At 68.8% G+C, this 55,514-nt stretch carries 54 protein-coding genes and 1 tRNA gene (1 of these 55 running past the window's edge); 23 read left to right on the plus strand and 32 right to left on the minus strand.

Annotated elements, in window-relative coordinates; genetic code table 11:
• Positions 1-215, plus strand: a 215-nt coding sequence (locus H537_RS55215; RefSeq protein ID WP_211235139.1) for a hypothetical protein, incomplete at its 5' end; no start/stop codon positions are given.
• Between the two features lie 241 nt (positions 216-456).
• Here H537_RS55215 and cutA read toward each other — a convergent pair.
• From cutA to H537_RS0134335, 3 genes are all read right to left on the minus strand, one after another.
• The gene (cutA, locus tag H537_RS0134325) at positions 457-771 is read right to left on the minus strand and encodes a divalent-cation tolerance protein CutA (protein WP_029001493.1); all 315 of its coding nucleotides are present in this window, start codon (positions 769-771) and stop codon (positions 457-459) included.
• A gap of 84 nt (positions 772-855) precedes the next feature.
• On the minus strand, positions 856-2,412 hold the full coding sequence (locus H537_RS47210; RefSeq protein WP_051244234.1) for a M16 family metallopeptidase: 1,557 nt from the start codon (positions 2,410-2,412) through the stop codon (positions 856-858).
• Complete coding sequence (locus H537_RS0134335; RefSeq protein WP_029001494.1) at positions 2,412-3,758, minus strand: M16 family metallopeptidase; 1,347 nt, start codon at positions 3,756-3,758, stop codon at positions 2,412-2,414. Before H537_RS0134335 ends, H537_RS47210 begins: the two co-directional genes overlap by 1 nt.
• 144 nt (positions 3,759-3,902) lie before the next feature.
• On the opposite strand from H537_RS0134335, the gene H537_RS0134340 reads away from it, so the two are divergent.
• Positions 3,903-4,547, plus strand: a complete 645-nt coding sequence (locus tag H537_RS0134340) for a glutathione S-transferase family protein (RefSeq protein ID WP_029001495.1) — start codon at positions 3,903-3,905, stop codon at positions 4,545-4,547.
• A 99-nt stretch (positions 4,548-4,646) separates the two neighbouring features.
• Here H537_RS0134340 and H537_RS0134345 read toward each other — a convergent pair whose 3' ends face one another.
• The gene (locus tag H537_RS0134345) at positions 4,647-4,889 is read right to left on the minus strand and encodes a hypothetical protein (protein ID WP_029001496.1); all 243 of its coding nucleotides are present in this window, start codon (positions 4,887-4,889) and stop codon (positions 4,647-4,649) included.
• Between the two features lie 122 nt (positions 4,890-5,011).
• Here H537_RS0134345 and H537_RS0134350 point away from each other — a divergent pair, with 122 nt between their 5' ends.
• Positions 5,012-5,938, plus strand: a complete 927-nt coding sequence (locus tag H537_RS0134350) for a LysR family transcriptional regulator (RefSeq protein WP_029001497.1) — start codon at positions 5,012-5,014, stop codon at positions 5,936-5,938.
• 3 nt (positions 5,939-5,941) lie between these two features.
• On the opposite strand, the gene H537_RS0134355 is transcribed toward H537_RS0134350, so the two are convergent.
• The 4 genes from H537_RS0134355 to lplT all read right to left on the minus strand — a co-directional run bounded on the left by H537_RS0134355 (position 5,942) and on the right by lplT (position 10,051).
• The gene (locus H537_RS0134355; protein ID WP_029001498.1) at positions 5,942-7,135 is read right to left on the minus strand and encodes an amino acid aminotransferase; all 1,194 of its coding nucleotides are present in this window, start codon (positions 7,133-7,135) and stop codon (positions 5,942-5,944) included.
• Positions 7,136-7,197: 62 nt separating this feature from the next.
• Complete coding sequence (locus tag H537_RS0134360) at positions 7,198-7,695, minus strand: glutathione peroxidase (protein ID WP_029001499.1); 498 nt, start codon at positions 7,693-7,695, stop codon at positions 7,198-7,200.
• Positions 7,696-7,758: 63 nt separating this feature from the next.
• Entirely contained in the window at positions 7,759-8,661 is a 903-nt protein-coding gene (locus tag H537_RS0134365; protein WP_043461398.1) for a DMT family transporter, read from the minus strand.
• A 112-nt stretch (positions 8,662-8,773) separates the two neighbouring features.
• Positions 8,774-10,051: a lysophospholipid transporter LplT gene (lplT, locus tag H537_RS0134370; RefSeq protein WP_029001501.1), complete on the minus strand. Its 1,278-nt coding sequence runs from the start codon at positions 10,049-10,051 to the stop codon at positions 8,774-8,776.
• Positions 10,052-10,233: 182 nt separating this feature from the next.
• Between lplT and alr the strand changes: the two genes are divergently transcribed.
• Complete coding sequence (alr, locus tag H537_RS0134375) at positions 10,234-11,331, plus strand: alanine racemase (protein ID WP_029001502.1); 1,098 nt, start codon at positions 10,234-10,236, stop codon at positions 11,329-11,331.
• Positions 11,332-11,335: 4 nt separating this feature from the next.
• Positions 11,336-11,740: an alternative ribosome rescue aminoacyl-tRNA hydrolase ArfB gene (gene arfB, locus H537_RS0134380; protein WP_029001503.1), complete on the plus strand. Its 405-nt coding sequence runs from the start codon at positions 11,336-11,338 to the stop codon at positions 11,738-11,740.
• Positions 11,741-11,748: 8 nt separating this feature from the next.
• On the opposite strand, the gene H537_RS0134385 is transcribed toward arfB, so the two are convergent.
• Positions 11,749-12,942 (minus strand): SGNH/GDSL hydrolase family protein, encoded by a 1,194-nt coding sequence (locus tag H537_RS0134385; protein ID WP_156902133.1) that lies wholly within the window; start codon positions 12,940-12,942, stop codon positions 11,749-11,751.
• 159 nt (positions 12,943-13,101) lie between these two features.
• On the opposite strand from H537_RS0134385, the gene radA reads away from it, so the two are divergent.
• From radA to H537_RS47215, 8 genes are all read left to right on the plus strand, one after another.
• Positions 13,102-14,472: a DNA repair protein RadA gene (gene radA, locus H537_RS0134390; protein ID WP_029001505.1), complete on the plus strand. Its 1,371-nt coding sequence runs from the start codon at positions 13,102-13,104 to the stop codon at positions 14,470-14,472.
• Between the two features lie 26 nt (positions 14,473-14,498).
• Positions 14,499-14,897, plus strand: coding sequence for a hypothetical protein (locus H537_RS0134395; protein WP_029001506.1), 399 nt, complete (start codon positions 14,499-14,501; stop codon positions 14,895-14,897).
• Between the two features lie 105 nt (positions 14,898-15,002).
• The gene (locus H537_RS0134400) at positions 15,003-15,926 is read left to right on the plus strand and encodes a branched-chain amino acid transaminase (protein WP_029001507.1); all 924 of its coding nucleotides are present in this window, start codon (positions 15,003-15,005) and stop codon (positions 15,924-15,926) included.
• Positions 15,927-15,942: 16 nt separating this feature from the next.
• Positions 15,943-16,152: a zinc-finger domain-containing protein gene (locus tag H537_RS0134405; protein ID WP_029001508.1), complete on the plus strand. Its 210-nt coding sequence runs from the start codon at positions 15,943-15,945 to the stop codon at positions 16,150-16,152.
• 160 nt (positions 16,153-16,312) lie between these two features.
• Positions 16,313-17,197, plus strand: a complete 885-nt coding sequence (gene purU, locus H537_RS0134410; RefSeq protein ID WP_029001509.1) for a formyltetrahydrofolate deformylase — start codon at positions 16,313-16,315, stop codon at positions 17,195-17,197.
• A gap of 22 nt (positions 17,198-17,219) precedes the next feature.
• Complete coding sequence (locus H537_RS0134415; RefSeq protein WP_029001510.1) at positions 17,220-17,672, plus strand: YybH family protein; 453 nt, start codon at positions 17,220-17,222, stop codon at positions 17,670-17,672.
• A gap of 1 nt (position 17,673) precedes the next feature.
• On the plus strand, positions 17,674-18,636 hold the full coding sequence (locus H537_RS0134420; RefSeq protein ID WP_029001511.1) for a YheT family hydrolase: 963 nt from the start codon (positions 17,674-17,676) through the stop codon (positions 18,634-18,636).
• A 17-nt stretch (positions 18,637-18,653) separates the two neighbouring features.
• Complete coding sequence (locus H537_RS47215) at positions 18,654-19,226, plus strand: DUF2946 family protein (protein WP_051244237.1); 573 nt, start codon at positions 18,654-18,656, stop codon at positions 19,224-19,226.
• Between the two features lie 68 nt (positions 19,227-19,294).
• Here the strand turns inward: H537_RS47215 and H537_RS0134430 are convergent, their stop codons facing one another.
• A complete protein-coding gene (locus H537_RS0134430) occupies positions 19,295-20,182 on the minus strand; it encodes a c-type cytochrome (RefSeq protein ID WP_029001512.1) in 888 nt (295 codons plus the stop codon).
• Positions 20,183-20,427: 245 nt separating this feature from the next.
• Here H537_RS0134430 and H537_RS0134435 point away from each other — a divergent pair.
• A tRNA-Arg gene (locus H537_RS0134435) sits at positions 20,428-20,503 on the plus strand.
• Between the two features lie 397 nt (positions 20,504-20,900).
• Here the strand turns inward: H537_RS0134435 and H537_RS51795 are convergent.
• The 11 genes from H537_RS51795 to H537_RS0134485 all read right to left on the minus strand — a co-directional run bounded on the left by H537_RS51795 (position 20,901) and on the right by H537_RS0134485 (position 35,810).
• Positions 20,901-22,496 (minus strand): ATP-dependent nuclease, encoded by a 1,596-nt coding sequence (locus H537_RS51795; RefSeq protein ID WP_084151181.1) that lies wholly within the window; start codon positions 22,494-22,496, stop codon positions 20,901-20,903.
• A 22-nt stretch (positions 22,497-22,518) separates the two neighbouring features.
• Positions 22,519-25,701, minus strand: coding sequence for a type I restriction endonuclease subunit R (locus H537_RS0134440; protein WP_029001513.1), 3,183 nt, complete (start codon positions 25,699-25,701; stop codon positions 22,519-22,521).
• Positions 25,702-25,804: 103 nt separating this feature from the next.
• Positions 25,805-26,881, minus strand: a complete 1,077-nt coding sequence (locus H537_RS0134445) for a Fic family protein (protein ID WP_029001514.1) — start codon at positions 26,879-26,881, stop codon at positions 25,805-25,807.
• Positions 26,871-28,196 (minus strand): restriction endonuclease subunit S, encoded by a 1,326-nt coding sequence (locus H537_RS51800; protein ID WP_084151182.1) that lies wholly within the window; start codon positions 28,194-28,196, stop codon positions 26,871-26,873. Before H537_RS51800 ends, H537_RS0134445 begins: the two co-directional genes overlap by 11 nt.
• Positions 28,186-29,748 (minus strand): class I SAM-dependent DNA methyltransferase, encoded by a 1,563-nt coding sequence (locus H537_RS0134450; protein WP_029001515.1) that lies wholly within the window; start codon positions 29,746-29,748, stop codon positions 28,186-28,188. The genes H537_RS51800 and H537_RS0134450 overlap by 11 nt, the downstream gene beginning before the upstream one ends.
• A gap of 213 nt (positions 29,749-29,961) precedes the next feature.
• Positions 29,962-30,582, minus strand: coding sequence for a hypothetical protein (locus H537_RS53845; RefSeq protein WP_156902134.1), 621 nt, complete (start codon positions 30,580-30,582; stop codon positions 29,962-29,964).
• 404 nt (positions 30,583-30,986) lie between these two features.
• The gene (locus H537_RS0134465) at positions 30,987-32,735 is read right to left on the minus strand and encodes a DUF927 domain-containing protein (protein ID WP_238446917.1); all 1,749 of its coding nucleotides are present in this window, start codon (positions 32,733-32,735) and stop codon (positions 30,987-30,989) included.
• A gap of 53 nt (positions 32,736-32,788) precedes the next feature.
• On the minus strand, positions 32,789-33,766 hold the full coding sequence (locus H537_RS50000) for a DUF7146 domain-containing protein (RefSeq protein WP_169517151.1): 978 nt from the start codon (positions 33,764-33,766) through the stop codon (positions 32,789-32,791).
• Between the two features lie 19 nt (positions 33,767-33,785).
• Positions 33,786-34,052 carry a hypothetical protein gene (locus H537_RS0134475; RefSeq protein WP_029001518.1) on the minus strand — a complete coding sequence of 89 codons (267 nt, stop codon included), beginning with the start codon at positions 34,050-34,052 and terminating at the stop codon, positions 33,786-33,788.
• Between the two features lie 12 nt (positions 34,053-34,064).
• Positions 34,065-34,289, minus strand: a complete 225-nt coding sequence (locus H537_RS0134480) for a helix-turn-helix transcriptional regulator (protein ID WP_043461405.1) — start codon at positions 34,287-34,289, stop codon at positions 34,065-34,067.
• Between the two features lie 357 nt (positions 34,290-34,646).
• Entirely contained in the window at positions 34,647-35,810 is a 1,164-nt protein-coding gene (locus tag H537_RS0134485) for a tyrosine-type recombinase/integrase (RefSeq protein WP_029001520.1), read from the minus strand.
• Positions 35,811-36,148: 338 nt separating this feature from the next.
• Between H537_RS0134485 and H537_RS47225 the strand changes: the two genes are divergently transcribed.
• The 3 genes from H537_RS47225 to H537_RS47235 all read left to right on the plus strand — a co-directional run bounded on the left by H537_RS47225 (position 36,149) and on the right by H537_RS47235 (position 38,148).
• Positions 36,149-36,742, plus strand: coding sequence for a septal ring lytic transglycosylase RlpA family protein (locus H537_RS47225; RefSeq protein ID WP_064736099.1), 594 nt, complete (start codon positions 36,149-36,151; stop codon positions 36,740-36,742).
• 134 nt (positions 36,743-36,876) lie between these two features.
• Entirely contained in the window at positions 36,877-37,284 is a 408-nt protein-coding gene (locus H537_RS50005; protein WP_156902135.1) for a hypothetical protein, read from the plus strand.
• Between the two features lie 192 nt (positions 37,285-37,476).
• On the plus strand, positions 37,477-38,148 hold the full coding sequence (locus H537_RS47235; protein ID WP_043461408.1) for a YecA/YgfB family protein: 672 nt from the start codon (positions 37,477-37,479) through the stop codon (positions 38,146-38,148).
• A 40-nt stretch (positions 38,149-38,188) separates the two neighbouring features.
• On the opposite strand, the gene H537_RS0134510 is transcribed toward H537_RS47235, so the two are convergent.
• Together H537_RS0134510 and H537_RS0134515 are read right to left on the minus strand one after the other, a co-directional pair.
• Entirely contained in the window at positions 38,189-39,466 is a 1,278-nt protein-coding gene (locus tag H537_RS0134510; RefSeq protein WP_029001521.1) for an Hsp70 family protein, read from the minus strand.
• A 123-nt stretch (positions 39,467-39,589) separates the two neighbouring features.
• Complete coding sequence (locus H537_RS0134515; RefSeq protein ID WP_043461479.1) at positions 39,590-40,198, minus strand: LysE/ArgO family amino acid transporter; 609 nt, start codon at positions 40,196-40,198, stop codon at positions 39,590-39,592.
• 74 nt (positions 40,199-40,272) lie between these two features.
• Between H537_RS0134515 and H537_RS0134525 the strand changes: the two genes are divergently transcribed.
• A complete protein-coding gene (locus H537_RS0134525) occupies positions 40,273-41,181 on the plus strand; it encodes a LysR family transcriptional regulator ArgP (RefSeq protein WP_029001523.1) in 909 nt (302 codons plus the stop codon).
• A gap of 108 nt (positions 41,182-41,289) precedes the next feature.
• Here the strand turns inward: H537_RS0134525 and H537_RS0134530 are convergent, their stop codons facing one another.
• From H537_RS0134530 to H537_RS0134545, 4 genes are all read right to left on the minus strand, one after another.
• Positions 41,290-41,712 carry a universal stress protein gene (locus tag H537_RS0134530; protein WP_029001524.1) on the minus strand — a complete coding sequence of 141 codons (423 nt, stop codon included), beginning with the start codon at positions 41,710-41,712 and terminating at the stop codon, positions 41,290-41,292.
• 90 nt (positions 41,713-41,802) lie between these two features.
• Entirely contained in the window at positions 41,803-42,579 is a 777-nt protein-coding gene (locus H537_RS0134535) for a metallophosphoesterase (protein ID WP_029001525.1), read from the minus strand.
• Positions 42,580-42,588: 9 nt separating this feature from the next.
• Positions 42,589-43,374, minus strand: coding sequence for a UPF0149 family protein (locus tag H537_RS0134540; RefSeq protein WP_043461411.1), 786 nt, complete (start codon positions 43,372-43,374; stop codon positions 42,589-42,591).
• A gap of 108 nt (positions 43,375-43,482) precedes the next feature.
• A complete protein-coding gene (locus H537_RS0134545) occupies positions 43,483-45,351 on the minus strand; it encodes a phosphoenolpyruvate carboxykinase (GTP) (protein ID WP_029001527.1) in 1,869 nt (622 codons plus the stop codon).
• A 316-nt stretch (positions 45,352-45,667) separates the two neighbouring features.
• Between H537_RS0134545 and H537_RS0134550 the strand changes: the two genes are divergently transcribed.
• A complete protein-coding gene (locus tag H537_RS0134550; protein ID WP_043461413.1) occupies positions 45,668-46,201 on the plus strand; it encodes an MOSC domain-containing protein in 534 nt (177 codons plus the stop codon).
• Positions 46,202-46,212: 11 nt separating this feature from the next.
• Here H537_RS0134550 and H537_RS0134555 read toward each other — a convergent pair whose 3' ends face one another.
• A complete protein-coding gene (locus tag H537_RS0134555) occupies positions 46,213-47,298 on the minus strand; it encodes an AbrB family transcriptional regulator (protein ID WP_051244249.1) in 1,086 nt (361 codons plus the stop codon).
• Positions 47,299-47,303: 5 nt separating this feature from the next.
• Positions 47,304-48,392: an alkene reductase gene (locus H537_RS0134560; protein WP_029001530.1), complete on the minus strand. Its 1,089-nt coding sequence runs from the start codon at positions 48,390-48,392 to the stop codon at positions 47,304-47,306.
• A gap of 109 nt (positions 48,393-48,501) precedes the next feature.
• Between H537_RS0134560 and H537_RS0134565 the strand changes: the two genes are divergently transcribed.
• From H537_RS0134565 to H537_RS0134575, 3 genes are all read left to right on the plus strand, one after another.
• Positions 48,502-49,356 carry a 23S rRNA (adenine(2030)-N(6))-methyltransferase RlmJ gene (locus tag H537_RS0134565; RefSeq protein WP_029001531.1) on the plus strand — a complete coding sequence of 285 codons (855 nt, stop codon included), beginning with the start codon at positions 48,502-48,504 and terminating at the stop codon, positions 49,354-49,356.
• 81 nt (positions 49,357-49,437) lie between these two features.
• Positions 49,438-51,348, plus strand: a complete 1,911-nt coding sequence (locus tag H537_RS0134570; protein ID WP_043461417.1) for a PhoX family protein — start codon at positions 49,438-49,440, stop codon at positions 51,346-51,348.
• A gap of 61 nt (positions 51,349-51,409) precedes the next feature.
• Positions 51,410-52,087, plus strand: coding sequence for a CAAX prenyl protease-related protein (locus H537_RS0134575; RefSeq protein WP_238446918.1), 678 nt, complete (start codon positions 51,410-51,412; stop codon positions 52,085-52,087).
• A 43-nt stretch (positions 52,088-52,130) separates the two neighbouring features.
• Here the strand turns inward: H537_RS0134575 and tgt are convergent, their stop codons facing one another.
• The 3 genes from tgt to queA form a co-directional block, all read right to left on the minus strand.
• A complete protein-coding gene (gene tgt / locus H537_RS0134580) occupies positions 52,131-53,258 on the minus strand; it encodes a tRNA guanosine(34) transglycosylase Tgt (protein ID WP_029001534.1) in 1,128 nt (375 codons plus the stop codon).
• Positions 53,259-53,393: 135 nt separating this feature from the next.
• The gene (locus H537_RS0134585) at positions 53,394-53,780 is read right to left on the minus strand and encodes a c-type cytochrome (protein ID WP_029001535.1); all 387 of its coding nucleotides are present in this window, start codon (positions 53,778-53,780) and stop codon (positions 53,394-53,396) included.
• Between the two features lie 69 nt (positions 53,781-53,849).
• Complete coding sequence (queA, locus tag H537_RS47240; RefSeq protein WP_084151185.1) at positions 53,850-55,040, minus strand: tRNA preQ1(34) S-adenosylmethionine ribosyltransferase-isomerase QueA; 1,191 nt, start codon at positions 55,038-55,040, stop codon at positions 53,850-53,852.
• A 56-nt stretch (positions 55,041-55,096) separates the two neighbouring features.
• Here queA and recG point away from each other — a divergent pair, with 56 nt between their 5' ends.
• A protein-coding gene (gene recG / locus H537_RS0134595) for an ATP-dependent DNA helicase RecG (RefSeq protein ID WP_084151186.1) crosses the window boundary here: on the plus strand, positions 55,097-55,514 show its 5' portion. It continues 1,661 nt past the right edge of the window; the window shows 418 of its 2,079 coding nt (coding positions 1-418); it begins with the start codon at positions 55,097-55,099; the stop codon falls past the right edge of the window.

Here is a 55,514-nt window from a genome sequence, read left to right on the forward strand (position 1 = left end):
AAAACTATGATCTATGCTTTCAAGAAGTTCAAGTTGAAATTAATTCATGGGATTTCTATGATTTTCTATCAAACTTTTGCGTAAGTCCTACTTTTATCTTTCTCAATATAGCTGGACCCAAACCAGAATTTGATATATACACCCCACTGCGCCCGGCAGTACCTTCTGCATGGGGAGTAATGCGCACCAAGGGCGCAACAGAAACCCGATTGTGAATCCTAGATAGCTCAACCTGTCGCCAAGAAAACCAAAGAGCCCCTATTGACACAACAATTGCGAACGCCGAGAAAATTGTTTGAAGAGAGGCGTGACTTGCGCTCCTCATACAAGAAACCAACCGCCCCAATAATTGACGAACACTTGCTTTCATAAACACAAGCTCCATCACGAAAAATTAAAATGCCCCCCTGCGCGGACAAGAGGGCATAGCAAGTCATTTCAGAATATTCGCAGCTTTTATCCCCCGCTGTATTCCCCCACCCAGTCCGCATACGGCCCGTGCACCCGCTCCAGCGCCAGCGCGTAGATCGCGGGCAGCGTGTAGGGGTGCAGCTCGCGGATGGCCTCCTCCACCGCCGCGTAGCGCGAGGCGACGGTCTTGAGCATCAGGCGGTACTCGCCCTCCTGCTGCAGCTTGTTTTCCCAGATGTAGACGCTCTCGATCTGCGAGATCTGCGCACAGGCCACGAGGCGGCGCTCCACGAGTGCGCGCGCCAGGCGGCGCGCGTCGTCGCTGGTAGCCACGGTGGTGATGACGACGATCGGCTTCATCGGCAGGCTCCTCTCTCTCCACGTGAAAAACGGACCAGGGAAGACGTAAGACGGAAAGCGGAAGGCGAAAGCGGCTCCGGGCTGTCAGCGCGGCGCCGTGGTGGCGGGCGTCGCGGGCGAGGGCTCGGTCGCCGACGGCACGGGTGAGGACGCCGGCTCCGAGGCGGGCGGCGCCACCGGCGAGGCCGCGGGCACCGCCGCCGTGCCGGCCAGCACCGGCACCGTCAGGCGCTGCGCCGCGCCCACGCCGGCCAGGTCGCCCGCGGCCTTGAGGTCGCCGGCGATCACGCCGCGCAGCGCTTCGGGCGCCCAGTACTTCTGCGCGAAGGCCTGCACCTGCTGCGGCGTCACGGCGGTGATCTCCTGCACGAAGCCGCGCAGCTCGGCCAGCGGCCGATCCTGCGCCACCTGCCCGGAAATGGTCGCCGCCAGCCCGCCCACGGTTTCCAGCCGGCGCGAGAAGGCGCCGGTGAGCGTGGCCTTGCGTGCCTCCAGCTCCTCCGCGCCCGGGGGCGCGCCGCGCAGCCGCTCGATCTCCTCGCGCATGACCTGCAGCACCTGGCCGGCGCTGCTGTTCTGCGTCTGGGCGCTGGCGCTCCACATGCCGCCGCCGGGATGGGCCTCGGCCTCGCTGTGCGCGCCGTAGCTCAGGCCGCGCTTGATGCGCACCTCCTGGTTCAGCCGCGCCGAGTAGCCGCCGCCCAGCAGCACGTTGGCGCTCTGGCCGATGCGGCGCGTGATGCGGTCCTCCTTGTCCAGCGCGACGAAGGGGGCCACCACCATCACGCTGCTCTGGCCGGCGCCGGGCATGTCCACCAGCACGGCGGCGTCCTTCTGCGGGCTGGGCTGGGCGGTGACCGGCGGCGGCAGCGGCGTGTCCGGCGCGCGCCAGTCGCCGAAGTGGCGGCGGGCGAGCTGCATCGCCTGCGCCTCGGTCACGTCGCCGGCCAGCACCAGGGCCGCCTGGTCGGGCCGGAACTGCGTGGCGTGGAAGCGCTTGATGTCGGCCACGGAGATCTTCTGCAGCGAGGCCGGCGTGGTGGAGACGCCGTAGGGCGAGTCACCCCAGTAGGCGCGGCGCGCGGCGATGGCCGCCACGGTGCCGGGGCTGGACAGCGCCACGCGCAGCGAGTCCAGCGATTGCGTGCGCGCGCGCTCCAGCTCGTCGGCCGCCAGCGTCGGGCGGCGCGCCACGTCGGCGATGAGCGACAGCGCCGCGTCGAGCTTGGGCGTGGTGACGGTCATGGAGACGGTGGTGGAGCGCCAGCTGCTGCCGGTGTCCAGCGAGCCGCCCAGCGCCTCGGCCTGCTGCGCCAGCATGGTGGCGTCCACCGCGCGCCCGCCGCGCTTGGCGCCCTTGGACAGCAGCGTGGCGGCCATGGAGGACAGCCCGGCCAGGCCCGGCGGGTCGGTCTCGGGGCCGGCGCGCACCAGCAGCCGCGCGCTCACCAGCGGGATGTCGCTGCGCGGCGCCACGACCACGCGCAGCCCGTTGGGCAGCCGCTGCTCGGGCATGGGCGGCAGCACGGCCGGGCGCGGCGGCTGCGCTTCGGGCGGCGCGTCCACGCCGGGGGTGGCGGCGCGCGCGGCCAGGGCGGCCAACAGCAAGGCGGCCAGGGGGAGGAGCCGGGGTGCCTTCATCAAGACTTCTTCTCCGTGTAGTCGAGCGTCACGCGCGGGCGCTCCAGGACGTAGCTCTTGAGCACGCGCTGCACGTCGGCGGCGCGCACGGCCTGCAGCTCGGCCAGCTCGCGGTCGGCGGCACGCGGGTCGCCGCGCTGGATCACGGCCCAGCCCACGCTCTGGGCGCGGCCGTGCGGGGTCTCGCGGCTGGCGAGCTCGCCGGTGAGCACCTGCGTGCGCACCTTCTCCAGCTCGGCGTCGGGAATGCGGCGCGTGGCCAGGCGCTCGATCTCGCGCAGCAGCGCCTGCTCCAGCTGCGCCGTGGAGTGTCCGCCCGCGGCGATGGCGAAGGCCATCAGCAGCCCGGCATCGGCGTTGAGGTCGGCGTTGAAGCCGGCGGCCTGCGCCGACTGCTCGCGGTACACCAGCGCCTCGTTCATCCGCGAGGACTCGCCGGCCGACAGCAGCGCCGACGCCACACTCAGCGCCGCGGCGTCCGGGCTGTCGGCACGCGGGCCCTGCCAAATCAGTGCCACCGCCGGCAGTGGCACGTTCGGCCCGAAGGCCTGGGCGCGGCTGCTCTCGGTGCGGCGCGGCTCGCGGACCGTCACGCGCGGGATGGGACGGTCGGGCTTGGCGATGGGGCCGAAGTAGCGGTCCACCCAGGCGTCGAGCTGCTTGGGCTCGAAGTCGCCCGAGACGATGAGCGTGGCGTTGTCGGGGCGGTAGTAGGTGTCGTGGAAACTGCGGACGTCTTCCAGCGTCGCAGCGTTGAGGTCCTCGATGCTGCCGATGACGGGGCGCTTGTAGGGATGCTCGATGTAGCCGTACTGGGGCAGCACGTTGAACATCCGCCCGTAGGGGCTGGCGAGCACGCGCTGGCGGTATTCCTCCTGCACCACGGCGCGCTCGCTGTCGAAGTTGGCCTGGTCCACCACCAGGTTGCCCATGCGCTCGGCCTCGGCCCACAGGATGCGCTCCAGGTGGTTCGACGGCACGGTGCTGTGGTAGGCCGTGACGTCCTCGGCGGTGAAGGCGTTGTTGCTGCCGCCCACGTCCTCGGTGAGGCGGTCGAAGGTGGCCGCGCCCATGTGGCGCGAGCCCTTGAACATCATGTGCTCGAAGAGGTGGGCGAAGCCCGAGCGCCCGGGCGGGTCGTCCTTGCCGCCGACGCGGTACCAGACCTGCACGCTGACGGTGGAGGTGTTGCGGGCCGGCAGCGCCAGCACCTGCAGCCCGTTGGCCAGCCGGCGCTCGTGCAGCGGCAGTGGCGGCACGCGGATGGTTTGCGGCGGCGCGGCGGCCCAGGCCGGCAGCGTGGCCAGGGCCGTCAGGGCAAGCAGGCAATCGCGGCGATGGGGCATCGGCGGCTCTCCTTTGAGTTCTCGTGCGACCAGTGGCCGGCCATCCTAGCCCGGCGCCTGGGCACAATGCCCCGATCCGGCCCGAAGCCCGTGCGCGCCGCAACGGCCGCGCAGCGCGTCCCTCCCCCGCAGCACCCCACCGCGATGCAGCTCCACTACCACCCCGGCAACGCCAGCATGGCGCCGCACCTGCTGCTGCAGGAGATCGGCGCGCCCTTCGAACTGAAGTTCGTGGACCGCGACCGCGGCGAGCACCAGTCGCCGGCCTACCTGAAGCTCAACCCCAACGGCCGCATCCCGGTGCTGGTCGACGGCGAGCTGGTCCTCTACGAGGCCGCCGCCATCTGCCTGCACCTGGCGGACCGCTTCCCCGAGGCACGCCTGGCGCCGCCCGTGGGCAGCGCCGAGCGCGCGCGCCTCTACCAGTGGATGCTGTGGCTGAGCAACACGCTGCAGGCCATGCTGATGCACTGGTTCTACCCGGAGCGCCTCGTGGACAGCGGCGACGCCGCCGCCGCGGCGCAGGTGCGCGCGCAGGCCGAGGAGCAGATCGCCAAGATGCTGCAGTTGCTGGACGAGCAGGTGGCGGCTGCCGGCGGCGCGTGGCTGCTGGGCGCCGACTTCACGGTCGCCGACGCCTACGCGCTGATGCTGTGCCGCTGGACGCGCAACTTCGACCGCCCGGCGCGCGAGTACCCGCACCTGGGCCCGTACCTGCAGCGGCTACTGGCGCGACCCGCGGTGCAGAAGATGTTCGAGGCCGAAGGGCTGCAAGCGCCGCTGGTGTGAGACCGCCGCGGCGGCGGTCTGCAGAAAACAAAACGGGCCCTGAACGGGCCCGAGTCGCTTGATGGCAATGGCCGCTTCACGCGGCCGGCTTCGGCTTCTTCAGCCGACGTAGTGGCGCTCGTAGCGGTCGGCGGCGCACATCAGCTCGCTCGACAGTCGCGGGTCTTCATGGCGCAGGGCATGGGCCAGGGCGCGGACGTCGGCCACTTCCTGCTCATGGGTGCGCGGAGCGGGCGCGAACATCACGCGCAGGCCGTTCCAGATGCGGGTGAAGACCTCGGCGGCGACCACGGCACCGCGCGGCGCAGTGCGACGGAAGGCGGAAACGGTGATGGCAGTCATGGTGGTCCCTCTTCAGAAAACATCGAACTCTTCGATGGACCGAATACTAGGGTTTCCCCCTAATTTACACAATTGAAGAGTAAGCAAGCCTGCTATAAACGAACCGCATAACACGATCGACCATGAATTTCCGCACGCTGGACCTGAACCTGCTGCGCGTCTTCGACGCCGTGATGGCCGAGGGCAGCCTCACGCGGGCCGCGACGTCGCTGGCGATGACGCAGCCGGCGCTGAGCCATGCGCTCAAGCGGCTGCACCAGGCGGTGGGCGAGGAGCTGTTCACGCGCGGCGCGCGCGGCATGCAGCCCACGCCGCATGCGCAGGCGCTGTGGCCGCAGGTGCGCGCGGCGCTGGCCTCGCTGCGCCAGGCGCTGGCACCGGAGGAGTTCGATCCACGCTCGGACCCGGTGAACTTCCGCGTCGCGCTGGCCGACGCGACCGCGGCGCTGCTGGCGCCGGGGCTGGTGGAGTGCATCGAGCGCGAGCACGCGCTGGCGAACCTGCGCTTCGTGCCGCTGACCACGCGCGACCCGCGCCCGCTGGTGGAGCGTGCCGAGGTGGACCTGGCCATCGGCCACTTCCCGTGGGTGATCCCGGCGCTGCAGGCGCAGGGGCCGGAGGCCACCCTGCGCCACGCGCGGCTGTACGAGACCGACTACGTGTGCGTGATGCGCCGCGGCCACCCGCTGGCGCAGCAGCCGCTGACGCTGGACGCCTTCTGCGAGGCGCACCACCTGCTGGTGAGCTTCTCGGGCCGTCCGCACGGGCTGGTGGACGAGGCGCTGGCGGCACAGGGGCGGCAGCGGCGCATCGTGCTGACGGTGAACCAGTTCTTCACCGCCGGGCTGGTGGTCACGCGCTCGGACCTGCTGACGGTGCTGCCGCGCCACTTCCTGCCCGCCACCGGCTACCAGGAGGAGCTGGCGGTGCAGCCCCTGCCCCTGACCCTGGCGAGCGTGCAGGTGGAGATGCTGTGGCACGTGCGCCAGGACGCCGACCCGGCGCAGCGCTGGCTGCGCCAGCGGCTGCTGGAGGCGGTGGCGGAGTAGGCGTCAGGCCAGCACCGCGGCCATCGCGTCCGCCACGGCCTGCACGTTGCCGGTGTTGAGGCCGGCCACGCACATGCGGCCCGAGCGCACCAGGTAGACGGCGTGCTCCTCGCGCAGGCGGTCCACCTGCTCCGCGCTCAGCCCGGTGTAGCTGAACATGCCGCGCTGGGTCAGGAAGTAGTCGAAGTTGCGGCCCGGCAGCTTGGCGGCGAGCACGCCGTGCAGGCTGCGGCGCATGCCGGCGATGCGCTCGCGCATCGCCGCCACCTCGGACTCCCACAGCGCGCGCAGCTGCGCGTCGCCCAGCACCCGGGCCACCACCAGGCCGGCGTGGATGGGCGGGCTGGAGTAGTTGCGGCGCACCGTGGCCTTCATCTGGCCGAGCACCAGGTCGGCTTCCGCGGCATCGGCGCACACCACCGACAGCGCGCCGGCGCGTTCGCCGTAGAGGCTCATGCTCTTGGAGAAGGAATTCGCCACGAAGAAGCGCAGGCCCGCGTCGGCCAGCGCGCGGATGGCGAAGGCGTCCTCCTCGATGCCGTCGCCGTAGCCCTGGTAGGCCAGGTCCAGGTAGGGCAGCAGCTTCCCTTCCTTCAGGATCGGGATCAGCTGCAGCCACTGCTCGCGCGTGAGGTCCACGCCGGTGGGGTTGTGGCAGCAGGCGTGCAGCAGCACCACCGAGCCCGCGGGCACCTGGCGCAGCGCGGCGCACATGGCGTCGAACTTCAGCCCGCCGGTGGCGGCGTCGTAGTACGGGTAGGTGTTAACGGTCAGCCCGGCGCCTTCGAACATGGCGCGGTGGTTGTCCCAGGTGGGGTCGCTGACCCAGACGCCGATGCCGGGGAACCAGCGCTTGAGGAAGTCGGCGCCGACCTTCAGGCCGCCGCTGGAGCCCACGGTCTGCAGCGTGGCGATGCGCCCGCTGGTGACGGCCTCGTGGCCGGCGCCGAACAGCAGCTTCTGCACCTCGGCGCGGCAGGCCGCGGAGCCCTCGATGGGCAGGTAGGACTTGGGCGCGCTCTGCTCCAGCAGCTGGGCTTCGGCACGGCGCACGCTCTCCAGCACCGGGATGCGGCCGGCATCGTCGAAGTAGATGCCGATGGAGAGGTTGACCTTGTGGGGCCGGGGGTCGGTCTGGAACTGCTCGTTGAGGCCCAGGATGGGATCGCCCGCGTAGGGCTCGAGGTGCTGGAACATGGGGGTGACTCCGAAGGAGCCGGGATGATAGGCCGCCCCCGCGGCCCCTCCTGCGCGCGGCCTCAGCCGGCGTCCAGCGCCTTTTCGATGTCCGACTCCAGCTTCTCGGGCGCCTCGGTGGGCGCGTAGCGGCGCACGCTGCGGCCGTCGCGGCCGACCAGGAACTTGGTGAAGTTCCACTTGATGGCCTTGCTGCCCAGCAGCCCCGGCGCCTGCGCGCACAGCCACTTGTAGAGCGGGTGCGCGTGCGCGCCGTTGACCTCGACCTTGCGCATGAGCGGGAAGCTCACGCCGTAGCGCGTGCTGCAGAAGTCCAAGATCTGGTCTTCGGTGCCGGGCTCCTGGCCGCCGAACTGGTTGCAGGGGAAGCCCAGCACCACCAGGCCGCGCGCGCGGTAGCGTTCCCACAGCGCTTCCAGCCCGGCGAGCTGCGGCGTGAAGCCGCAGCGGCTGGCGGTGTTGACGATCAGCAGCACCCGGTCGTGGTATGTCATCAGGGGCAGCGGCCGGCCATCGATGGTGTGGGCCTCGAAGTTGTAGACGGTGGTCGCGTCGTTCATGGCGTCGGCTTCTTGGTGGCCTGGGAGCGGGCATCGTAGCGCCCGCTTTCCACGTGAAAGCCTTCAGTGCGCCGGCTTGCCCGGGCGTCGTGCCGCCAGCACCACGGCCGAGACGATGAGCGCGCCGCCGGCCAGCAGCCGGGCGCTGAACTCGCCCGCGCCCAGCGCGAAGGTCGAGACCGAGGCGAACAGCAGCTCGCTGAGCATGACCACCGCCGTCACGTTGGCCGGCAGCCGCGAGGCGCCGTACTGCAGCGCCAGGTTGCTGGCGATGAAGCACAGGCTGAAGGCCACGGCGGCCAGGCCCCAGGCCGGCGTGGGCAGCGCGGGCGGCGCCACGGCGCCGGCAGTGGTGAGCAGCGCCGCCAGGGTGCCGGCCACCACCGCGCCGCCCAGGAACATCGCCAGGCCGCGCGCGGCCGCCGGCTGGTGCGCCTCGCGGCGCAGCATCACGTTGTTGACCGCGAAGCAGAAGCCGCCCACCACGCCCAGCACCTCCGCGAGGTTGCGCGGCAGCGGCAGCCCGCCCTGCTGCGGCCACAGCACGACGGCCGCGCCGGACAGCGCCAGCACCATGCGCAGCCCCGCGGCGGCGTCCAGGCGCTCGCGCAGCAGCACCCGCGCCAGCAGCAGCGCCCACAGCGGCATCAGGTAGAACAGCAGCACCACCCGCACCACGTCGCCGATGGCCACGCCCCAGTTGAAGGCGGCGTTGGTGCTGCCCGAGGCCAGCACCAGCACCCACAGCACCGGCGTGCGCAGCATGTGAATGAGCGCGCGCGGCTGCGCCGCGGCGATGAGCAGCACCGCCAGCGTGTAGATCAGCGCCGTGGTCCACAGCGGATGCAGCCCCTGCGCCTGGAACTGCCGGAAAGGCCACCAGGACACGCCCCAGACAAAGGCGTTGAAGGTCAGGGACAGGGCGGGGAGGACGGGAGAGGGAGAGGAAGGAGGCCGCAAGGTCATTCGCTGTCTCCGTTCGCCCTGAGCCTGTCGAAGGGCCCCGGCCCGGCCGGCCGGCAGGGCTTCGACAAGCTCAGCCCGAACGGGTGTTCTTGTTCAGACGGAGAAGGATCGGTCAATGCCGGTCGCTGCGCGCGATGGCCAGCAGCCGCTCGACCTCGTCGCGGTGGCGCACGCAGTTGCGCTGGTGCCAGCGCCCGATCAGCGCCATGGTGCCGGCCACGACGATGCCGAAGATCGTGATGGCACCGAAGGCCGACAGGCCCAGCTTGGTCATGCCGGTGTAGAAGGCGCCCAGGCCCAGGATGCAGGCCTGCTCGTTGAAGTTCTGCACCGCGATGGAACGGCCCGCGCCCATGAGGTTGTGGCCGCGGTGCTGCAGCAGCGCGTTCATCGGCACCACCAGGTAGCCGCCGATGCCGCCCAGCAGCACCAGGAAGGGCGCGGCGATCCAGACGTCAGTGATGAAATTCATGCCGATCACCAGCAGCCCCATCAGCACGCCCAGCGGGATGACGCCGGTGGCGCGCTCCAGCCGCATCGCCAGCGAGGCCACGATGGCGCCCACCGCCGTGCCGATGGCCACCACGCCCACCAGCGAGGAGGCCTGCGTGGTGCCGTAGCCCAGCGCCGCCGCGGCCCAGGCCAGCACGATGTAGCGCAGGTTGCCCGAGACGCCCCAGAACAGCGTGGTGGTGGCCAGCGAGATCTGGCCCAGCTTGTCGGCCCACAGCCGCGCGTTGCAGTGCGAGAAGTCGCGCACCAGCCCGGCGGGGCCCAGCTCCAGCGGCTGCAGCGGCGCCTCAGTGCGCGGGATGCGCAGGTTGAACAGCGCCGCCAGCACGTACAGCAGGATCATCGAGGCGATGGCGGCCTCGGGCGGCGTGTCCACGCCGGTGTCGATCAGCGGCAGGTCGAAGCCCAGCAGCACCGAGCCGAAGCGGGCGCCGACGAGCTGTCCGCCCAGCAGCACGCCCAGGATGATGGAGCCGATGGTCAGGCCCTCGATCCAGCCGTTGGCCTTGACCAGCTGCGACGGCGGCAGCAGCTCGGTGAGGATGCCGTACTTGGCCGGCGAGTACGCCGCCGCGCCCAGCCCGACGATGGCGTAGGCCGCCAGCGGGTGGGTGCCGAACAGCATCATCAGGCAGCCCACGACCTTGATGCTGTTGGCGACGAACATCACCTTGCCCTTGGGCACCGCGTCGGCGAAGGCGCCCACGAAGGGCGCCAGCACCACGTAGAACAGCGCGAACATCGGCACCAGCGCCGCGCGCTGCCACTCCGCAGCCCCCGAGGTCTTGAGCAGTTCGACCGCCGCGACGAACAGCGCGTTGTCAGCCAGCGAGCTGAAGAACTGCGCTGACATGATTGTGTAGAAGCCTTTTTTCATGCGCAGCGGGCGGAGGGCATGCGCCGCTCCCGGGGGAGGCGCCTGCGCCAGGAAATGCAGGTGGGGGGCCTGGAGCCAAAGCGCGGGGTTATAGCACGCGGCTTTTTGGCTTCCCGCAGGGTGAAAGCGGGCCGGAACCCAAAGGCAGAATTGCTGCTCACTTCTGCCTTCGCCGCCGTGCCATGCCGCGCCCGATCCAAGCCCTCATCCACACCGACGCCCTCACCCACAACCTGGCGCGCGCCCGCGACGCCGCGCCCGACGCCCGGGTGTGGGCGGTGGTCAAGGCCAACGCCTACGGGCACGGCATCGAGCGCGTGTTCCAGGCCCTGCGCGGCGCCGACGGCTTCGCGCTGCTGGACCTGGACGAGGCGCGGCGGCTGCGCGAGCTCGACTGGCGCGGGCCGATCCTGCTGCTCGAAGGCTGCTTCGAGCCGCGCGACCTGGAGCTGTGCTCGCGCCTGGACCTGTGGCACGTGATCCACCGCGAGGCGCAGATCGACTGGCTGGCGGCGCACAAGACGCAGCAGCCGCACCGGGTGTTCCTCAAGCTCAACAGCGGCATGAACCGCCTGGGCTTGCGGCCCCAGGCCTTCAGGAGCGCCTGGGCGCGGCTTAACGCGCTGCCGCAGGTGGACGAGATCTCCTTCGTCACCCACTTCGCCGACGCCGACGGCCCGCGCGGCGTGGAGCCGCAGGTGCAGCGCTTCCTGGAGGCCACGGCGGACCTGCCCGGCGAGCGCTCGCTGAGCAACAGCGCCGCGACGCTGCGCCTGGCCGGCACCGACGCGCGCGTGCGCGCCGACTGGGTGCGCCCGGGGATCATGGTCTACGGCAGCGCGCCGGACTTCCCCGAGAACGACATCGCCCACTGGGGCCTGCAGCCCACCATGACGCTGCGCTCGCAGCTCATCGCCGTGCAGCAGCTGCAGCCGGGCGAGACGGTGGGCTACGGCAGCACCTTCACAACCCAGCAGCCCATGCGCATCGGGGTCGTGGCCTGCGGCTACGCCGACGGCTACCCGCGCCATGCCGGCACGGGCACGCCGGTGCTGGTGGAGGGCGTGCGCACGCGCACCCTCGGGCGCGTGTCGATGGACATGCTGGCGGTGGACCTGTCACCCGTGCCCGCGGCGCAGCCCGGCGCGGAGGTGACGCTGTGGGGGCGCGGGCCGCGCGGTGCGGTGCTGCCCATCGACGAGGTGGCGCAAGCCGCCGGCACCCTGGGCTACGAGCTGATGTGCGCGCTGGCCCTGCGGGTGCCGGTGCTCACGGTCTGAAGCCATGAGGCCCAGCGTCCAGGTCCAGCCGCATGAAGTGCACTGCACCGCGGTGCGCGCGCAGGGTGCGGGCGGGCAGAACGTCAACAAGGTCTCCACGGCCGTCCACCTGCGCTACGACATCCGCGCCAGCTCCCTGCCCGAGGACGTCAAGCAGCGGCTGCTGGCGCTGGGCGACGCGCGCATCACGCGCGAGGGCGTGGTGGTGATCAAGGCGCAGGAGCACCGCAGCCAGGAGATGAACCGCGCCGATGCGCTGACGCGGCTGCAGGCGCTGGTGGACAGCGTGGCCGAGGCGCCCAAGGTGCGCCGCCCCACGAAGCCCACCCGGGCCTCGCAGCGCCGCCGCGTGGAGGCCAAGGCGCGCCACGGGGCGGTGAAGGCGCTGCGCGGACGCGTCGATTCCTGAGCCGGCCGCTACTGCGGCAGCGGCGCCAGCGTGCAGCCGTCGGGCTGGCTGTTGCACGGGCGCGAGCCCGAGGGCGCCAGCCAGTTCGCGCGCGTCATGGTGTCGGTCACCACCCGCGCCAGCAGCTGGTAGCCGTAGGGCGTGAGGTGCACGTCGTCGGAGAACCAGTATTTCGAGACGTCAGCGGCCACGGTCGTCGCCGCGCTGCAGAACAGCGCGGTGGACGCCTTCGTGAGGTCGCATGCCGGCGTGGTGGTGTTGAGCAGGCCGTAATTCGCCGGAGCCAGCGCCTGCAGCTCGCTGGCGGTGTACGCGTCCGCCACCAGCACGCGGGGCTCGTTGGCGAAGGCCTGCAGCAACGGCAGGTTCAAAGCCAGGGCCAGCTGCGAGACGGAGGCGCGCTGGGTCGGAGACAGCGCCGCCACTGCGGGCGTGACGCCGACGTCGGGCAGCAGCACCACCACCACGCGCTGCGCGCCCTTGGCCAGCAACTGGCTCTGGATCAGGCCCACCAGCTGCGTGCCGGCCAGCGTCAGCGCATCGCGGATCTGCGCGCCCAGCACGTTGAGATCGTCAGCGCTCGCACCGGCCTTGATCGCGGCCGTCAACCTCGAAAGCTGCACCAGGGCGTCGTTGCCGCCGGCCATCACCGTGACCAGGTCGCCGGCGGCGAAGCTGCCGCCCGCCACCGCGAGGTGGTGCGCGATCTGCGCCGCCACCGGCTCGGTCAGCGCGCCCAGGTAGCCGCGGGTGTCGCCCACGGCCAGGGTCGCGGCATTGCCCGGCCCGAAGGGCTCGGTGACCCGGGAGCCGCCTTGCGCGTAGTTGAAGCAGGTCGGGTGGTCCGCGACGGGCTCGGCCAGCGCCGCCAGGGGACCGCCGGCCGGCGAGTTCAGGCCCGTGCGCGCCGCGCAGGGGGCCGGCAGGGCCAGCTCGTGCGCGAGTTGCTCGGTCCAGTTGGTGCCGGCCTTGGGCCGGGTGGCCGGGTTGAAGTCATTGACCGTGTACTGGCCGCCGCCCAGTGCCGCGACGCCCCGCGTGCGGTACGTGCCCACGTCGCTGAGGCTGTCGCCGAAGCTCACCATCCGCGTGTAGGTCGGTGGCGGTGGCGGTGCGTCGTCGCCGCCCCCGCCGCAACCCGCCACCAGCAACGCCACGGCCGCCGCCAGGGCTGCCTTCACCTTGTTGTGCTTCATCCCCATGGACCCTCTCCTGCGGTGTCTGGACGCCAAGGGCGCCAGTGTGACCACGGGGGAGCCTCTTGCCAGTCGGGCATTTCAGCAGGTGGCGCGCGGGCGCAACAGCGCCCCGCCTTGGCCGCTCGCGGGCGCGGGGTTGGAGCGGGCCGGGACAATGGCGCCATGGCACGTGAAAAAAGCATCTACACCTGCACCGAGTGCGGGGGCACCAGCGCCAAGTGGTTGGGGCGCTGCCCGGCCTGCGGGGCCTGGAACACGCTGGTGGAAGGGCCGGCGGAAAGCGGCGGAACGGGAGCGTCGAAGAACCGCTTCCAGGCGCTGGCCAAGAGCCAGCCGGTGGCCACGCTCAGCGAGATCGAGGCCGGCGACGTGGCGCGCACGCCCACGGGCATCGAGGAGCTGGACCGGGTGCTGGGCGGGGGCATCGTCGCCGGGGGCGTGGTGCTCATCGGCGGCGACCCGGGCATCGGCAAGTCCACGCTGCTGCTGCAGGCGGTGGACGCACTGTCCCAGCAGATGCCGGTGCTCTACGTCACCGGCGAGGAGTCCGGCGCGCAGGTGGCGCTGCGCGCGCACCGCCTGGGCCTGGAGGGCGCGCGCGTGCGCGTGCTGGCGGAGATCAACCTGGAGAAGATCCTGGCCACCGTCGAGGCCGAGCGCCCGGCCTTCTGCGTCATCGACTCGATCCAGACGCTCTACTCCGAGCAGCTGACCTCGGCGCCGGGCTCGGTGGCGCAGGTGCGCGAGTGCGCCGCGCACCTCACGCGCGCGGCCAAGGGCGGCGGCACCAGCATCGTGCTGGTGGGCCACGTCACCAAGGAAGGCGCCCTGGCCGGCCCGCGCGTGCTGGAGCACATGGTGGACACGGTGCTCTATTTCGAAGGCGACACCCACTCCAGCTTCCGCCTGGTGCGCGCGATCAAGAACCGCTTCGGCGCCGTCAACGAGATCGGCGTGTTCGCGATGACCGAGCGCGGGCTCAAGGGCGTGGCCAATCCCAGCGCCATCTTCCTGTCCACGCACGGCGAGCCGGTGCCGGGCTCGTGCGTGCTGGTGACGCTGGAGGGCACGCGCCCACTGCTGGTGGAGGTGCAGGCGCTGGTGGACGCGGGCGGGCCCAGCCCGCGGCGGCTGTCGGTGGGCCTGGACCGTGACCGCCTGGCGATGCTGCTGGCGGTGCTGCACCGGCACGCGGGCGTGTCGTGCATGGACCAGGACGTGTTCGTCAACGCCGTGGGCGGCGTGCGCATCAGCGAGCCCGCGGCGGACCTGGCGGTGCTGCTGGCCATCCATTCCAGCCTGCGCGGCAAGCCGCTGCCGCGCGGCTTCATCGCCTTCGGCGAGGTGGGCTTGGCCGGGGAAGTCCGGCCCGCGCCGCGCGGCCAGGAGCGGCTCAAGGAGGCGGCCAAGCTGGGCTTCAGCGTGGCGGTGGTGCCGCGCGCCAACCTGCCCAAGAAGCCCATCGAGGGCCTGGCCATCCACCCGGTGGAGCGCATCGAGGACGCGATCCACGTGCTGCGCGAGCTGGACTGAACTGAACAAGACGACGAGGGAACGACATGAACATGTGGATCGGATGGGCGCTGGCGCTGGCCGTGCTGGCGCTGGGCTTCGTGCAGTACGGCTGGCGCGGCGCGCTGCTGGGGCTGACAGTGGTGGTGTTCTGGCTGGTGCTGCAGTTCAACCGCACCGTGAAGGTGATGCGCAACGCCAACCAGTTCCCGGTGGGCTACGTGGAGAGCGCCGTGATGCTCAACGCCAAGCTCAAGCCGGGCATGCGCATGCTCGACATCGTGTCGCTCACGCGCAGCCTGGGCCAGCGCCTGGAGGGCGCGGGCGACGCGCCGGGCGCCGAGCGCTGGCGCTGGCGTGACGCCGGCGGCGCCAGCGTGGAGGTGGAGATGCGGCGCGGGCGCTGCCGGCGCTGGACGCTCGCGCGCGAGGGCGACGTGGCGTAGTACCGGCACGGCGCACGCTGGTTCAGCGCCGCGCGGGCGGGCGGGCGCGGGGCGCCTCGTAGAATCGTGAGTTTTTCGTCACACCAAATTCCTTCGGAGTCCACGATGTCCATGCACGACCGCGACGGCAAGATCTGGATGGACGGCGAGCTCGTCGACTGGCGCGATGCCAAGATCCATGTCCTGACCCACACGCTGCACTACGGCTGCGGCGCCTTCGAGGGCGTGCGCGCCTACAACACGGTCAATGGCACGGCCATCTTCCGCCTGCGCGAGCACACCGAGCGGCTGTTCAACAGCGCCAAGATCCTGCGCATGAAGATGCCCTTCTCGATCGAGCAGATCGAGGAGGCGCAGCGCGAGGTGGTGCGCGTCAACAACCTGGAGAGCTGCTACCTGCGCCCGCTGGTGTGGATCGGCTCGGAGAAGCTGGGCGTGAGCCCCAAGGGCAACACGATCCACGTGATGGTCGCCGCCTGGTCCTGGGGCGCGTACCTGGGCGAGGAAGGCCTCAAGCGCGGCATCCGCGTCAAGACCAGCAGCTACACCCGCCACCACGTCAACATCACGATGACGCAGGCCAAGGCGGTGAGCAACTACAGCAACTCGATCCTGGCCAACATGGAAGCCACGGAGGACGGCTACGACGAGGCGCTGCTGCTGGACGCCGCCGGCTTCGTGAGCGAGGGCGCGGGCGAGAACATCTTCGTGATCAAGAACGGCGTGGTGTACACGCCCGACCTGTCCGCCGGCGCGCTCAACGGCATCACGCGCAACACGATCTTCGCCATCTGCCAGGACCTGGGCCTGAAGCTGGTGGAAAAGCGCATCACGCGCGACGAGGTCTACATCGCCGACGAGGCCTTCTTCACCGGCACCGCCGCCGAAGTGACGCCCATCCGCGAGCTCGACCGCGTGGAGATCGGCCGCGGCTACCGCGGTCCCATCACCGAGAAGATCCAGGCCGCGTTCTTCGACATCGTCAACGGCCGCAACGCCAAGTACGCCGAGTGGCTGACCAAGGTTTGAGTTGAAGGAGACCGTGATGAGTACCGAAGCCAAGTCCGTCGTCGAAGTGAGCGCGTCCGAGCTGCAGGGCCCGGGCGTGGTGTTCTGCCCGAATCCGAAGATGCCGCTGTGGAGCACCCACCCGCGCGTGTTCATCGACGTGGCCACCACCGGCGAGGGCTGGTGCCCGTACTGCGGCACGCACTACCGGCTCAAGGCCGGCGAGAAGGTTTCGGCGCACCACTGACGCCGCGCCGCCTGCCGGCACTCTCCCGCGCAAAAGCCGCCCGCCTGCCGGGCGGCTTTTTTTCGTCCCCGCGGCGCCCGCTTGCGCTCGCGGCGTCGGGTCTTGCGCCGGCGAGGCCGGGGTGGCCCCTCCCTACAATCCACGGCAAGGAACATCTGCCATGCCGCGAGACCAGGAATTCATTCTTACTTTGTCCTGCCAGGACCAGCCCGGCATCGTCCATGCCGTCTCCGGGCTGCTGTACCAGGCGGGCTGCAACATCATCGACTCGCAGCAGTTCGGCGACGTGGGCGCGGAAGACGCCACGGGGCTGTTCTTCATGCGGGTGCACTTCGAGGCGCCGCAGCACCTGTCGGACGCCGCGACGCTGGAGCGGCTGCTGGGCAACATGCGCCAGCAGTTCCGCATGGACGCCCGGCTGCATGCGGTGAATGCCCGCCCGCGCGTGCTGCTGATGGTCAGCAAGTTCGGTCATTGCCTCAACGACCTGCTGTTCCGCTGGCGCAGCGGGCAGCTGGCGGTGGACATCCCGGCCATCGTCTCCAACCACCCGGACTTCGCCGAGCTGGCCGCTAGCTACGGCGTCCCCTTCCACCACCTGCCGCTGGCCACCGGCTCGGGCGCCGAGGCCAAGCGCGCGCAGGAGCGCGAGATCGAGGCGCTGATCGAGCGGGAGCGCATCGACCTGGTGGTGCTGGCGCGCTACATGCAGATCCTCAGCAGCGAGTTCTGCCAGGCGCTGCATGGTCGCGCCATCAACATCCATCACAGCTTCCTGCCCAGCTTCAAGGGCGCGCGGCCCTACGCGCAGGCGCATGCGCGCGGCGTCAAGCTCATCGGCGCGACGGCGCACTACGTCACGGCCGACCTGGACGAGGGCCCGATCATCGAGCAGGACGTCGAGCGGGTGGACCATGCCCTCTCCGCCGAGGACCTCACCGCCGTGGGCCGCGATGTCGAGTGCGTGGTGCTGGCGCGCGCGGTGCGCTGGCATGTCGAGCACCGCGTGCTCATGAACGGGCACAAGACGGTGGTGTTCCGCTGACGCCACGCGCGAGGAACCAGCCATGGCGCGCCGCCCCAAGTCCGAAACCGCCGCGCTCATGGCCTCGCCCGAGGAGATCGAGGCCGAGTTCTACGAGGCGCTGCAGCGCGGCGACCTCGAACGGCTGATGGCGGTGTGGGCAGACGACGACGAGGTGGTGTGCGTCCACCCCGGCGGCCCGCGCGTGGTGGGCCCGGCGGCGGTGCGCGCCACCTTCGAGGCCATTTTTGCCAACGGCCCGGTGCACGCGAGGCCCGAGCAGGTGCGCCGCGTGCAGGGTCCGGGCTGCGCGGTGCACAACCTCCTGGAGCGCGTGGAGGTGCTCACCGACGAGGGGCCCTTGACCGCATGGGTGATGGCCACCAACGTCTACCTGAAGGGGCCCCAGGGGTGGCGATTGGTGGCGCATCATGCAAGCGGAGGCTCACGCGAAGAGCCTCCCGAGATCTCCGAGGCTCCAACCGTCCTGCACTGACATGGACTACAGCGCACCCTACTGGCTGCCCGGCGGAAACCTGCAGACGATCTGGCCGGCGCTCTTCTCCCGCCGCTTCGAGGGCCCCGCCCCCGACTACCAGCGCGAGCGCTGGCGCACGCCGGACGGCGACTTCATCGACGTGGACTTCCAGCACGGCCCGCCCGGCGCGCCGCTGCTGGTGCTGTTCCATGGGCTGGAAGGCTCCTCGTGCAGCCACTATGCGCAGGCATTCGCCGCCACCGCTCGCGCGCTGGGTTGGAGCTACGCGGTGCCGCACTTCCGCGGCTGCTCGGGCGAGATCAACCTCGCGCCGCGCGCCTACCACTCGGGCGACCATGCGGAGGTCGGCTGGATCCTGCAGCGCCTGCGCGAGCGTCACGGCCGCAACGTCATGGCCGTGGGCGTGTCGCTGGGCGGCAACGCGCTGCTGCGCTGGGCCGAGGAAAACGGCGACAGCGCCGCACGCGTGGCTCAGGCCGTGGCAGCTGTCAGCTCGCCGCTGGACCTCGTGGCCGGCGGCCACCACATCGGCGCGGGCTTCAACCGGCTGGTGTACACGCGCCTGTTCCTCAGCACCATGAAGCCCAAGGCGCTGGCCAAGCTGGCGCAGCACCCGGGCTTGTTCAAGCGCGAGAAGCTGCTGGCCGCGCGCACGCTCTACGAGTTCGACAACGCCTTCACCGCGCCGGTGCACGGCTTCCGCGACACCGACGACTACTGGACGCGCGCGTCCTCCAAGCCGCACCTGCACCGCATCCGCGTGCCGGCGCTGGTGCTCAACGCGCGCAACGACCCCTTCATCCCCGCCGCCAGCCTGCCCACGCAGGCGGAAGTCGGCGACTACGTGACGCTGTGGCAGCCGCTGGACGGCGGGCATGTGGGCTTCGCGCATGGTGCCTGGCCGGGCCATGTGCTGACGCTGCCCAGTGCCGTGACGCGCTGGCTGCAGTCGCCACGCTGAAACCATCGAGCAACACCATGGACGAGATCGTCAAGGCCGCGCTGCGCAAGTGGCCCGATGTGCCGCATGCCCGCGGCTGGCTGGGACTGGATATCCGGGGCCACTGGTACCTGCGTGACGAGGCCACGCAGGCCGCCGGCCCCTTCCCGCAGTCCCGGGGCAGCCGCATCGAGCACGAGGGACTGTGCGCCTTCATCGGGCGCAACTACCTGTGCGACGGCGCTGGTGCCTGGTTCTTCCAGAACGGGCCGCAGCGGGTGTACGTGGAGCTCGAAGCCGCGCCGTGGGTGTGGCGCCTGGACGAGGCCTTCCAGCTCCAGTCCCACACCGGCGCGCCCGCGCAGTGGCGCGGCGCCTGGCTCGATGAGCAGGGCCGGCTGTTCCTGGACACCGACCTCGGCCTGGGCCTGGTGCACAGCCACGACATGCCCCTGGCGGCGCAGGCCCTGGAGCAGGGGCTGTGGACGCTCAACGGCGAGCTGGGCTTCGAAGAGCTGCCCGGGCGCTTCAACTACCGCCTCAGCCCGGCGGTGGTCACGGACCGCTGGGAGCAGACGTCCCCTCATCCGCCGCAGCCTCCGCGGGGCTGAATCGCGCGCCCAGCGCAGACACGAAAAAGCCGGCCCTCGGGCCGGCTTTTTTGTGGGGCGGGGAAGCCTTACTTGGACGCGTTGGCCATGTAGGTCACCACGGCCTTGATGTCGGCGTCGGAGGCGGTGGAGCCGCCCTTGGGCGGCATGGCGCCCTTGCCCTTGATGGCGCTGGCCGTCAGCGCATCGATGCCTTGCGCCACGCGCGGCGCCCAGGCGGCCTTGTCGCCCACCTTGGGTGCACCGGCGATGCCGGCACCGTGGCAGGTCTGGCAGGTCTGCGTGTACAGGGCCGGGGCGGCAGCGCCGGCCTGGGCTGCGGGAGCGGGAGCGGGAGCGGCGGCGGCGACCGTCGCGGCAGGGGCCGGGGTGGCAGCGGCAGCGGCAGGAGCCGCATCGGCCGGCGCGGCGGCCGTCGCCGGGGCAGCGGCACCGGCGGGCGCCTTGGGCTCGGCGAAATTGGCGCCGCCCTTGTTGGCCATGTAGACCACGGCACGGCCCACTTCCACGTCGCTGAGCGCGCCACCCTGCGGCGGCATGGCGCCCTTGCCCTTGAGCGCCGAGGTCAGCAGGGCCTCGTAGCCATTCTTGATGCGCGGGCCCCAGGCGGCTGCGTCGCCGAACTTGGGCGCGCCGGCGGCACCGGTGCCGTGGCAGGCCGAGCACTGGGCCTGGAACACCTGCTCGCCGGTCTTGAGCACGCCACCACCCGCGGCAGCCAGGCGGAGCTCGATCGTGCCCACCGGCTGGATGCGGCGCGCCACGGCCTCCTCGGCCAGGATGTCGGTGCCCGCGCCAGGCTTCTTGCCGGCACCGACGTAGGTCACGAGCAGCACGATGCCGATGATGGGCACGAGGAACGCGAACAGCACGGCCCAGATCAGCTGCTTCGGCGTCTTGATCGGACCTTCGTGCGGCGCTTCGTGGTCAGGAGTGTGGTGGCTGTTGCTGGTCATGGTGGCTGGAGGTCTGCCGGCTGCGGCCGGGAACAAAGCGGGTGCGCCAGCGAGGCGCAAAACTTCGGAATTATATCGATGCACCCCCGCAGGACGGGGATTACCCGGATGGTGTACCCGTCGTCACCCGGTCCGACCGCCCTGAGCGGAAGGCCGCGCGAACTTGGGCGCCGGGTCTGTGCCGGACGCTATTGCCGGCGCGCGCCGCCCAGCACTTCTCAAGCATGGCTACAATGGCGGTTTCGGCGCCTGTAGCTCAATGGATAGAGTACTGCCCTCCGAAGGCAGGGGTTGCTGGTTCGATCCCAGCCAGGCGCGCCATCTACATCAAGCACTTACAGACGTTTCGGGGCCTGCAACGGGCGCCAGGTATGAAAAACGTCTGAAGAAGCACTCCCCAAAACGCCTCTGAACAAGCCTGGACGGAAAGCTGCCGCAGCAAGCTTGCGGCGCTCAACGCGCACCAGTAACCACATCAGGAACAAGACGGCGTTGGAGATGCGCGCTCCCACGTCGGGACGCGCAGGACTTGGCGCATGCATTCGATGCGCAGCTACGTCTGTTTGGCCCCGGCATGACTGCGATGCCGGCGGCGTGCAGGGCATTAATCACCGTCAGGGCGGTCGGGTTGGGATTGGGGCAGCGCCTACGGCGGTAATAGCCTCGACGGCGCCATAGCGCATCTCACGCGTGCACAGCGCAAGCCCTTCCAGGGCGGTCACGCTGGAACCGCCCCTTCAGGTGACGCCGCAGCAGCAAGGGCTTCCCCATCCAAGACCGACTGCACCGTTGCCACAAGTCGATCGCGCACCTCCGCCGCTGCCTTCGCCACGCAAACTGCCAGCCCGTTGGCTACAACTTCTTCCCGAAGTCCGACTAGTTGAGACAGTTCATGTGCGATGGCGTGAGGGTCTCCCAAGCCGCATCGAGCAAGAGCTGCTGTAGCTTCAGCATCCGATTCAAAATTGAAGTACTCAGTTATTTCGGCGAGCCCAATAGTCCTTGCAATATTGAGCGCCCAAAGCTCCGGACATGTATTTCCTGGGAGAAGGGACCACGACAGGCGGTGCTCCGCTCCTTCAAGTGGAAAGCGCGTTCGAGCAGTGCGGATATATCCCTGCGCTTCAGCAACAGTAACGTCGCCATCCCAAAACACTAAGCATCGCGCTCGCTCAACAAGGCGAAGATGACTCTGAGCCTGCAATGCAAGCTCTGTTTTTGCACCACAGCTCTTGACCGAAACACGCCTCCGAAGTGCCTTCGTCAGCATCTGCTGGATGAGCCCGGCGGCAAACTCATCCTCACACAAAATCAATAGTTCAGACTCGCTCGTCTCCGCCATTTCTGATAACGCGAATTGAGTAGTAGGTGAGGCAACTACCCGGTGCGAATCGCTTTCCCTGATGACAAGAGTTCTTGCTTGGCGAGGGAGTTGGTCCAGCACATGATGTGAGTGCGTCGAACCAATAATTTGAAGATCTCGTTCCCAAGCGATTTCAATCAATGCCTTCGTAGCCCGCTGCTGCGCAGCAGGGTGGAGTCCTGTTTCCAACTCCTCTATGACGACTAAAGTACCCTCAGGAACAGCTTCAAGCCGCGCCAGAAGACCAATCAATGCGTCTTCACCCGTACCCATGTTGAAGCTGGTGTAGCCTCCTTCTCGCCCACTGCGCCTGATGGTATAGCGGCTTCCACTGAGGATTTCAGCGCTGGGATACTGGCGTCCAAGTATTCTCCCCAAATGTCCACGCGCGTCCGCCGTCAGCGGAGCAGCATTAGGCGTCGCTGCTAGACCAAAGTGGGTTCGCAACGTCGGAAGTTCAATAGCTGGCACAGCACGCGACAGACCAAGGAATTCAACAGGCCGGACTGGGCGCCGCTCGTATCGCATCCACTTGTCGGACTGCTTGGAAATGGATACCTCAACACCCCTAGAAAATCCCCAGCAAATTTGAACTCCGGACACATCCGAGTCACCTGGGCCGCGATGAAAGAAGTCTTGAAACGTGTAGTAGCCAAACTCGCCGGCGCCGCTTCCAGCACGCCGCCGTGAGTTCGAGGGGATGTGTCCGGCATGACCATGAAATGCGAGCGCAGCCAACGACAACAATGTCGATTTCCCGCATCCGTTTTGACCAGAAAGGAACGTCACTGGAAAGCCAAACTCGACACTTAGACTCCGTATACCACGAAGCCCTCTTCCAGCCGGAGCTGTTATCGATATTGATTTCAAGAGCGGAAAGCGTCCGAAGCGACCACCATCCCACGCACGCAGAAGAGCACGCTCTGTACTGTTCAGTCTTGTTCCAGGCATTTGCCCTCCCTGATCGTGTTCTTCATGCTGTAACCCACTCCGCGGACAGTGCTTCTGCCTGCCGCAACACCGTTTCCGTCGCCGACTCCTGCTGATCAGGCGGATACTTATATTTGCGCAAGATGCGCTTGACCATGAGCCGTAGCTTGGCCCGCACGCTCTCGCGCAATGACCAATCCACACTGATGTTCTGCCGCAGGCTCTCCGTCAGCTCGTGGGCGATCTTCTTCAGCGTCTCGTCGTTCATCTCGCGCACGGCGGCCTCGTTGGTCGCCAGTGCGTCGTAGAAGCGCACTTCGTCCTCGGATAGGCCCAGGATTTCGCCGCGTGAGGCGGCTTCCCTGAACTTTTTGGCCATCTCGACCAGCTCCTCCATCACCTGCGCCGTCTCGATGGAGCGGTTTTGGTAGCGCTTGATGACGTTGCCCAGCAGCTCGGAAAACTTTTTCTCCTGCACGACGTTGTTGGCGAAGCGGCTCTTGATCTCGCCTTCCAGCAGCCGCTCCAGCAGCTCGACGGCCAAGTTGCGCTCGGGCAGGTTCTGCACCTGGGCCAGAAACTCGTCGTCCAGCAGCCCGATGTTGGGTTTGTCCAGCCCCACGGCGTCGAAGATGTCCACCACGCTCTCGGACACCACCGCCGAGTCGATGATCTGACGGATGGCCAGCTCGCGCTCCTCATCGCTGCGCTTCTTGGCCGTGAGGTCCTTCTTGGTCAGGATCACCTTCACGGCCTGCATGAAGGCGACCTCCTCACGCACGGCCTTGGCTTCGTCCAGCGTGCAGCACAGCGTGAAGGCCTTGCTCATGGCGACCGCGGTGTCGGCGAAGCGCTTCTTGCCCTCGCGCCCGGCCTCGGGCTTCAGACCCAGTACGTGGTTGGCGGCGCCGGCCAGCACCTTGTGGCCGCCGGTGAGGAAGCCGCTCCAGTCGAAGCCGTGCAGCATCGCGTGTAGCACCTCCAGCTTTTCAGCCAGCACGGCATAGGCCTCGTGCGCGTCCACCGTGGGCCGGCCGCGGCCCTTGCTGGCGGTGTACTCCTTCATCGCGGCCTTCAGCTCGTTGCCGATGCCGATGTAGTCCACCACCAAGCCGCCTTGCTTGTCCATGAAGACCCGGTTGACGCGGGCGATGGCCTGCATGAGGTTGTGGCCCTTCATGGGCTTGTCCACGTACAGCGTGTGCACGCAGGGCGCGTCGAAGCCGGTGAGCCACATGTCCCGGACGATGACCAGGCGCAGTGGGTCAGCCGGGTCTTTGAAGCGCTTCTCCAGCCGCTTCTTGACCTGCGCGCCGTAGATGTGCGGCTGCAGCAGCGCCTTGTCGCTCGACGAGCCCGTCATCACGATCTTGATGGCGCCTTTTTCCGGGTCGGGGTCGTGCCAGTCGGGCCGCAACTTCACGATCTCGTCGTACAGGTGCACGCAGATGCCGCGGCTCATGGCCACCACCATGGCCTTGCCCGGCTGCGCCTTGTCGCGATCCTCGAAGTGCGCCACCAGGTCGGCCGCCACGCTGGTCACGCGCGGCGTGGCGCCCACCACGCGCTCCAGTGCTGCCCAGCGGCTCTTGAGCTTCGCTTGGGTGCTTTCCTCCTCGTCCTCGGCCAGCTCGTCCACCTCGGCGTCGATGTGCGGCAGCTCGGACTGGTTAAGCGCCAGCTTGGCCAGGCGCGACTCGTAGTAGATGGCGACCGTGGCGCCGTCCTCGCGCGCCTGCTGCATGTCGTAGACGTGGATGTAGTCACCAAACACCGCCCGGGTGTCGCGGTCCTCGCTGCTGACCGGCGTGCCCGTGAAGGCCACGAAAGTGGCGTTGGGCAGCGCGTCGCGCAGGTGCTGGGCGTAGCCCACCTGATAGCGCTCGACCTCGTAGGTGCCGGGGTTCAGCGCGGCCGGGATGCCGGCAGCCTGACCGTCGCCCGTGGACACCGGGGCGCTGCGCAGCTTCACCGTTTTGAGCTTGGCCTCGAAGCCGTACTGCGTGCGGTGCGCCTCGTCGGCGATGACAACGATGTTGGAGCGGTCGGAGAGCACCGGGAAGATGTCCTCGTCCTCGCCCGGCATGAACTTCTGGATGGTGGCGAAGACGATGCCGCCCGACGGCCGGTACGCCAGCTTGGCGCGCAAGTCCTGGCGCGTCGTGGCCTGCACCGGCTGCTCGCGCAGCAGGTCCTGCGACAGGCTGAAGACGCCGAAGAGCTGCCCGTCGAGGTCGTTGCGGTCGGTGATGACGACGATGGTGGGGTTGGCCATCGCCGGCTCCTGCATCACGCGTGCGGCGAAGCAGGTCATGGTGATGCTCTTCCCGCTGCCCTGGGTGTGCCAGACCACGCCGCCCTTGTGCGAGCCGCCGGGGCGCGAGGCGGCCACCACCTGCGCGATGGCCGCACGCACGGCGTGGAACTGGTGGTAGCCGGCGATCTTCTTGACCAGCGCGCCGTCGTCCTCGAACAGCACGAAGTAGCGCAGGTAGTCCAGCAGGTACTTCGGCGCCAGCACGCCGCGCACCAGGGTCTGCAGCTCCTGGAATTGACCCAGCGGGTCCAGCGTTTCACCGTCGATGGTGCGCCAGCCCATGAAGCGCTCGCCATTGGCTGACAGCGACCCCATCAGCGCCTCGGAGCCGTCCGAGATCACCAGCACCTCGTTGTACTGGAAGACGTCCGGGATCTTGGCCTTGTAGGTCTGGATCTGGTCGTAGGCCTTCCAGATCGTCGCGTCCTCGTCGGCTGGGTTCTTCAGCTCCAGCAGCACCAGCGGCAGGCCGTTGACGAAGAGGACGATGTCGGGCCGGCAGGTATGGTGGGGCCCCTTGATGCTGAACTGGTTGACCGCCAGCCACTCGTTGGCCGTAGGCTCGGTCCAGTCCACCAGCCGCACGAAGTCACCGCGTGTCTCGCCGTCGCGCTGCACCTCCACTGGCACGCCGCCCACCAGCAGGCGGTGGAAGTGCCGGTTGGCCGACAGCAATGCAGGGATGCCGAGGTCCAGCACCTGCCGCACCGCGTCCTCGCGCGCCGCTGCTGGGATACCGGGGTTCAGACGCGTGACCGCCTGGCGCAGCCGCCCGGCCAGCACCACCTCGCGGAAGTGGGCGCGCTCGGGGATCGGGCCGTCGGGCGCAATGTCGTAGCCGCAGAGGGGCGTGTAGCCCACGTCCTGCAGCCAGCCGCGGGTTTCCTGTTCGAGTTGGTCTTCGGTCACGAGGCTGTGCCTCCCCCCATGTTCACGCCTTCGACATATCGCGAGAACGTGTTTATTTTTCAGCGAAAAATCGACATATCAGCGAGACGTGTCGATGCCATCGTCACTTCACCAGTTCGGCGAACAGCGCGTCGTTGATGTAGTACATCTCGCGGCCGTGCTTGCTAGCGCGCAGGATGCCCAGTCCCGCCAGGGTCTGCAGGTAACTCGACGCCGTCTGGCGCTTGGCGATGTTGGCGTCCACCAGGAACTGGATCTTGGTGTACGGGTGCTGGAAGATGGCCTCGATGAGGTCCTTGCTGTAGATGCCTAGAGCCTGCTGCTGCACCTGCTCGCGCACCTGTTCCATCAGCGCCCGGATGCGCGTGACCTGGTCGAAGGTCTGCTGCGCGGTGCTTTCGACCGCCCGCAGCATGAACAGAATCCAGCTCTCCCACTCCTGCCGCTCGGTGACGCCACGCAGCCCCTCGTAGTAGCTCGCCCTGTTGGCAATGATGTAGCGCGACAGGAACAGCACCGGGATGTCCAGCAGGCCCTGGTCCACCAGGTAGAGCAGGTTCAGGATGCGCCCCGTGCGGCCGTTGCCGTCCTCGAAGGGGTGGATGGCCTCGAACTGGTAGTGCATCACAGCCATCTTGACCAGCGGGTCGAGATCGTCACGCGCGTGGATGAACTGCTCCAGGTTGGCCAGCTTGTCGCGGATGACGGCCTCGCCCACCGGGGGCGTATAGACCACCTCGCCCTGCGCATTCTTCAGCGCCGTGCCGGGAACGCGGCGCACGCCAAAGTCCACCTCCTTGATGATGCGGACGATGTCGATGAACAGGTTGGTGGTGAGCGGGCGCGCTTTCAGTTCGCGAAAGCCGTGGTTCAACGCCTGCCGGTAGCGCAGCACCTCCTTGGTGTGCGGGTCAGCCTTGTCATCGGCGTCGGCGTCGGCGCGGTAGAGCTCGTCGTTGGTGGTGACAATGTTCTCGATTTCCGATGACAGCCGCGCTTCCTGCAGCACGATGCTGTTGATGAGCACGCCCTGGTTGGGAATCTGCGCCGCCAGCCCACGCAGGTTGGCCAGCACCCGGTTGGCAGCAATGGCCTGCTTGAGCACGGCCTTGGTTTCCAACTCGGCGGCTGGGGGCAGCAGGGGCAGGTCGTTGTAAGGCTGCTGGCGGTCAAATGGCACCGGCGGCCTCCAGTTCGACTTGCGCCTGCGGCAAGCGCAACTGGCCCGAAATCAGGCGGGGAAGGAGGGTGTCTCGTAGCGTGGAAAGCACTTCAGTGTGTTCTTGATTGGAAATTATCTTTAGCACTATAGGCTCAACTAATTCATCAAAAAGAGCAGCTATTTTTTCTGTTGGAAGGAGTGTCGGTAAATTTTCAAAGCCCGACTTGCTTAGATTGTGGAAAACAGATCCTCCTGACCCGCCAGTTTTGACTGCTTCACCAATCTGAAGCAATGAGAAGAGAGAAAAAGATTTACCCCATTGTGCAGCAGGAATAACGCTATTTATCTGCTGATTTGTCTGCGATGGCTTCGTTATACGTGCCACCAACCCTGGCGTAGCAATGCAGGAAACGCACACGGCTCCCTCGGGCAAGTATTTCCCGCGTTGAGTGCTGGCGCCTTTCAACGAAAGGTTGCGTCGAGTTGATGTAACCACCAAGTGCCCATGCATATCTGGAATTGTGATAAATGGCACATCACTCCCATAGTTATCGGCCTCCGAAGTCGATGGGGTTTTGCCACAAACGACTTGACCCAACTCACTCACTTTTCCAATGCGCCACCCTTTTGGAAGAAGCTTTCCATTGAGATTTTCAAATCCGTTGGGAAAAAGCATGGCCGTGGTCTCATCCATGCCTTTTAAGACGCGATCGGCCATCTTGTCCCGCACCGGATCGAAATCCACGAACCACGACTTGAACAGCGCCTGGGCTATGGCTTCAAGGGTGGTGTTGGTTTCGCGCAGGAGGGTGATGCGGTCGTCGAGACACGTCAGCACATCAACAATGTTGCCCATCAGCCCAACGTTTTTTGGGAAAGATACCGGCAACCCACGTATTTCAGTAAGAGATATGTATTGTTGAGTTGAGCCTTTCTTACGTTGCTCAATCAACCGCTGCCCTTGTGGGGAGCGGAGGAAGTAGTACAGCCACTTGGCTTTCAGTTCATTTCCACACTTAAGTAATCCGACATTCTTAATAGCAAAATCTGGATTTTTGGATGTTATAAGGCAAACTTCCCCAACCGTTCCAATCATCGTCAGCAGAAGGTCCCACTGATCCACTTTGCTGCGCTTATTAATATTATCGAAGTCTTTCTTCGAAATCAGGTAAGCGGAATCGAGCGACAAGCGACCATCTTTTACATTTTTTGAGGTAACAAGCAGTTTTCCATCGCTCGCTTCCTTGGGGCTGTCGTGTGTGCCATCCGCAACGCGGGCGCAAAACTGCTCACACTCAAGCGTATGGAAGTCAGTGCAAACCTCAAAACTCATACCCAAGCCCCCCCAGCTTTTGCCGTATCACCGCATCCAGCTCTGCGCCCTTGGCCATCTGCTCGCCTAGCCTCTCACTGAGCTTTTGCATCTTGTCGGCGAAGGCTTCGTCGTCGTCTTCCACCTCTTCAGCGCCGACATAACGTCCCGGCGTCAGCACATGGCCGTGCTGGGCAATTTCGGCCAGCGGCACGCTGCGGCAGAAGCCCAGCGCGTCGTCGTAGCTAGTAATAGTGGCGCCAGCTTCAACCTCGCCACGCCACGCAGCCACGGTCTCGGCAATGCGGGCAATTGCGTCATCGTCCAGTTCGGCCTGCACGCGCGAAATCATCCGGCCCAGCTTGCGCGCGTCGATGAACAACACCTCGCCCTTGCGCTTCTTCTGCTTGGCCAGGAACCAGAGGCAAGCCGGAATCTGGGTGTTGAAGAAAAGCTGCCCCGGCAGCGCCACCATCACCTCCACCACGTCGGCCTCCACCATCGCAGCGCGGATCTGGCCCTCATTGTTCTGGCTGGAACTCATTGAGCCGTTGGCCAGTACGATGCCGGCGCGGCCGGTGGGCCGCAGGTGGTGCAGCATGTGTTGCAGCCACGCGTAGTTCGCATTGCCCTGCGGCGGGTCGCCGTACACCCAGCGCGGGTCGCCCTCCAGGCTGCCGTGCCACCAGTCGCTGACGTTGAAGGGTGGGTTGGCGAGGATGTAGTCGGCGCGCAGGTCCGGGTGCTGGTTTTTGACGAAGGTGTCGGCCGGTTCGCGTCCGAGATTGAAGTCGATGCCGCGGATGGCCAGGTTCATCGCCGCCAAGCGCCAAGTCGTCGGATTGGACTCCTGGCCGTAGATCGACACGTCGCCAAGCTTGCCGCCGTGCGCCTCGATGAACTTTTCGCTCTGCACGAACATGCCGCCCGAGCCGCAGCAGGGGTCGTAGACCTTGCCGTCGTGCGGCGCTAGCACGGCGACCAGCGTCTTGACGATGGAGGCCGGCGTGTAGAACTGGCCGCCCTTCTTGCCCTCGGCGCTCGCGAACTGGCCCAGGAAGTATTCGTACACCTGCCCCAGCACGTCGCGCGCGGTGGCGCCGTCGGTGCCGAAGCCGATGGTGGAGATCAGGTCCACCAATTCACCGAGCTTGCCATCGGGCAGTTGGGCGCGCGCGTAGCGCTTGTCCAGGATGCCCTTGAGCTTCGGGTTTTCGCCCTCGATCAGCGCCAGCGCGTCGTCGATGCGCTTGCCGATTTCAGGACTCTTCGCTGCGGCGCGCAGCGCCTCCCAGCGTGCGCCCTCCGGCACCCAGAAGACGTTGACCTCGCGGTAGTAATCGCGATCCTCCAGCTCGGCGGCGATGTCCTCGGGGTCCACGTCGCCATAGAAATACTCGTCGTCGGGGTCCTGCAGTCGCTGCTCCAGCTCGGTGCGGCGCGTGGCGAAGGTGTCGGAGATGTACTTGAGGAAGATGAGGCCGAGCACGAGGTGCTTGTACTCGGCCGCGTCCATGTTGGCCCGCAGCTTGTCGGCGGTGGCCCAGAGGGTCTTCTTGATGTCGTCGAGCATGGTGTATCGGATTGTGCCCGGCGCTCGACGGGCCTCGCCGTGCGGCGAAGAGGGCAGCATGATGCGGTGGAGCATCCGCTGCCCGGATCATGGCCCTGTCCGCGGCCGTGTCACGGGGTGCTGTCGGCAATGAGGCGCCGTGCCTCACGAAGCTCCACGTTCACGGCCTTGCTCAGCTCGCGCAGCTCCATCCACTGACCACCCTTCCAGGCGTTACGGGCGGCCACGGCCTTGCCTGCCACGGTGCGCGGCCCGGTGGCCTGCTTCCAGGGCCGCCAAGTGCGGATCAGCGCCGCCTGCCGCGCCCGTCGTTCCGGCGTCCAGCCGTTGCTCATGGCTTACCTCCAATAGTTCGATTTGCCGGGTTTGGTTTTTTGCCGCGCGCGTGCACGTGCGCGGCTTGACGGCCTTCGCCGTGGTGGCAGCGTCGCCCGCAGCGGCGGTGCCGTTGTTCACCTGCTGCTGGCCGCCGTTGTTGATGTTGGCTTGGCGGGCGATGACGATGGGCGGGTTCTTAACCGTGGCCAGGGTCTCCAGGGTCATGCGGCACTGGTTCTGCGACTTCAAGGCCATGCGCAGCAAGGCCTCCATGTGTTCCGGCCGGTCCTGCCGGGCAGCCCGGCGCGCGAGGTTCATGAACATGGACTGCAGTGCCTGGGCCTGCGCCAGCAACATCGCCTCGGCGACCGACATGTCGCCGTCGTGCATCTTGCGGATACCGTCCGAAATCTCGTCCACCAGCGCACCGGGGTCCTGCTCGCCCAACGGCCCCTTGGCGAACTCCTGCATCACCAGCGCAGCATTGACGCTGGGTCGCAACGCCAGTTGCGCCACGGCCTGGGCTCGCTGAGCGCTGCCCGGGGCGGGCAGTTCGGACTTGGCCGTCGCAGCGGCATCTGCCTTTGCCACCGTGATCTTGTTGGTTTTCATTGTCATGTTGTCTGCGTGTTCTTGGTGATAGAAGACGTGCCGCCCTGTGCCGTGTGCTTGCCACCACCTGCGGTGTTCCGGGTGTTTCAGGTGTTCTATCGAGGAGAGGCAAGGAACACCGGGCGAGCTAGCAGGTGTTCGGCGGTGTTCCTGCCAGCTCTACGTCGGGGCGCTGGTGTTCGCCAGAACACCCCTGAACACCAAGCTCACAACCTCGGTGTTCCAGGTTTGAAGATGAAAGAACACCTAGAACACCTGGAACACCACAATGAGCCGGCATCCCTGCACGGGTCAGCCGCCGTGTACGGTCAGTCCACCTCCTCCATCACCTCGGCCGTGAAGGCGTACACCCGGACTTTTCGCCCGATAGCGGCGGGCGTCAGCGTCGTGCTGTTCTTGCCACCCGCACCCGGTCGCAGGACACCGGCATCGACCAGCACTTGCGCCGCCCATTTGGGATCGAAGCCCGCGCAGACCTCCTTCTTGAACACCTCGGGCAGGACGAAGAACTCCTGCTCGCCGTTGACCATGCGGACGAAGCCAGCCCGGTCGCGCACTTGACCGACGAGAGCCTCCACCTCTTGAAAGCGGCTGGCGCCGTGGGAGCCGAAGAAGGCCCGTACCTGCGTCAGCAGGGCGCGGTCTTCGCGGCGACCGGTGCCTCCGAAGCTCTCCAGCCATGCCTTGAAGCAGCGAGCCACGCCCACGGAAGTGCTGCCCTTCTCCCAGCCGGTGAGGCCGTATTCGGTGGCCAGCTCGCCGGCCACGGCGACCAACCCAAAGCGGCGGGCCACGCGGACGATTTGCCCGGCAGCCCCTTCAGGCACGTGCTCGGCCACGAAAGCGCGCACATCAGCAGCCACGCGCTCGACAAGCGCGGCGCGGTTTGCGACGACCTTGTGCAGCCACTCCAAGCCCACGGCGCCATACCGGCAGCTGCAGGCTTCCTTGAGTGCCAGCGCCAGGGCAGGAGCGCTTGTTTGACCGTTGAGACAGTCGAACAGGCCGTGCCCGGCGCCAGCGTCGGCTTCGATGTCGGCCAGTCGGATTTCCTGCCCCGCGTTGGTCTTCTTGCCTGCCTGGGCCATGAGCGCCGACAGCGACACCTCCCCGGCGCTCAAGAACAACAACTTCCACCGCGCCGCAAGCCGCGCACTGCCGGTGCGGCTCGCCCGGGTCTTGCCTTGCCCGTTGCCGAGCATGTAGGCGGCGTCTCCGGCCTCACGCGGGTCCACCTGGGACAGCTCGTCGAGGATGAGCAGGCCGTGGTTGTGGATCGCTGCCAAGCCCTCCAGCCCGTTGGCCGTGGTGCGCCACATCCGCGGGTAGTCGGCAGGGCTGCCCCAGATTGACGCAGCGACCGCCAGCGCCGTGCTCTTGCCGCACGACGAAGGGCCACGGAGATGGAACCCTCCAGAATCCTCGCCCGCCAGCTCCAGCAGCGGTCCTGCGAAAGCGCACGCCAACGCGAACATCAGTCGGCTGTTGCCAGCGGCAAGCGCCGCAACCTCGTCTCGCCACTGCGCTGCGGTACCCATTACCGAGAGCGCCGGCTCCAAGGTCTGCATGCTCTGGAACACCGTGCGCTCGCTGTTGCTGCCCACGACCTGGTCAGGGCGCACGTACACGCCGCCATTCCAGCCCAACTGATCGACGCAGCGCGCGCGCGCCAGCACCGGCCAGGCCTGCAGGTAGGTGATGAGCATTTCGCGCGCGGCGCGGCCCGGGGCGATGTCCAGGCCCAGTCGCGACAGTTCGCGCCGCACGTCCACGCCATCGCCCTGCAGCAGTTCCATGGGCATGGCCCACACATGGCGCACGCCGTCGGCGTCTTCCCACTCCAGCAGCCGCCCCCACTCGGACGACTTGGCGCCGCGCGTCATGGCTTTGATGCGCAGCGGAGAGCAGAGCCACAGGGCCGGCTTCGGGTTGCCGTCCTTATCGTGGCCGATGTAGTAGACGCCGGCGCGCTCGTCGTCCGTGCCGTCGCGCAGTTCAAAGCGCAGACCGCCGACTTCACACTCGGTCAACGGCCGCGGTTCTTCGGCGTCGCGCACGGCGCTGACCTTGTCCAGGTCAGCCGCCACGATGTCGTCCGTCAGCACCGGGCTCATGTGCCGCCTCCATCGCGGTGAGCCGGCTCGAAGGTGTCGAAGACGGTTTGCGCCACCATGTCGATCTGATTGCCGCCGCGCGCTGCCCACATGTCGCACCAGTCCATGCCGGGCACCGAGGGCGTGACCACGTCGCAGCGGACTCCGACGTTCGCCGCACGGGCCTTGAGCGCCAGTGCGGCGCGCTGGCCGGCTTCATCGGCGTCCGCGAAAACGATGAGACGCTGCACCTCCTGCGGCCATTTGAAGGACGCCATGGCGCTCGCGCAGTACGTCGCAACCGTCGGCACGCCCGAGGCCAGCCACGCAGCCAGCGCCGTCTCAATCCCCTCGGCGACGCCCAGCTCGCCATTGAGCGGCTTGTGCAGACGAATTGCGGCACCGGCCAGCGGGCCTGCCGCCCCGGTGAGTTTCTTGACCACGGGCACATCGGCCTTGCGGCCGTCCAGTGTCAGGTACGTGCGGTGCAGCGCCACTACCGCGTTGTGCGGGCTCACCAGCGGCGCTACGAGCGCGGGGAATCGGCCAAGCTCCAGGCCCGCGTGCCAGTACGGCACCGCCGGGTGGAAGCGCAGGCACGGCGGCATCGGCCACGGCGACGCCTGCAGCCGGTGGTGCAGATAGCGCGTCGCCGGGTCGTCGAGCGCCAAGGGGCGGCAGCCCGCCGCCATCATTGAGATAAGGCGGGCGTTCTGGGCCCACAGTTCGCGCTGCACCGCGGTGCGCTCCGCCTTGGCCGCCTCGATGTGCTTGCGCAGGGCGGCCTGCTCGCTCGGCGTCATACGGCTCTTCGGGATGGCCGACCACAGGCCGCTGATGCCCTGGCGGAAGCAACCGTAGACGCCGCTGCGCAGGTCGTCGAAAAGTTTGCACCAGCCGGCGGTGTCGCCGCGACGGTTGCTGGTTGAGAAGCGCATGAGCTTGCCCGGCGTGATCACGTCGGGCGCATAGCCCAGCGCCGCCAGGATGAACATGCGAAAGGCTTCGTACAGATCAGGCATGGCCCACCCCCAGCCGCTTGATCAGCCGCGTCGCGAAGTCCCGCTCGATGAAGTTGCGGAACGCCAGCTGGAGGATGAGTTGCTTTACGGCGGTCTGCAGGGACAGCTTGGCCTTCGCCAAAGCCGAATCGCTGACCGCCACAGAGGAGATGCAGGACGGTGCCCGCTCCATGTCCTTCACGAACGTGCTGTCGGCGATTGCACGCGAGAAAGATTTGGGCGAGACCGGGCCTGCCTTGACGGCATGCACCTTGTCCATGTTGTCCTCCGATTAGCTGTTGGCGGCGTCGCGCTGGCGCTGCAGCCAGGCGTCGAGGTCGGCACGCATGACGCCGGCCGCGCGGCCGCCGAGGCGGATGCGGGCCAGCTCTTGACGGCGGATCAGCTCGTAGAGGTGGGAGCGGGAGCAACCCAAGTAGGCGTGGGCTTGCGGGATGCGGAGCACCGGGCTGTCCGGTTGCGGCATGGGGTTGGGTTTGGTGACTTTTTCAGCCATGAACTCTTACTTCGGGTCGCTGAAGGGAGCACCACGGCAATAGGCACCCACTGTCCATGCATAGGTCAATGGGAGGAGAATTCCGGCGTCTGGCCTCAGAAATCAGACACCGGACACCTTTTGCGTTGGTGCTCGGTACGGGGTTCCCGAGTCAGTCTTGGACCGGCTGGCTCGGGGCTCCACCTCTACAAGCCTGCTGTATGTGCAGCCCTTCGTCGAGGTGTGCAGCGATCCTAAGAGCACTTTTTGGGCGGTCGCGGCCGTGTGACCAGACTTAGACAGGGCCACGAGATCGGCAACTCAACGAAACGTTGGCGCACCAACAAAACGTTGCGCTGAAAATATTTTGTTGCTCCTCTACAACACCAATTGAGCAAGCGCGTTCCGTGCGTAGTCCTGCTGCAGGTGTGCGTAGTGTTTGGCGATCATCTCGACTGACGTGCCGGCCAGCACAGCCACGGTTGTGAGATCCAGACCATGCCGGCTCACGAGATCGGTGATGACGCTGTGCCGCAGCGTGTATGCCGTCACTGAGTCAGGCAACCCTGCACCCGAAACCGCAGCTTTGATTGGCCACTTCCAACTGTCCTTGTCCCAGCGCCGACCGTTCGCATCGACGAACAGCGGAGCCTGCGGCAGTTTGTCGCGTGCCGCTTCAGCCAGGAACCCAACCGTGGCTGCTGGCAACGGGATGCGGCGGTCAGCCCCCGCTTTGTCGGCCCCGACTCGCAACGTGCCGAGCCTCGCGTTGAAGTCGGCGACGTTGAGCTGCGCCAACGCCCCCGGGCGCAGCGGCAATGCACACAGCGCCTTCAAAAAAGACTGCAGCGCAGGCTGCGCCGCATCAACCAGACGTCGTCGCTGATCAGGGTCGAGATAAGTATCGCGCCGCCCATCGGCGCCAGAGATCGGCCGCAGGGCCTGCTCCCATGCATGTGAACTCGTCACTAAACCGTCGGCCAGTGCCAGATTGAGCGCGGCCCGGAAGCTCGCCATGTCGCGGTTCAACGTGCTGTCGGCACGCTTCCCACCGTCCTTGCTGGCCACCGGTTTGGCAGCCAGCTTGCGTCGCCAATCCTTTAGGTGTGCAGCGGTCAGCTTTTTGATGTCGAAACCAGCCAGCCTTTCGTCGTAGACGTAGCGGCGGAACCGCGCAGAGGCTTCCGCGGCTTTTGCCTCGCCGGACTCATGCCGCAGGTGCTCGACGTAGCGCTCGCAGGCGCCTCGTACGGTACAGTTCTCGTCGCTGCCGCCCTTACCCAGGTGGTCGAACCATTCACGCGCTGCCCGCTGCGCCGCATCGAAGCGTTCGTTGGCAGGCAAGTGATCGAGAGCACCGAGCGTGGTCCACCGGTTTTTTCCTGCCGCGTCGTCGTAGTAGCGCGCCAGCCAAGTTCCGGGAGTCGCCGTGCTCATGCGCCGGTATCCCACGTAGCACCCTTTTTCGATGCGTTGCCAGTACGGATCGCGCCGTACCGGCAAGGCGTCGCGCGCAGCGACGGTGTTCAACTTCACTTTCACGGTCGAACAGGTATGAATTCGGTATGAAAAACTCTAGCGCACTTCCAAGTACCTTCAAGTACGCACGCAGAGGGAAGTGATGTGCGCGGATGTCGCCTGAAGTCCATATTCTCTGCCCTCCGAAGGCAGGGGTTGCTGGTTCGATCCCAGCCAGGCGCGCCAAATCAGCAGTCACAGATGCCTTTCACGGCCTGCAACGGGCCAGGGTTGTTGAGAAAGGCATCTGCAAGAACCCCGCAGTTCTTTCGGCCGTGCGTGCATGCCGCGGTCCGCAGTACGGCGCGATCGGTGGCCGGGGTACCGGCCGCTGCCGGGCCGCTCAGACGTAGGAGCCGCCGATGCCTCGCATCACGAACCATTTCGCCGGCGCATTGCTGGTATTCCTGGCAGGTTGTGCCACGGGCCAGGATTCTTCCGTCGCAGGCTCGGCACTGCCTTCGCCTGCGGCAACCCTGCCGGCGCCGCAGACCGTTCCCGCCGACACCGCCCAGGCCGCCGATACGGTGCAGGTGCCCTCTTCCATGGTGCAACCGGCTGCAGCCAGGAAAAAAGTGCAGCGCGGCCGCGCCTCCTGGTATGCGCACCGTTTCCAAGGCCGCCGCACCGCCAGCGGCGAGCGCTACAACCGCCACGCACTGACGGCAGCGCATCCCACCTTGCCCATCCCGAGCTACGCACGGGTGCGCAATCCGGCCAACGGCCGCGAAGTGGTGGTGCGCATCAACGACCGCGGCCCGTTCCACAAGGGCCACGTGATCGACCTCAGCCACGCCGCCGCCGCGATGCTCGGCATCGTGCACGGCCCGAGCATGGTGGAGATCGAGCAGATCAAGGACGTCGAGCGCCGCGGCAGCCACTGGCCGCAGGAGCGCGCGGCGCTGCCCGCCAAGCCGCTGCTCACGCTTTCGGCCCGCAACGACAAGGCGCTTTGAGCCCCACGTTCGGGACGTGGCGTCCCGGAACTTGTCAGCCCCGTCCCACAAGCCCCGGCGCTGCCGCCTGACAGACGCGCCCTGCCCTGGCCCGTAGCCTGCTCCGCATCCGAACAGCGATGCGGAGGTGATGCATGAAACGGCTCGGCCGGATGGCGGTGTTGTGGCTGGCGCTGTGCAGCGGCGCGGCCTGGACGCAGCAGGAGACGGAAAGCCGCAGCGTCCCGCAGGCGTCCGACGCCGTGAAGTACCTCAGCGGCGGCGCCGGCGACGAGGAGCGTTCGCAGCTGATGGCGCAATGGCCGCAGTTCCCGCTGCTGATCGTCTTCAGTGCCGACGGCGGCGCCTACGCGGTCCCCGACAGCGTGCGCATCGCCAACGCCCAGGGCGCACCGCTGCTGGAGGTGGGCCAGGCCGGCCCGCTGCTGATGGTGAACCTGCCGCCCGGCGATTACCGCGTGCAAGCCCGCATCGGCGGGACGGCGCAGGAACGCAGCCTGCACCTGGGTTCACAGCCCCAGCGCCTGGACTGGCGCATGTAGGCAAAACCGCGGGCGGCGCGCCCGGCCGGCCAAAAAAAACGCCCGCCCCTTGCGGGGAAGGCGCTTGAAGTCCTCGGAAAGGACGTCGTTGGGATCGGCAGACCGGACGCGCCGCATGGCGGCCCGAGCAACATCGGCAATTTAGGCAAGCCCTGGCAGGACCATACCCCTGACACAAGGGACAATGCATCCATGACCCCGCGTTCCGCCCCCGAATTTTCCCCACTGGACGAGCGCGAGCTGGCCGAACTGGAGCAGTTGCTCGATGCGCTGCCCACGCCGCTGGAGCCGCTGGACGTGTCGATGACCGACGGCTACCTGGTCGGCGTGCTGCTGCAGCCGCAGACCGTGCCCGCCGCGCAGTGGCTGCGCCACGTCACCGACGCCGATGGCCGCGAGGCCCCGCCCAGCGCTTCGCTGCAGCGGCTGCATGAGCTGGTGCGTCGCCGTCACGCCGAGCTGGAGCGCGCCATCGCGCAGCGCCAGTGGTTCGATCCCTGGGTGTGGGAGCTGGACGAGGACGCCAGCCCCTCTGAGGCCGTGATGCCCTGGGTGGCCGGCTTCGCCACCGCCATGGAGTTCTTCCCCGCGCTCATGCGCCTCGACGGCCCCGCCCTGCTGGAGCCGCTGGCGCAGCTGTTCATGCACCTCGATCCCGAGGACCTGGAAGACGCTGACGACCTGCTGGCCGAGATCGAGACCCTGGAGCCGCCGTCCGACATGGCCGAGGCCGTGGAAATGCTGGTGCGTGCCAGCCTGCTGCTGGCCGACATCTCGCGCCCGCGCAAGGCCCAGCCGCCCGCACGCAAGACGGCCCGCCGCCCCGGCCCGCCGCCCGGACGCCGCCCGCCCCCGCGGCGCTGAGCTTGATAACCCCACGTCCAGGCTGGACGCGGGACGCCTCTCACTGCACGGCGCCGAAGCAGCGCGCTGCGTGCAAGCCCAAGCCTTGCGCCACGCTGGCGAAGCGCTCGCCGCGCACGCTGCGCGCGGCCGGGAAGGCGGCGGCGATGCGATCGGTCAGCGGCTTCAGCCCCGTGGAGCCGCCGGTGAAATAGAGCGCACCCACCTCGGCCGGCGCCACGCCGGCGCGGCGCACCGTCTCCACGGCCGCGTCGGCGATGCGCTGCAGGTCGGCGTCCAGCGCCTGCAGCGCCTGCGTTTCATCGAGTTCCGAGGCCAGGCCCGGCTCCAGCAGCGACAGGTCGATGCACGCGTGCCCCGAGTGCGCCACTTCGATCTTGGCGCCTTCCGCCAGCGAGCCCAGCGCATGACCCAGGTGATCCTGCACCACCTTCATCAGGCGCCGGTGCTGGAGCGGATCGGCGTAGAAGTCGCGCATGCCGCGCAGTTCCGCCACGCGCGGCGGGGTGTAGACGGTGTTGATCAGGTGCCAGGTGGCGAGGTCGAAATAGACCTTGCTGGGCACCTCGCGCCCACTGGGACCCTGGCCGCGAAAGCCGCAGCACGGCAGCACCGCCAGCAGCTCGATGCGGCGATCGAAGTCGGTGCCCGCCACGTGCACGCCGTGGCTGGCCAGGATGTCGTCCTGCCGCTGCAGCCGCTCGCTGCGGCCGGGCCCCACGCGCACCAGCGAGAAGTCCGAGGTGCCGCCGCCGATGTCGGCCACCAGGACGAGCTCCTCGCGCTGCACGTTGCGCTCGTGGTCCAGCGCCGCGGCGATGGGCTCGTACTGGAACTGCAGCTCCTCGAAGCCCACCGAGCGCGCCGCCGCTTCCAGCGCGGCCTGCGCCGCGGCGTCGCGCCCGGCGTCCTCGTCCACGAAGAACACCGGCCGACCCAGCACCGCGCGGCGGACCGGGGCGCCCAGCTGGGTTTCCGCCTGCGCCTTGAGCCGGCGCAGGAAGGCGGCGATCACGTCCTGGTACTTCACGCGGTGGCCGGCGCCGATGTCGGTGTCCTGCGTCACCAGCGGCGAGCCCAGCACGCTCTTCATCGAGCGCATGAGCCGGCCGTCGAAGCCGTCCACGTAGGCCGCCAATGCGGCGCGGCCGTAGTGCAGCTCGGGCGGATGCGCCGAGTCCAGGTCCACCGCGTAGAACACGGCCGTGGGCATGGTGGGCTGGCTGCCCTCCAGCGCGACGAGCCGCGTGCCGCCGTCGCTGTCGGGCACGGCCACGGCGGAGTTGGAGGTGCCGAAATCGATGGCGCAGTAAGTCATGGCACGCACGGCGCCCGGGGCGTCCGCGAAAAAAGGGCGGCATTGTAGGCGCGCCCCCTTTTCCCCTCCCGGCAGACCCCGTGCGCGCCCGCTGCAGCCCGGGTGCGCCTCAGGCTGATGCGCTTACGCAGCCAGCAGCTGCCACGCCACCGCCACCATCGCCAGCGCGACCAGGGCGTCGATGCAGCGCCAGGTGCGCGGCTGCGCCAAGCGCGGCGCCAGCACCGCGGCACCCGCGCCCAGCGCCGTGAACCACATCAGCGAGGCAGTGGCCGCCCCCGTCGCGAAGGCCCCGCGCTGCGCGTGCTGTGCGCCCAGCGCGCCGATGAGCAGCACCGTGTCCAGCCACACGTGCGGGTTGAGCCAGGTCAGCGCCGCCGTGGTCAGCAGCACGGCGGCCCGTCCCTGCGTCGCGCCACCCGCGGCCAGGGCGCTGGTGCCGTTCCACGCCCGGCGTGCCGCCTGGGCGCCAAACCACAGCAGGTAGGCGGCACCGGCCCAGCGCAGCGGCGCCATCAGCGCCGGCGCGGCCTGCAGCACCTGGCCCAGGCCGAACACGCCCGCGAACACCAGCAGCGCGTCCGACACCGCGCACAGCGCCACCACTGGCGCCACGTGCGCGCGCAGCAGGCCTTGGCGCAGCACGAAGGCGTTCTGCGCACCGATAGCGACGATCAGGCCCGCCATGGAGGCCCAACCCTGGAGGAAAGCGGAGGAAGCGTTGGAAGACATGGGCGCGATTGTGTTCAGCCGCTTCCAGTACATGAACAATCTTTAAAACTTGTGCGACTTCATCAGCAACACTTATGAAAGACCTGGACACGGCCGCGCTCGATTGCCTGGCGGCGCTGGCGGACGAGGGCAGCTTCGAGCGCGCGGCGCAGCGCCTGGCCGTCACGCAGTCGGCGGTGTCACAGCGGCTGCGGGCACTGGAGGCGCAGTTGGGCCGGCCGCTGGTGGTGCGCGCGCGCCCGCTGCGCCTGACGCCGGCCGGGCGCGTGCTGCTGCGGCTGGCGCGCCAGTGGCAGGCCTTGCGCGTGGACGCCTCGGCCGAGCTGGGCCTGCCGCTGCCGCAGCTGAAAGTGCCCATTGCGGTCAATGCCGACAGCCTGGCCACCTGGGTGCTGCCGGCGCTGGACCCGCTGGTGCGGCAGCACCCGTCCCTGGCGCTGGAGCTGGTGGTGGACGACCAGGACTTCACGCACGAGTGGCTGCGCGACGGCTCGGTGCTGGGCTGCGTGAGCGCGCTGAGCGAACCGCTGCGCGGCTGCAGCGTGCGCCCGCTGGGCCTGATGCCCTACAGCGCCGTGGCCAGCCCGGAGTTCGTGCGCCGGCACCTGCCGCAAGGCCTGCACGAAGGCAACTTCGCGCAACTGCCCTTCCTGGTGTTCAACCGCAAGGACGCCATGCCGACGCGCTGGGTGGAGTTGGCGCTGGGCCTGCGTGCGCCGCGGCTGCTGGAGCGTCACGTGCCGGCCAGCGAGCCCTACATGCGCGCGGCGATGATGGGCTGGGGCATCGGCGTGCTGCCGCTGCTGCAGGCGCGCGCGGCGCTGGACAGCGGCGAGCTGCTGGAGCTGCGCCCGGCGCTGCGGGTGCCGCTGGCGCTGTACTGGCACCAGTGGGCGCTGGAGGGCTCGCAGGGCACGCCGCCGCTGCTGGACCGCATCGGCCAGGCACTGGAGGCGCATGCGCGGCAGGTGCTGGAGCGCTAGGCCGCGCAGCGCGGCTGCCGCACAAAAGCAAATGCCGGCGCGGAGCCGGCATTCAGGCGCGGCGCAGGGCCGCTCATGGGAGCGGAGCCCTGCGCGGGCAGCGGGCGCTCAGCGCACCAGCAGCACGGGCGTCTTGCAGTGCGCCATGACCTTGGTGGTCACGGAGCCCATCACCAGGTTGCCCAGGGCGCTGTGGCCGTGCGAGCCCATGATGAGCAGGTCGTACTTGCCCTTGTCGGCCAGGCCGGCGATGTGGTCGGCGGCGTGGCCCACCTTGCTGACGTAGTCGATCTCGACGCCCTTGTTCTTGAAGAACGTGCGGATGGGCTTGAACACCTTCTCGGACTCGCTCTCGTAGTAGGACTTGACCACGTCCTTGTCCAGCGCGGCGGCGGCGCGCGGCGGCACCGCGGGCACCACGTGCAGCAGCGTGTACCGGTGCGCGCCGGAGAGCCATTCCTCGTGCTCCGCCAGGTAAGCCAGCATGTGCTTGGTATAGGGGCTGCCGTCTACGGGAACGAGGATCTTCATGGGGTGAGCCTTCCAGTTTGTTGCTGAGAGGTGTGCAGTTTCGCACGCGCCCTCCGGCCGCCCTTGTCCAACGTCAAGGCGGCCGGCGGCTCAGAGCTCGATCAGGCGCAGGGGCTCGAAGCCCTCGGGCTCGCCCTTGTCCGCGGCGCCGCGCGCCTGGCACACCACGCGCGTGCGGCGGCCGTCCGCGTGCTCGACGACGTAGTCGTGGCGGCGGTGCACGTGGCCGTGCAGCCACAGGTCCACGCCGGGGAAGAGGTCGTCATCGGCGTTGCAGAAGCTGGCGGTGCTGGCCTGGCGGCCGTAGCGCGGGTCGGCGCTGCGCAGGCTGGGAGCAAAGTGCGTCACCACCACCGTGGCGTCCCAGCGGTCCTGCGCCGGCTCGGCCAGCTCCTGTTCCAGCCATTGCCGGCACCGCAGCCCTTCCTCGCGCACCGCCGCGGCGTCGAAGAGCGCGCCGCCGCGGGTGGACTGCTGCACCCGCGCGAAGTAGCCGCCCGCGCGCTGCGCCTTGACGCGCTGCGCGGCGCCGAAGACCTCGAAGTCGCTCCAGCGCACCGTGCCCACGAAGCGCACGCGCCGCCCGTCGGCGGCGGTCCAGACCAGGCGCTCGCGCTCCAGCAGCCGAAAGTTCAGCTCGGCACAGCGCGCGCGCAGCGCGGCCCAGGCCTCGTCCATGTCGCGGCGGTCGAACTCGTGGTTGCCGGCCACGAACAGCACCGGCACCGGCCAGTGGGCGAACAGCTCCAGCCCCTTCCAGCGGCTGTCGATGTCGCCGGCCAGCACCAGCAGCTCCGCGCCCGGCGCGGGCTCGGGCGTGAAGCTCTCGGTTTCGAGATGCAGATCCGACAGCAGCTGCAGGCGCATGCGTTCAGCTCAGTCCTTGCCGTGGCACTGCTTGAACTTCTTGCCGCTGCCGCAGGGGCAGGGGTCGTTGCGGCCGACCTTGGGCGTGTCGCGGCGCACCTGCTGCACGGCGTAGCGCTGGTCGGAGGTCAGGTCCCACAGCTCGGCCACGGCCATGATCAGGTCGTCCACGGCCTCGTCCACGTCGGCCAGCGGCAGCTCCTGGTCCAGCGTGGCCAGCATCTCGCGGTCCTCGTCGGTCTGCACCGGCAGGTGGCGGAAGATGCGCGCCAGCGTCAGGTCCACGGACTCGTCCGAGGAGTCCAGCAGCCCCGGGAAGCTGTGCACCGCGTGCTCGAAGCCGGCCACCCAGGGCATGAGCGGGCGCGAGGCCTCGGGCAGAGATTCCTGCAGCGCCTTGGCGTCGTCGATGGCCTGCTGCTCGTACTCGCTCAGGGGAACCTCGGGCTCGGCCTCGGCGCCCTCCTCGTCCTCGCCGTCCGACTCGGCGTCGAGCAGCACGGGATCGAAGCCGCCATCCTCGGCCAGGGCGCGGTTGAGCGCCTCGTAGCGGCGGCGGATGAGCGCCTGGCAGCGCTCCAGCCACTGGGCATCGGCGTCCTCGGGCAGCGGGCGCTGCTCGACGTCGAAGATCGGCGGCATCCAGCGCGACTCGTCCAGCAACTCAGGCTGCACCAGCACGCCGCAGAGGTAGCCGTCGAGCATCACGATGTCCAGCGGCTGCAGCGGCGCAGGCGCGGCGGCGAGGAGGTCGTCGAGCTCGGCGAGCTCCTGGTCGGTCAGGTCTTGTTTCATGGGCGGAATTGTCGGCCATGGCGCCGACCCGCCCCGAGGCAGGGCCGGCGCCATGAAAAGGAAAAGGCCCGCGCGGGGCGGGCCTTCACGCAGCGGCGCTGACGGGCGTCAGGCCGTCAGGTGCTTCTCCAGGCGGGCCTTGGCTTCGGCCAGCTCGGCAGGCAGGTGGCTCTTGAGCAGGTCGAACAGCTCGTCGTGCAGCTTGATCTCGTGCAGCCAAGCGTCGCGGTCGATGCTGGTGACGCTCTTGAACTGCTCGGCCGAGAAGTCCAGGCCGGTCCAGTTCAGGTCCTCGTAGCGCGGCGTGGTGCCGAACAGGTGCTCCTCGCCCTGGGGCGCGGTGCCTTCGACGCGGCCCAGGATCCACTGCAGCACGCGCATGTTCTCGCCGTAGCCCGGCCAGGTGAACTTGCCGTCGGCGCCCTTGCGGAACCAGTTGACGCAGAAGATGCCCGGCAGCTTCGCGCCCTGCTCCTGCAGCTTGCTGCCCAGGTTCAGCCAGTGCTTGAAGTAGGCGCCCATGTGGTAGCCGGCGAAGGGCAGCATCGCGAACGGATCGCGGCGCACCACGCCTTGCTGGCCGGCGGCGGCGGCGGTGGTCTCGCTGCCCATGGTGGCGGCCATGTACACGCCCTCGACCCAGTCACGCGCCTCGGTCACCAACGGCACCGTGGTGGAGCGGCGGCCGCCGAAGATGAAGGCGTCGATGACCACGCCCTCGGGGTTGTCCCACTCGGGGTCCAGCACCGGGTTGTTGGTGGCGGCCACCGTGAAGCGCGCGTTCGGGTGCGCGGCCTTGCGGCCGGTTTCCTTGGCGATCTGCGGCGTCCAGTCCTGGCCCTGCCAGTCGATCAGATGCGCCGGGGCCTCGTCGGTCATGCCTTCCCACCACACGTCGCCGTCGTCGGTCAGGGCGACGTTCGTGAAGATCACGTCGCGCTGCAGCGAGTCCATGCAGTTGGGGTTGGTCTTGCTGTTGGTGCCCGGGGCCACGCCGAAGTAGCCGGCTTCGGGGTTGATCGCGCGCAGCTTGCCGTCGGCGGTGGGCTTGATCCAGGCGATGTCGTCACCGATGGTGGTGACCTTCCAGCCCTCGAAGCCCGCCGGCGGCACCAGCATCGCGAAGTTGGTCTTGCCGCAGGCGCTGGGGAAGGCAGCGGCCACGTGGTGCTTCTTGCCCGCCGGATCGGTCACGCCCAGCACCAGCATGTGCTCGGCCAGCCAGCCCTCGTCGCGGCCCATGTTGGAGGCGATGCGCAGCGCGAAGCACTTCTTGCCCAGCAGCGCGTTGCCGCCGTAGCCCGAGCCGTAGGACCAGATCTCGCGCGTGGCGGGGTAGTGGACGATGTACTTGGTCTTGTTGCAGGGCCAGGCCACGTCCTGCTGGCCTTCGGCCAGCGGCGCGCCCACGGTGTGCACGCAGGGCACGAACTCGCCGTCCTCGCCCAGCAGCTCCAGCACGCGCTTGCCCATGCGGGTCATGATGCGCATGTTCACGGCCACGTAGGGGCTGTCGGAGAGCTCCACGCCCAGCTGGCTGATGGGCGAGCCCAGCGGGCCCATGGAGAAGGGGACCACGTACAGCGTGCGGCCGCGCATGGCGCCGCGGAACAGCGCGTTCTCGCCGGTCTGCAGCAGGGCGCGCATCTCGGCCGGGGCCATCCAGTTGTTGGTCGGGCCGGCGCCTTCTGCCGTCTCGGAGCAGATGAAGGTGCGGTCCTCGACACGGGCCACGTCGCTCGGGTCGCTGCACGCCAGGTAGCTGTTGGCGCGCTTGGCCGGGTTCAGGCGCTTCATGGTGCCGCCATCCACCAGCTGCTGGCACAGACGGTCGTACTCCTCCTGCGAGCCGTCGCACCAGTACACGTCACGCGCTTCGGTCAGGGCTGCGATCTCGGCGACCCAGGCGACCAGACGGTTATGACGGACATAAGCGGGGACGTTCAAGCGCAAGCCTTCCATGGCGGGTTGGTTCATGAGAACTCCGATCTAAAGAGAGAAAGACGGCATTGGGTCAACCTCGCCCTCGTCGCAAGGTAGGCCAAATACCGTCGGGCTGTGCGTAGCGCTCTGGATCGCAGAGGCGGTTTCACCCAGGTACGGCCTTCGATACCAAGCCGCCGGGCGTGCAGTGTGGCGGCAGTGTAATGGCGTGGTAACTGCCCAATCCCTGGGATAGCGCAAGCTTGGTGCATGAGCGGAGAACAGTCGTGGGGTCTTTCACGCCGGGGAGGAACAGCAGGCAAGCGACATGCCGTGATGCAATTCCGACATCGGCACCCAACTTTTTGCGATGCAGCTCCTGAGCCTGAACACCCTGACCCTCTCCCCCGACGGCACGCCCGCCCCGCGCCGCCAGCCCGCAGCCGACGCCCGCAGCGTCGAGCGCTACGGCATCGAGGACGAGCCGCCCGCGGCCACGCCCGCCTGCGCCCTGTTCGCCTATCCCTTCGAGCACTACCCGCTGTGGCAGACGCTGCGCGCCCAGGCCCGCGCCGCCGAGTGGGGCGAAGCGCTGCCCTACGGCGCGCTGGGCGAAGCGCTGACGCTCCAGGGCCTGCTGGAAGCCCAGGCCTGCGTGGGCGACGTGCTGGTGTTCGACAGCGGCTGCGAGCTGGCGGTGAGCGAGCCCCACCTGCCCAGCCCCACCCTCGACGCCGCCCTGGGCTTCAAGCACGCGGCGCGGATGATGTGGCAGTCGGGCCTGTGCGGCTTTCACCTGGGCGTGCGCATCGGCGGCACGCTGCGCAGCGGCGACCGTTTCACCCTGCGTCCCGGTCCGCGCGAGGTGAACATCGCCGACCTCTTCCGCGCCCGGCGCGGCTGAGGCCCTCACCTTCAGCGGCCGGCCAAGGGCAGCGACCGCAGCGCCTGGCGCCGCGCCTCCCAGCGGTACAGCGGCCCGGTCAACACCAGCACCGCGACGTAGCGCACCACGTGAAAGGCCGTGACCAGCGGCACGCCCAGCTGCAGCACCTGGGCCGTGATGCACATCTCCGCCATGCCGCCGGGCGAGTTGCCCAGCAGCACGGCCGCCGGCGCCAGGCCCGCAGCCCAGGCCAGCAGCCAGGCAAAGCCGGCCGACGCCGCCAGCATGGCCAGCGTCCCCGCCGCCACCGTGCCCAGCCAGCGCGGCGCAGCGTGCAGGAACTCCGGCGTGAAGCGCGTGCCCAGCGACACCCCGATGAGCAGCTGCGCCGCGTTGGTCATGGCATGCGGCAGCACCGCCTCGGGCAGCAGTCCGCTGCCCACCAGGGCCAGGCCCACCAGCAGTGCGCCCAACACCCACGGGTTCGGGCTGCCCAGGCGCCGCGCGACCAGCGCCCCGGCCAGCGTCGCCGCGCACAGCAGCCCCAGCAACGGCAGCGGCAGCTCTGCCGCGCCGGCGCGGGCCTCCAGCGGATGGAAGCCCGCCGCCTGCAGCCCCCAGGGCACGGCCACCACCACGATCAGCACCCGCAGCGAATGCGCCGCGGCCACGCGGTCCACGCGCCCGCCGTGGCGCTCGGCCAGCACCGCCATCTCGGAGGCGCCGCCGATGGCCGCGGCAAAGAAAGCGGTGGCACGGTCCGGCGCGCCGCTGCGCAGCAGCACCCGGTAGAACAGCGCGCCCATGAACAGCGCCCACAGCACGCCGACCAGCAGCGCCGGTGCCAGGCGCGGCAGCTGCTGCAGCACCAGCGGCGTGAAGTGCAGGCCCAGCGCGGTGCCGATGGCCCATTGCCCGGCGTTGCGCAGCACGGGCGAGACGCGCAGCCGCGCCCCGGCCGAACAGGCTATCGCCGTGGCCAGCAGCGGCCCCAGCGTCCAGGCCAGCGGCACGCGCAGCTGCTCGCACAGCAGCGCGGCCGCGGCGGCCAGCGCCAATGTCAGCAGCGCCCGTCCCCAGGTGCCGGGACTGCGCACCCAACGAGCCGCTGCCATGGCACTCAGGCCGGCAGCTTCGGGTAGTCGATGTAGCCGCGCGCCCCGCCGCCGTAGAGCGTGGCGGTGTCCAGCGGATTCAGCGGCGCGCCGCGCTGCAGGCGCAGGCCCAGGTCAGGATTGGCGATGAAGGGCTTTCCGAAGGCCACCAGGTCGGCGGCGCCACTGGACACCACCTCGACGGCCATGCGGCGGTCGTAGCCGTTGTTGACCATCCAGGCCGCCCGGGTCTGGCGGCGCAGCGCGGCGTAGTCGAAGGGCGCCACGTCTCGCGCCCCGCCGGTGGCGCCTTCCACCACGTGCACGAAGGCCAGGTTGTACGGCTCCAGCTGCGCCAGCGCGGCCTCGTACAGCGCCTGCGGGTTGCTGTCCTGGCCGATGTCGTTGGCCGGCGTCACCGGGCTCAGGCGCAGGCCGGTGCGTCCGCCGCCGATCTCGTCGGTGACCGCCTGCACCACCTCGCGCAGCAGCCGGGTGCGGTTCTCGATCGGGCCGCCATATTGGTCAGTGCGGTCGTTGCAGCTGTCGCGCAGGAACTGCTCGATCAGGTAGCCGTTGGCGGCGTGGATCTCCACGCCGTCGAAGCCGGCCTCCATCGCGCAGCGCGCCGCGTGGCGGTAGGCCGCGACGACGCCCGGGATTTCCGCGGTGGCCAGCGCCCGCGGTGCGCTCACGGGCTCGAAGCCCTTGGCGGTGTAGGTCTTGGTCTGGGCCGCGCGCGCGGTGGAGGACACCGGCGGCTGCCCGCCCGGCAGCAGCGACACGTGCGAGATGCGGCCCACGTGCCAGAGCTGGATCACGATGCGCCCGCCGCGCGCGTGCACCGCGTCCGTCACCTTCTTCCAGCCCGCGACCTGCTCGGGCGTGTAGATGCCCGGGGTGTCGAGGTAGCCGTGGCCGAACTCGCAGATGGGACTGGCCTCGGTGACGATCAGCCCGGCGCCGGTGGCCGGCTGGGCGCGCTGCGCGTAGTACTCGACCATCAGCGCGTTGGGCACCTGGCCGGGCGCGCGGTTGCGCGTCAGCGGCGCCATGACGACGCGGGTGTCCAGGGCGATGTCACCGATGTGGATGGGATCGAACAGGCTGGGCATTTGTAATGGGTGTACTGAACGAGAAAAGTTCGCAGCCTAAGCGAATCAATGCCGGCACGCTGCCCCTGCCGGCGCAAGGCCCCAGGGGGCAGCGGCTACAGTGCCGCGCATGCTTGCCTATCGACACGCCTTCCACGCCGGCAACCACGCCGATGTCCTCAAGCACCTGGTACTCGCCCAGGTGCTGCGCTACATGAACGAGAAGGACAAGCCCTACACGCTGGTCGACACCCACGCCGGCGCCGGCGGCTACTCGCTGCAGGGCCGCTACGCCCACAAGAAGGACGAGTTTGAAACCGGCATCCGGCCGCTGTGGAACGAGGCCTCCGGCCTGCCCGCGCCGCTGGCCGACTACGTGCAGCTGGTGCGCGACTTCAACGACGGCGGCAAGCTCGTGCAGTACCCCGGCTCGCCCGCCATCGCGCAGCGCCTGCTGCGCGAGACGGACCGGCTGCGCCTGTACGAGCTGCACCCCACCGACTTCCGCATCCTGGAGTCCTTCCTCGCCACCCGGCCGCACACGCAGGTGGACATGAGCGACGGCTTCGCCGCCATCACCCGCGAGCTGCCCCCGCCCTCGCGCCGCGGCGTGCTGCTGATCGACCCCTCCTACGAGCTCAAGACCGACTACGGCAAGGTGGTGCACGCGGTGCGCGACGCGCTGCAGCGCTTCGCGCAGTGCGTGATCCTGGTCTGGTACCCGCAGCTGCAGCTGGTGGAGGCGGCGCAGCTGCCCAAGCGGCTGACCGCCGCGGCGGCCGCGGCGCCCAAGGGCTGGCTCAACGTCAGCTTGAGCGTGGCCGAGTCCGGGCCCGACGGCTTCGGCATGACCGGCAGCGGCATGTTCGTCATCAACCCGCCCTGGACGCTGCACGACGACCTGGCGCAGTGCCTGCCCGTGCTGGTGAACAAGCTCGGCCAGTACGACGGCGCGCGCTTCAGCATCGAGCAGCAGGCGGTCTGAGCCTCCAATCTCCAGGCACCCGGGCGCGACAGCGCCCGTTTTTCATTCCACCGGCCTTCACGAGCCTCACGAGCAGCAGCCATGCGCCATCCGCTGGAAGACAGCAACGCCTCCTCGAACCCCTCCATCCATGAGCTGAACTCCTCGCGGCGCGAGCTGCTGCAGGGCGGCCTGGGCGCGGCGCTGGCCGCCCTGCTGGGTCCGCTGGCAGGCTGCGCCGCGCCGGCGGCGACGTCCTCCAGCGCCACGCCGCTGCTGGGCTTCCGCAGCGTCCCGCCCAGCGAGGCCGACACCGTCACCGTGCCGCCGGGCTACCGCGCGCAGGTGCTCACCGCCTGGGGCGAGCCGGTGGGCATCGCCGGCGCGGCGATGCCGCCCTGGCGCGAGGACGCCTCCGCCGATGCCGCCGAGCAGGCGCTGCAGTTCGGCATGCACCACGACGGCATGCAGTTCCTGCCGCTGCAGCCCGACGGCCGGCGCGGCCTGCTGGTGACGAACCACGAGTACACCGACGAGGGCCTGCTGCACCCGGACGGGCCCACGCCCTGGACAGCCGAGAAGGTGGCGAAGAGCCAGGCGGCGCACGGCCTGTCGGTGGCGGAGATCGAGCTGCGCGGCGACGGCTGGCAGCTGGTGCGGCCCAGCCGCTTCGCGCGCCGTATCACCGCGCGCACGCCCTGCGCCGTGGGCGGCCCGGCCGCCGGCCATGCGCTGCTGCGCACCGCGGCCGACCCGCAGGGCGCCCGCGTGCTGGGCACTTTCGCCAACTGCGCCATGGGCCGCACGCCCTGGGGCACCGTGCTCAGCGGCGAGGAGAACTTCGCCTTCTATTTCGACGCGGGCCCGAACCCGGACCCGCACCAGAAGCGCTGGGGCCTGCCGGCACAGGGTTTCACGCGCTGGGCCGCGCACAACGACCGCTTCGACGCCGTGAAGCATCCCAACGAAGCCAACCGCTTCGGCTGGATCGTGGAGCTGGACCCGGCGGACCCCGCCAGCCCGCCCGTGAAGCGCACCGCCCTGGGCCGCGCCGCGCACGAGGGCGCCTGGGTGGCGCTCACGCGCGACGGCCGCGCGGCGGTGTATTCGGGCGAGGACGCGCGCTTCGAGTACCTCTACAAGTTCGTCAGCCGCGACCGGGTGCAGCCCGCCCGCGACGGCCTCAGCGCCGCGCAGGCCAATCGCGAGCTGCTGGACCACGGCACGCTCTACGTGGCGCACTTCGACGCCGAAGGGCGCGGGCGCTGGCTGCCGCTGGTGCACGGCCAGGGGCCGCTCACGGCGGCCAACGGCTTTGCGGACCAGGGCGAGGTGCTGGTCAAGACCCGCCAGGCCAGCGACCTCCTGGGCGCCACCAGGCTGGACCGTCCGGAGTGGATGGCGATCCATCCCGCCACCGGCGAGGTGTTCTGCAGCCTCACCAACAACACCGACCGCGGCAAGGCCGGCAAGCCGGGCCCGGACGCCGCCAACCCGCGCGCCCACAACGCCATGGGCCAGGTGCTGCGCTGGCGCGAGGACGGCGACTTCGACGGCGAAACCTTCGCCTGGCGCCACCTGCTGCTGGCCGGCGACCCGGCCAACACGCGGGCCGAGGCGCGCGGCGACGTGCGGGGCGACGCCTTCGGCTGCCCGGACGGGCTGTGCTTCGACCCGCGCGGCGTGCTGTGGATCCAGACCGACGTGTCCGCCGGCGTCATGCGCCAGGGCGAGTTCGCGCGGCTGGGCAACAACCAGATGCTGGCCTGCGACGTGGGCACGGGCGAGGTGCGGCGCTTCCTGACCGGGCCGGTGAACTGCGAGATCACCGGCGCGACCTTCGCGCCCGACGGCCGCACGCTGTTCGTGAACATCCAGCACCCCGGCGAGCCGCCCAGCGACATCAGCGACCCGGCGGACATCAACCGCTTCTCGCGCTGGCCCTTCGGCGGTCGCCCGCGCTCGGCCACGGTGGTGGTGCGGCGCGAGGACGGCGGGGTGATCGGGAGCTGAGCGCCGGGCCGGGCGGCGGCGGAGCCGGCCTCGGGAGCCGGCGCGCCGATACTCCGCCGCCATGAACACCGTCGCCTGGATGCCCCGGCGCGCCGCGCTCGTGCGCTGCGCACCCTTTGGCCTTTTCATGCTGCTGCTGGCGCTGCGCGGCGCCGCGGCCGACCACGGCTGGACCGACGCGCGCTGGCTCTATGCCCTGAACCTGCCGCTGGTGGGCGGCCTGCTGTGGCTGTGGCGGCGCGAGTACGCCGAGCTGCGCGATCGCCCGCCCCTGCGCGAGGCGCTGCTGGCGGTGGCCGTGGGCCTGCTGGTGTTCGGCCTGTGGATCCACCTCGACGCGCCCTGGATGCAGATCGGCGAGCCCTCCGCCGCCTTCGTGCCGCTGGACGGCGCCGGGCAGCCGGACTGGGCGCTGGTCGCCGTCAGGACGCTGGGCGCGGCGCTGCTGGTGCCGGTGATGGAGGAGCTGTTCTGGCGCGGCTTCCTGATGCGCTGGCTGGCGCAGCCGGCCTTCGAGGGCGTGGACCCGCGCCGGGTGGGGCTGCGCGCGGTGCTCATTTCTACTGCGCTGTTCATGCTGGCCCACACGCTGTGGCTGGCGGCCATCGTCGCCGGCCTGGCCTACGCGCTGCTGTACGCGCGCACCGGGCGGCTGTGGAACGCCGTCATCGCCCACGCCGTGACCAACGGCGCGCTGGGCGCGTGGGTGGCGGCGACGGGGAACTGGCAGTTCTGGTGAGCCGGCGCTGCCGCGACGGCGGCAGCGGGCCGGCCCGCCTGCATCACACCCCGCGCGCGCGGTCGGCGGCGAACTGCTGCTTGAACTGCTCGAAGGTGCCGGCGTCCAGCGACTCGCGCACCTCGCGCATCAGGTTCAGGTAGTAATGCAGGTTGTGGATGCTGGTGAGCATGGGCCCCAGCATCTCGCCGCAGCGGTCGAGGTGGTGCAGGTAGGCGCGGCTGAAGTTGCGGCAGGTGTGGCAACCGCAGGTCTCGTCCAGCGGGCGCTGGTCGGCGCGGTGGCGGGCGTTGCGGATCTTCAGGTCGCCGAAGCGCGTGAAGAGGTGGCCGTTGCGCGCGTTGCGGGTGGGCATCACGCAGTCGAACAGGTCCACGCCGTTGGCCACGCCGTCCACCAGATCCTCGGGCGTGCCCACGCCCATCAGGTAGCGCGGCTTGTGCGCCGGCAGCCGGTGCGGCGTGTGCGCCACGATGCGCTGCATCTCGGCCTTGGGCTCGCCCACGCTCACGCCGCCGATGGCGTAGCCGGGCAGGTCCAGCTCCACCAGCGAGGCCAGCGACGCCTCGCGCAGGTGCTCGAACATGCCGCCCTGCACGATGCCGAACAGCGCGTTGGGGTTCTCCAGGCGCTGGAACTCGGTGAGGCAGCGCCGCGCCCAGCGCAGGCTCAGCTCCATCGAGGACTTGGCCTCGGCCTCGGTCGTGAGGTGGCCCTTGGTCTCGTAGGGCGTGCACTCGTCGAACTGCATCACGATGTCCGAGTTCAGCACCGTCTGGATCTGCATGCTGACCTCGGGCGTGAGGAAGAGCTTGTCGCCGTTGACCGGCGAGGCGAACTTCACGCCCTCCTCGGTGATTTTGCGCATCTCGCCCAGGCTCCAGACCTGGAAGCCGCCGCTGTCGGTGAGGATGGGCCGGTTCCAGCCCTCGAAGCGGTGCAGCCCGCCGAAGGACTGCACCACGTCCAGGCCCGGGCGCATCCACAGGTGGAAGGTGTTGCCCAGGATGATCTGGGCGCCCATCTCCTCCAGAGAGGCCGGCAGCACGCCCTTGACGGTGCCGTAGGTGCCCACCGGCATGAAGATGGGCGTCTCCACCACGCCGTGGTTGAGCGTGAGGCGGCCGCGCCGCGCGCGGCCATCGGTCTTGAGCAGTTCGAATTTCAACATGCGGGAATTGTCCCGCAGCCCCGCCATCCGGCCGGCGCCGGGGGCCTAAAGCGCCGCCGCCCCGGCGTGCACTGGGGCACGGCCGGGGCGGCGGCGTGGGCTGCCGGGTTCAGGCAGCCGCGGCGCGAGTACGGATCACTTCTTGGCGTCGAGCGCCAGGATCCACTTCACCAGCTGCTTGGCGTCGGCGTCCTTGATGGCGACGTGGTTGGGCGGCATGGCCAGGCCCGACACCTTGCCCTTCCAGTGGCTCTCATAAGGATTGGAGCCCTGCAGCACGGTACGGGTGAGCTGCTCCTCGGCGCCCTTGACGCCCTTGTACTTGGCCGACACGTCCTTCCAGGCCGGGCCGATGGGCGCCATGCCTTCCGGGCCCTTGGCACCGGGCTCGATGTTGTGGCAGGTCATGCAGCCGCTCTTGCTCGCGAGCTGCAGCATGGCGTCGTCCTTGCCGTCGGCAGCGAAAGCCGCCGTGGAAGCCACGACCAGACCGGCCAACACACACAGTGCTTGCTTGCTCATGGAAAACCCCTCTTGCGTTGATGAATGGCCTCACAGTAGCCAGCGCAAGAGAGCGCCATTTGACAACCGTCAATAGCCATAGCGCTTTTGCCAGAGTGGAGCAGCTGGAGCGGGCGAAAAACACGGTGCTGCTCCAGGGCGGAGCAGCATGCAAGAAGCGGGCAAGGCCGGTTGCGCGTGCAACCGCGGCGGCAGGCGTCGTGGACGGGCGCCCGGGCCGCGGCGCTCCAGCAGCATCGCGTCGCCGTAGCTGAAGAAGCGGTAGCGCGCCTCCACCGCGTGGCGGTAGAGGGCGCGCACGTGCTCGTGGCCGCTGAAGGCGCTCACCAGCATCATCAGCGTGCTCTTGGGCAGGTGGAAGTTCGTGACCAGCAGGTCCACCACGCGGAACTGGAAGCCCGGGGTGATGAAGATGTCCGTGTCGCGGGCGCCGGCTTCGAGCCGGCCGCCGCACGCGGCGGACTCCAGCGCGCGCAGCGTGGTGGTGCCGGCGGCGATGACGCGCCCGCCCGCGGCGTGCGTGGCCTCGATGGCCGCCACCGTCGCGTCGCTGACCTCGAACCACTCGCTGTGCATGCGGTGCTCGGCCAGGTTCTCGCTGCGCACGGGCTGGAAGGTGCCCGCGCCCACGTGCAGCGTGACGCTGGCGCTCTTCACACCGCGCTCGCGCAGCGCCTGCAGCACGCCGTCGTCGAAGTGCAGCGAGGCGGTGGGCGCGGCCACCGCGCCGGGGCGCGCGGCGAACACCGTCTGGTAGCGCTGCGCATCCTCGGCCGCGTCGGCATGCGTGATGTAGGGCGGCAGCGGCACGTGGCCGAAGCGCTCCAGCAGCACCAGCGGGTCCTCGGGGAAGCGCAGGTGGAACAGCGAGCCGTCCACGCCGCTGCGGCCGAGCACCTCGGCGTCGAAGCCCTGGGCCGGGTCGTCGCCGAAGCGGACCGTGCCGCCCGGCTTGGGCGACTTGCTCGCGCGCAGGTGGGCCAGCACCTCGTTGCCGGGCAGCAGGCGCTCGACCAGCGCCTCCACCGAGCCGCCGGTGGGCTTCTCGCCGTAGAGGCGGGCCTTGATCACACGCGTGTCGTTGAAGACCAGCAGGTCGCCGCTGCGCAGCAGCCCGGGCAGGTCCCGGAACACGCGGTCCACCGGGAAGGTGCCGCGGCCGTCGAGCAGGCGCGAGGCGCTGCGCTCGGCCGCCGGGTGCTGGGCGATGAGCTCCGGCGGGAGATGGAAATCGAAATCGCTGAGGGTGTAGGTGGTCATGGCGCAGGCTGTACCGGCCTGGAAGAGGTCCGTGGAACAGAAGGCAGAATTGTTCCATGCCCCTTGCCACCGAGACCGTACCTTTGCCGCAACGCCCTGCCGCTTCTGGGCGTACGGCCAGCCCGGCGGCCAAGGCCATGCTCAAGCTGGGGTTGGTGCGCGACATCGACGTGGCGCTGCACCTGCCGCTGCGCTACGAGGACGAGACGCGCATCACCCCCATCGCCCACGCCCGCGAGGGCGACAACGTGCAGGTCGAAGGCGTGGTGCGGCAGGCGCAGGTGGAGCTGCACCCGCGCCGCCAGCTCGTGGTGCGGCTGTCCGACGGCAGCGGCGAGCTGACGCTGCGCTTCATCCACTTCTACGCCGCGCAGCAGAAGACGCTGGCGCCCGGCACGCGCGTGCGCGTGCGCGGCGAGGTGCGCGGCGGCTTCTTCGGGCGCGAGATGGTGCACCCGGTGTTCCGCGCCGTGG

The sequence above is a fragment of the Azohydromonas australica DSM 1124 genome (assembly GCF_000430725.1).
In the GTDB taxonomy this organism is placed as follows: Bacteria; Pseudomonadota; Gammaproteobacteria; order Burkholderiales; family Burkholderiaceae_C; genus Azohydromonas; species Azohydromonas australica.

Excerpts from the sequence above, each read along its gene's own strand:
- cutA (WP_029001493.1), bottom strand. The coding sequence starts at position 771 with ATGAAGCCGATCGTCGTCATCACCACCGTGGCTACCAGCGACGACGCG.
- H537_RS47210 (WP_051244234.1), bottom strand. The coding sequence starts at position 2,412 with ATGAAGGCACCCCGGCTCCTCCCCCTGGCCGCCTTGCTGTTGGCCGCC.
- H537_RS0134335 (WP_029001494.1), bottom strand. The coding sequence starts at position 3,758 with ATGCCCCATCGCCGCGATTGCCTGCTTGCCCTGACGGCCCTGGCCACG.
- H537_RS0134340 (WP_029001495.1), top strand. The coding sequence starts at position 3,903 with ATGCAGCTCCACTACCACCCCGGCAACGCCAGCATGGCGCCGCACCTG.
- H537_RS0134345 (WP_029001496.1), bottom strand. The coding sequence starts at position 4,889 with ATGACTGCCATCACCGTTTCCGCCTTCCGTCGCACTGCGCCGCGCGGT.
- H537_RS0134350 (WP_029001497.1), top strand. The coding sequence starts at position 5,012 with ATGAATTTCCGCACGCTGGACCTGAACCTGCTGCGCGTCTTCGACGCC.
- H537_RS0134355 (WP_029001498.1), bottom strand. The coding sequence starts at position 7,135 with ATGTTCCAGCACCTCGAGCCCTACGCGGGCGATCCCATCCTGGGCCTC.
- H537_RS0134360 (WP_029001499.1), bottom strand. The coding sequence starts at position 7,695 with ATGAACGACGCGACCACCGTCTACAACTTCGAGGCCCACACCATCGAT.
- H537_RS0134365 (WP_043461398.1), bottom strand. The coding sequence starts at position 8,661 with ATGACCTTGCGGCCTCCTTCCTCTCCCTCTCCCGTCCTCCCCGCCCTG.
- lplT (WP_029001501.1), bottom strand. The coding sequence starts at position 10,051 with ATGAAAAAAGGCTTCTACACAATCATGTCAGCGCAGTTCTTCAGCTCG.
- alr (WP_029001502.1), top strand. The coding sequence starts at position 10,234 with ATGCCGCGCCCGATCCAAGCCCTCATCCACACCGACGCCCTCACCCAC.
- arfB (WP_029001503.1), top strand. The coding sequence starts at position 11,336 with ATGAGGCCCAGCGTCCAGGTCCAGCCGCATGAAGTGCACTGCACCGCG.
- H537_RS0134385 (WP_156902133.1), bottom strand. The coding sequence starts at position 12,942 with ATGGGGATGAAGCACAACAAGGTGAAGGCAGCCCTGGCGGCGGCCGTG.
- radA (WP_029001505.1), top strand. The coding sequence starts at position 13,102 with ATGGCACGTGAAAAAAGCATCTACACCTGCACCGAGTGCGGGGGCACC.
- H537_RS0134395 (WP_029001506.1), top strand. The coding sequence starts at position 14,499 with ATGAACATGTGGATCGGATGGGCGCTGGCGCTGGCCGTGCTGGCGCTG.
- H537_RS0134400 (WP_029001507.1), top strand. The coding sequence starts at position 15,003 with ATGTCCATGCACGACCGCGACGGCAAGATCTGGATGGACGGCGAGCTC.
- H537_RS0134405 (WP_029001508.1), top strand. The coding sequence starts at position 15,943 with ATGAGTACCGAAGCCAAGTCCGTCGTCGAAGTGAGCGCGTCCGAGCTG.
- purU (WP_029001509.1), top strand. The coding sequence starts at position 16,313 with ATGCCGCGAGACCAGGAATTCATTCTTACTTTGTCCTGCCAGGACCAG.
- H537_RS0134415 (WP_029001510.1), top strand. The coding sequence starts at position 17,220 with ATGGCGCGCCGCCCCAAGTCCGAAACCGCCGCGCTCATGGCCTCGCCC.
- H537_RS0134420 (WP_029001511.1), top strand. The coding sequence starts at position 17,674 with ATGGACTACAGCGCACCCTACTGGCTGCCCGGCGGAAACCTGCAGACG.
- H537_RS47215 (WP_051244237.1), top strand. The coding sequence starts at position 18,654 with ATGGACGAGATCGTCAAGGCCGCGCTGCGCAAGTGGCCCGATGTGCCG.
- H537_RS0134430 (WP_029001512.1), bottom strand. The coding sequence starts at position 20,182 with ATGACCAGCAACAGCCACCACACTCCTGACCACGAAGCGCCGCACGAA.
- H537_RS51795 (WP_084151181.1), bottom strand. The coding sequence starts at position 22,496 with ATGCCTGGAACAAGACTGAACAGTACAGAGCGTGCTCTTCTGCGTGCG.
- H537_RS51800 (WP_084151182.1), bottom strand. The coding sequence starts at position 28,196 with ATGAGTTTTGAGGTTTGCACTGACTTCCATACGCTTGAGTGTGAGCAG.
- H537_RS0134450 (WP_029001515.1), bottom strand. The coding sequence starts at position 29,748 with ATGCTCGACGACATCAAGAAGACCCTCTGGGCCACCGCCGACAAGCTG.
- H537_RS50000 (WP_169517151.1), bottom strand. The coding sequence starts at position 33,766 with ATGTTCATCCTGGCGGCGCTGGGCTATGCGCCCGACGTGATCACGCCG.
- H537_RS0134475 (WP_029001518.1), bottom strand. The coding sequence starts at position 34,052 with ATGGACAAGGTGCATGCCGTCAAGGCAGGCCCGGTCTCGCCCAAATCT.
- H537_RS0134480 (WP_043461405.1), bottom strand. The coding sequence starts at position 34,289 with ATGGCTGAAAAAGTCACCAAACCCAACCCCATGCCGCAACCGGACAGC.
- H537_RS47225 (WP_064736099.1), top strand. The coding sequence starts at position 36,149 with ATGCCTCGCATCACGAACCATTTCGCCGGCGCATTGCTGGTATTCCTG.
- H537_RS50005 (WP_156902135.1), top strand. The coding sequence starts at position 36,877 with ATGAAACGGCTCGGCCGGATGGCGGTGTTGTGGCTGGCGCTGTGCAGC.
- H537_RS47235 (WP_043461408.1), top strand. The coding sequence starts at position 37,477 with ATGACCCCGCGTTCCGCCCCCGAATTTTCCCCACTGGACGAGCGCGAG.
- H537_RS0134510 (WP_029001521.1), bottom strand. The coding sequence starts at position 39,466 with ATGACTTACTGCGCCATCGATTTCGGCACCTCCAACTCCGCCGTGGCC.
- H537_RS0134515 (WP_043461479.1), bottom strand. The coding sequence starts at position 40,198 with ATGTCTTCCAACGCTTCCTCCGCTTTCCTCCAGGGTTGGGCCTCCATG.
- H537_RS0134525 (WP_029001523.1), top strand. The coding sequence starts at position 40,273 with ATGAAAGACCTGGACACGGCCGCGCTCGATTGCCTGGCGGCGCTGGCG.
- H537_RS0134530 (WP_029001524.1), bottom strand. The coding sequence starts at position 41,712 with ATGAAGATCCTCGTTCCCGTAGACGGCAGCCCCTATACCAAGCACATG.
- H537_RS0134535 (WP_029001525.1), bottom strand. The coding sequence starts at position 42,579 with ATGCGCCTGCAGCTGCTGTCGGATCTGCATCTCGAAACCGAGAGCTTC.
- H537_RS0134540 (WP_043461411.1), bottom strand. The coding sequence starts at position 43,374 with ATGAAACAAGACCTGACCGACCAGGAGCTCGCCGAGCTCGACGACCTC.
- H537_RS0134545 (WP_029001527.1), bottom strand. The coding sequence starts at position 45,351 with ATGAACCAACCCGCCATGGAAGGCTTGCGCTTGAACGTCCCCGCTTAT.
- H537_RS0134550 (WP_043461413.1), top strand. The coding sequence starts at position 45,668 with ATGCAGCTCCTGAGCCTGAACACCCTGACCCTCTCCCCCGACGGCACG.
- H537_RS0134555 (WP_051244249.1), bottom strand. The coding sequence starts at position 47,298 with ATGGCAGCGGCTCGTTGGGTGCGCAGTCCCGGCACCTGGGGACGGGCG.
- H537_RS0134560 (WP_029001530.1), bottom strand. The coding sequence starts at position 48,392 with ATGCCCAGCCTGTTCGATCCCATCCACATCGGTGACATCGCCCTGGAC.
- H537_RS0134565 (WP_029001531.1), top strand. The coding sequence starts at position 48,502 with ATGCTTGCCTATCGACACGCCTTCCACGCCGGCAACCACGCCGATGTC.
- H537_RS0134570 (WP_043461417.1), top strand. The coding sequence starts at position 49,438 with ATGCGCCATCCGCTGGAAGACAGCAACGCCTCCTCGAACCCCTCCATC.
- H537_RS0134575 (WP_238446918.1), top strand. The coding sequence starts at position 51,410 with ATGAACACCGTCGCCTGGATGCCCCGGCGCGCCGCGCTCGTGCGCTGC.
- tgt (WP_029001534.1), bottom strand. The coding sequence starts at position 53,258 with ATGTTGAAATTCGAACTGCTCAAGACCGATGGCCGCGCGCGGCGCGGC.
- H537_RS0134585 (WP_029001535.1), bottom strand. The coding sequence starts at position 53,780 with ATGAGCAAGCAAGCACTGTGTGTGTTGGCCGGTCTGGTCGTGGCTTCC.
- queA (WP_084151185.1), bottom strand. The coding sequence starts at position 55,040 with ATGACCACCTACACCCTCAGCGATTTCGATTTCCATCTCCCGCCGGAG.